This window comes from Aeromonas rivipollensis, from assembly GCF_010974825.1.
Lineage (GTDB): Bacteria > Pseudomonadota > Gammaproteobacteria > Enterobacterales > Aeromonadaceae > Aeromonas > Aeromonas rivipollensis.
Map to the genome: position 1 here is coordinate 57,672 of NZ_JAAILA010000003.1, position 57,671 is coordinate 115,342.

The following is a 57,671-nucleotide window of genomic DNA, read 5'->3' on the forward strand; positions in this document are numbered from 1 at the left end:
ACGCCTCCCCCATAGAGGTGGGTTATCTGCTGGAGGAGTGGCTCTGGTCTAGGTGCCTGGGCGCCGTGCTGGTCTCGGCCACCCTCACCGCCCTCTCCTCCTTCAGCTATTTCCGCCACCAGGTGGGGCTCAAGGAGCATGACGGCACCCGCTATCTGCGGCTGCGCTCTCCTTTCGAGTACCACAAGGCCGAGCTCTATCTGCCAAAGATGACCCATGAACCCAGCGCCCCCGGCTTTACCCAGGAGCTGGTCGATACCCTGCCCCGGCTGCTGGCGGGCAAGGAGGCGAGCCTGGTGCTCTTCTCCTCCTACCGGCAGATGAACGAGGTGGCGGTGGGGCTGCGGGCCAAGGGGCTCTCCCTGCTGGTGCAGGGGGAAGCGTCGCGCAACGCCCTGCTGACCTTGCACAAACAGAGGTGCGACGGCGGCCAGGCCAGCATCCTCTTTGGCACCGGCAGCTTCTCCGAGGGGCTGGACCTGCCCGGCCACTACCTCACCAACCTGGTGATCACCAAGCTCCCCTTCGCGGTGCCGAACTCCCCGGTGGAGGAGGCGACCGCCGAGTGGGTCGAGAAACGGGGTGGCAACCCCTTCCTGCAGCTGACGGTGCCAGAAGCGTCCCGAAAACTCATTCAGGCCTGTGGCCGTCTGATCCGCAAGGAGGCCGATCGGGGCCGCGTTACTATTCTCGATCGGCGCCTGCTGACCAAACGCTACGGCAAGGGCTTGCTCGACGCCCTCCCCCCCTTCACCCGGCGTATCGAGTGAGCCATGCCGGGTTTATTTGACAGATAAGTCAGCAAGCTGCCTGCCGGGCGGCGCCACAAACGGCTATTGCCGCTCTGGGGCAAACCTGTAAAAATGAGCCCCTATTTTTCAGTGGGCAATCGCCTGACTGTTCAAGGAGATGAAATGAAACTGACTGTTCTGGTGCCGGCTCTGGCTGGTCTGTTGTGGGCAGGTAGCGCCCTGGCTGATAGCCAACTGGAAATACACAATCCCTATGTAGTGCAGTTGATCGATGGCGAGTCCATCAATCCCAAGCTGCTGGAGAAGACCAGCAGCTTCCCCATCAGTGCCGGCAAGCACCAGCTGGTGGTGGCCTTCGAGGGCAACTACTCCAACCGCAACGACATCAAGCTGGTGACCGCCGAGCCTCTGGTGATCAACTTCACCGCCGCCGACAACCAGACCCTGGTGCTGGATTTCAAGAAGCCGCGCAACGAAGACGAAGCCAAGGCATTCGTGAAAGAGCAGAAAGTCGTTCTCAAGGACAAGGTCAGCGGTCAGGCCCTGGCCAGCGAGCAGTTCGTCATGCCGAAAGTGGGTGGCTTCCAGCTGACCCGTGACTACCAGCAGGAGCTGCTCAAGATGGGCAAGGCCTTCAACCAGCCAGCGACCGTTGCCGTCTCCACCGCTGCCGTGATGGCCGCCGCCAGCGCGCCGGTCGAAGTGGCGCCGAGCAAAGCCCAGAGCAATCCGGAAGCCCTGACCCAGCTGCAAAACTGGTACAACAAGGCGGATGCGGAAACCCGCAAAGCCTTCCAGATCTGGGTGATCCAGCAGCAATAAGGCGCAGCGCGTCGCTTTATGCATAGAGGGGAGCCTGGCTCCCCTTTTTCATATCAGTTCAGGCCTATTGCCATGTCCCTGCGCATCTTCTATCACCCCCATTACTCCTCCCTGACGCTGCCCGAGCGCCACCGCTTTCCCCTGGCCAAGTACCAGGCGCTCCACCAGATCCTGGCAACACTGGGCTATCCGCTGGCAGAGGCACCCGCCGCGAGCCGCCAGCAGATAACCCGGGTCCACGACGCCGACTATGTGGCGGCGGCCCTTGCCGGCACCCTGGATGACGGCGCCATCCGCAGACTCGGCTTTCCCTGGTCACCCATGCTGATTGAACGCACCCTGCGCTCGGTCGGGGCCACCATCGCCGCCAGCCGCCACGCCCTCGAGCAGGGCTGCGGCCTGCAGGTCTCCGGCGGCTATCATCACGCCCACAGGGACTTTGGCAGCGGCTTCTGCCTGTTCAACGATCTGGTGATAGCGGCCCGGGCCTGCCTGGACGAGGGGCGCTGCGAGCGGGTGCTGATAGTGGATCTCGATGTCCATCAAGGGGATGGCAGCGCCGCCCTGTGCGCGGGGAGCCGGGACATCATCACCCTCTCCCTGCATGGCGAGCACAACTTCCCCCGCGACAAACCGGCCTCCCATCTGGACTTTGCCCTGCCAAGCGGCATGGAGGACGACGCCTACCTCGAGACCCTGACCCAGGCGCTGTCACTGGCGCTGCGCCTCTACCGCCCCGACCTCATCCTCTACCAGGCCGGGGTCGACGTGCACCAGGCCGATGAGCTCGGCTATCTCTCCCTGAGCGACGCCGGGGTGCGCCAGCGGGACGCCATGGTGTTTGACTGTGCGATAAGCCACGGCCTGCCCATCGCCGCCGTACCGGGAGGCGGTTATCGGCGCGACTGGCGGCAGTTGATCCCGCTGCACCTCTCCCTGTTCGAAGAGGCGAAAAAGCGCTACGGCTAGCGCCCCTTTCCCCCTCGCCAGTCTCTGATAACAACAAGGCGGCCCCGGGGCCGCCTCTTCTTATATAGGGCACAGCTGCGTTTTGCAGCGCCTGTCACCAGAGACAGGACAGGGCGTCATGCATGGCTCTCGACGCTCTTTTCTATCAGACACTCGCCATCAGGCATGTGCCACCGGGGTCGGATGCTCACCCACGGGGCGCAGCAGCATCAGCAGATAGATGAAGGACACGCTGGCGATCATGATAAACAGCAACTTGTCCGAGTAGTGCTGCATCAAGAGCGAGGTATAGGCCGGGCCGAGCAGGCTGCCTATGGTGTAGCTCAGCAGCAGCGCCTGATTCATCGCTACCAACTGATGCTGCTCGACCTTCTCGCAGGCCCAGGCCATGGCCACCGGATAGAGGGTAAAACCGGCGGCGCCCAGGATGAAGAGCGCCGGACCCATCGCCAGGTTGCCAAGCATTGCCAAGGCGCCCAGGATGACCACCAGCACCTGCAGCCGCAGTACAGGCAAGCGACCGAACCGATCCGCCAGACGGCCCACCGGCCACTGCCCCAGGATGCCGGCGCTCACCATGACCGCCATCCAGTAGCCGATACCGGCATCACTCACCCCCTGATGGTTCAGGTAGAGCGGCATCAGGCCATAGAGCGACCCCAACACTATGCCGGAGATGATGCAGCCATTGACCCCAAGGCGCGCCTGACGCAGGCGCAGCATGGGCCACACCCGGGTTGCCCCCTGCTGCTCGCCCTGCTCGTTGACAATGCGGGTAAACAGCAGCGGCAGGATGGCGGCCAGTACCAGGCCAGTCACCCAGGGCAGCACATCCATCAGACCGGTCGGCAGCGTGCTGACCAGCAGTTGCCCGAGCACAGTCCCCATGTAATAGACCATCATGTAGGCGGCGAGCAGGCGCCCCCGGTTGCGCGCGTTGCCGCTGCACATCAGTGCACTCTCAACCACCACCCAGATCATGGCGCAGCCGATGCCGGCGATGAATCGCCAGATAAGCCAGCTCCAGAACCCCAGGGTGAGCCCAAGCCCGACACAGGCTGCGGCGAAGAGCGCAGAAGCCAGGTAGTAGCTGCGGTTGAACCCGGCGCCTTTGATCAGCGCCCCCGCCAGCAAAGTCCCCAGCAGGTTGCCGCAAAAATAGGCGGAGCCGACCATGCCCACCTGCCAGGTCGGCAGCTTGTCATGGGCGAGCCAGAGCGGCACCAGGGTATTCAACACTGCTATGGCCAGGGTCAACAGCAGCAGGCCACAGAGCAATAACTGCACTGGCCGGGAGTATGTGGTCATGGATAAAACCCTGGGGAGAGGCAAAATGCGAGCGCATCATGCCACCGCCAATGCCATTGTCAATCGGCACTGAACGAGCCACAGCCAGGTTTTGCCCCGACCCGGCCATTGGCGTCATAACAGAAGAGGCGACCCTGGGGTCGCCTCTTCGTTATAGCTGCCACAACATCGGCTATTTCTGACGTTTTTTGGCGTACTTGCGACGGGCCCGCGCCTGGCGCTCCTCTTCCCGCTCCGCCTTCTCCTTGGCCTTCTCCTCAGCCTCTTCTGCCGCCAGTATGATCTCGGCGCTCACCATCTCAGGGGTCTCCAGGGAGATGCGCCCCAGCATACCTGAGCGGAACTCGTTGACCAGGATCTCGGAGGCCTTGTGCAGATCCGCCAGGCCGCCCTTGCGCACGAAGGCGCGCTGACGGGCGATCATCTCCAGCAGCTCGATCTCGGTCTCGGGCAGATCGGTTATCTGGTAGCGAGCCTTGATGCGCTCGGGGTAGGCCTTGATGAAGTAGTCGGCGGCAAACATGGCGATGTCGGCGTAGTCAAAAACGGTGTCCTTGATGGCCGCGGTGATGGCCAGCCGGTAGCCGCAGGAGGGCGGGTTGAGCTTGGGCCAGAGGAACCCCGGGGTATCGGTCAGGATGACGTTGTTGTCCAGCTTGATCCGCTGCTGGGACTTGGTCACCCCCGCCTCGTTGCCGGTCCGGGCTATGATGCGCCCCGCCAGGGTGTTGATCAGGGTGGACTTGCCCACGTTGGGGATGCCCATGATCATGGCCCGCACCCCGCGCAGATCGAAGTTGCGCTCCGGCAGCATCTCGTGGCACAGGGTCAGCAGTGCCTTGATCTTCTCCGGCTCCTGCTGGGTCAGGGGCAACGCCTTGATCCCCTTCTCTTGTTCCATGTGCGCCACCCACAGCTCGGTGATCGCCGGATCGGCCAGATCCGCCTTGTTCAGCACCTTGATCACCGGGGTATCCCCACGCAGCTCGGGCACCAGGGGGTTCTCGCTGGAGAAGGGGATGCGGGCATCGAGCATCTCGATGATGACATCGACCTGGGGCATGACCTCGGCAATTTCTTTGCGGGCCTTGTGCATGTGGCCGGGGAACCAGTTGATGGACATATCCGTTACTCTCTCATTGGGGATGCGGGCTCCCGCTGGGGGCTGCGGGCGCCTGGTGATGCGCCAAACCGCTGGCACTCATCGCAAGGGGGCGCATTTTACCTGCTGCGGCCCCGATTTGACAGGCCATTGTGGCCACAGGCGTGCACGGCCGCGGCGCCGGTGCCACCGCAACTGCCTGGGGCAGAAGGGCAGACAGCAATCAATAAGTGGTTGATACAACATAACATTTATACGGTGCCTTCACCGTATTGTCATCCAGACTCACTAAAAGTGTCATCTGCCCCCTCTAGGCTGCGCTCAGGTTTTACAAGGAGCGAACCCCAATGAGAAACATGGCAGGACTTGCAGTGATGATAGGCGCCACCCTGGTCGCCGGCTGCAACTCCAACAATGACAGCAGCACCCCGGAGCCCAGCGCCAAAAACGTCATCTTCTTCCTCGGCGACGGCATGGGCCTCAACACCCTGACCGCCGCCCGCATCTACGGCGTGGGGGAAGAGGGCAGCCTCACCATAGACACACTGCCGGAGACGGCCTTCATCAAGACCTTCTCCCACGACGCCCAGGTCACCGACTCGGCCCCCTCCATGGCGGCCTACATGACAGGGGTCAAGAGCAACAACGGCGTCATCAGCATGGACAGCGACGCCACCTATGAGAGCGACTGCAGCCAGAGCGCCGGCAAGCCGGTCACCACCTTGCTGGAGCTGGCCAAGGCCGACGGCCGCGGCACCGGCGTGGTCACCAGCACCCGGGTGACCCATGCCACCCCGGCCGCCACCTATGCCCACATCTGCAACCGGGATCTGGAAGCCGACATCGCCGCCCAGCTGGTGCCGGGCGGCGCCGGTTATAACGGCGCCCTGAAAGAGGGGCTGGACGTGGTGCTCGGTGGCGGCAGCAGCTTCTTCCTGCCCACCGCCGACAAGGGCAAGCGGGAGGATGGCCGCAACCTCATCAGCGAGATGCAGGCCAAGGGCTACCAGTTTGCCAGCAACCTGGACGAGCTGAACCAGGCCGAGGCTGGCAAGCCGCTGCTGGGGCTGTTTGGCGCCAGCCACATGAAATATGACCTGGACAGGCCCGCCAGCGAGCCCTCCCTTGCCCAGATGACCCTGGCCGCCATCACGCAGCTCAAGGACAAGGAGAAGGGTTACTTCCTGATGGTGGAAGGGGGCCGCATCGATCACGCCCTGCACGACACCAACGCCAAGCGCGCCCTGCAAGATACCCTCGCCTTCGACGACGCCATCAAGGCCACCATCGACGAGGTGAAGAAGAGCGACCCCGAGCTGAAAAACACCCTGATAGTGGTCACCGCCGACCATGACCATACGCTGGTGCTGAATGGTTATGCCAAGCGTACCGGCAAGACCACGGCAGGCAACCCCGGCGTGCTCGGGCTGGTGAAGAACTACGAGACCGGCGAGCCGAGCAAGGACAGCGACGGCATGCCCTACACCATCATCGGCTTTGGCAACGGCTACAACCGGGTGGATGGCCCGCGCAGCAGCGTGGCACCGCTCGACGATGCCACCGTCTCGGCCGACGACTATCACCAGGAGGTGGTGGTCAAGGTGGGCGAGCTAGGCAACGAGACCCACGGCGGCACCGACGTATTCCTCGGCGCCATCGGCCAGGGGGCTGACAGCTTCCACGGCTCACTCGATAACACCGCCGTCTTCGGCAAGGTCAAGGCTGCGGCCAAGCTGTGAGGATCATTCCCGTGAGAAAAACCATGAACAAAACCCTGGTGTGCACCGCCCTGTTCGCCGCCCTCGGTGGCCTGTCCCAGGCCCAGGCCAGCGACGCCAAGAACGTCATCCTCTTTATCGGCGACGGCATGGGCCCCAGCGTGCTCACCGCCACCCGCCTCTACAAGGTGGGGGAAGAGGGGGATCTCGAGATGATGAAGCTGCCACGCAGCGCCCGCATCAAGACCTTCTCCCACGATGCCCAGACCACGGACTCGGCCCCCTCGATGGCGGCCTACACCACAGGGGTCAAGATGAACAACGAGGTGATCGCCATGAGCAGCGACACCCAGGCCGTCGCGCCGGCCAAGGACATCAACGGCAACAAGGGCATCAACAACTGCACCGGCGACAACGGCACCCCGGTGCCGACCATACTCGAGCTGGCCAAGGCGGCGGGTAAATCGGTCGGTGCCGTCACCACCACGGAACTGACCCATGCCACCCCGGCGGCCACCTACTCCCACATCTGCCACCGTGACGCGGCCTACGCCATCGCCGAGCAGGCGGTACCGGGGGGCGCAGGCTTCAACACCGCGCTCGGGGACGGGGTCGACGTGCTGATGGGGGGCGGAGCCAATCACTGGACCCCCTACAGCGCCAGCAACAAGGGGGGCCGGGCCGATGGCCGGGATCTCACCGCCGAGCTCAGTGCCCAGGGCTATCAGTACGTCACCACCCGGAGCGATCTCGCCAAGATAGAGAGCGGCAAGGTGCTGGGTCTGTTCAGTGCCAAGTCCCACCTCGACTACGAGCTGGACCGCGTCGCCAAGGGGGCGGCCAATACCCAACCGTCCCTCTCCGAGATGACCGCCAAGGCGATCGATCTCTTGAGCCAGAACAGCCAGGGTTACTTCCTAATGGTGGAAGGGGGCCGCATCGATCACGCCCTGCACGCCACCAACGCCAAACGGTCGCTGACCGATGCGGTGGCGCTGGATGAGGCGGTCAAGACGGCGCTCGGCAAGGTGGACTTGACCGATACCCTGATAGTGGTCACCGCCGATCACGACCACACCATGACCATCAACGGCTACTCCGCCAAGGGCAACCCTGTGCTGGATCTGGTCAAGAATGGCGACGGCTCCACCCAGAACGACGTGGATGGCAAGCCCTTCACCACGCTAGTGTTCGGCAACGGCCCGAACCGTCAGGACCTGCGCCCCACCCTCACCAGCAATCAGGTGATGGGGGATGATTACCTGCAGGAGACCGGGGTCAAGCTGGGCTCAGAGACCCACGGCGGCGGCGATGTGATGCTGTTTGCCGATGGCGCGGGCAGCGGCCGCTTCAAGGGCACCCTGGACAACACCCTGGTGTTCGGCAAGCTCAGGGAGGCGCTCGGCCTGTAAGAAAGAGGGCCCGGTGTCACGCCGGGCCCCCTTCTTTCGAGCGATCATCCATGATGCGATTGTTACTTCCGTTATGGCTCCTTGGCAGCACCCTCAGCTTCCCCCTGCTGGCCGATGAGGCCCCCGATCTGGCCGCCCGCATCCGCTATCAGGACAGGATCACCAGCAGCGACGGCATAGCCCGGGAGAACCACTGGCAGGAGAAATGGATACGGGTCGGCAACCAGGTGTGGAGCCAGCGGCTCATCCCCCTGCCGCTCGCCCGCGCCTATCACGCCAGCCACGATGCCACTCCGGGCCACAAGCACTTCACCCACCAGATGGCGGCCCGCTGGGTCAGCCGAGACGATGAAGGAGAGCTGCAACTGCGCTACGCCGACGCCTGGCACAACCAGCTGGTGGAGGTGCCGCCGGAGGAGTATGGCCAGGTGGCCTTCAAGCCCGACTGGGCGCGCCTTCGCCATCTCGTGGATCCGGCCCTGCTGCAGGGCATGACCGCCCTGGACGAGGCGGCCCCCGAGCAGGCGCTCTGGTACGAAAAACGCGATGGCAGGCAGCGCACCCGCATCCTCTGGTCTAGCCAATGGCAGTTGCCCCTGGTGGTGGAGTCCGCGAGCCTGGACGGCTATCGCAGCTACCGGATGGAGGTGACCCTCAAGCCCTTGCCAAAGCAGTTGCCCTGGCAGCAGCTGGGCGGCTACCAGACCCTGGATCTGCGGGACTTCTTCGACTGACGGCCCGCTCCCCCCAATGGGTTGACTGACTTGGGGTTACGGGATGTTACACTCTGTGTACTCATCCCTGACCCGGTCTTCTATGCGTCTTCCCCTATTGCTTCTATTCTGCTGCGCCCACCTCTTCCCAGGCCCCGGCGCCCACGCCGTGGTGGTCCTGGCCGCAGACGTTCCCCCTTATGTCATTCGCTCCCAGCAGGGGGCCCCGAGCGGCATGGCAATCGAGGTGCTGGAAGAGGCGGCCCGCCGCCTTCGGGAGCCGCTGGAGATAGAGCTGATGCCGCTGGCCCGCGCCCTCAGCCAGACCCGCCATCGGGCGGACGTCCTGCTGCTGCCACCGGCCAGGAGTCCCCAGCGCGAGCCCCTGTTCCTCTGGATTGCCCCCCTGCTGGAGGAGGCCTTCGTGCTGGTCAGCCACCGCCAGCACCACCCGGCCCCCCTCTCGGTCAAGGCGCTGTCCGGCCTGACCCTGGGGGCGATGCGCGGCTCTCATGGTCAGAGCCTGATCCAGCCCCTCAAGGGAGTGACCCGGGAGCTGGTCACCGAGGAGGTCAACAATGCCAGCAAGCTGGCGCTGGGCCGCATCCAGGGCTGGGCCGTGGCCTGGAACACGGCCCGCTACAACCAGCAACGGGCCGGCTTGCCCCTGGCGGATCTGGTGCGCGGCGACACCTTGCAAGAGAGCGCCCTCTACCTGGCCGCCAGCCCGCAGTTTCCTGCGGCCGAGGCGCTGCGCTGGCGTAAGGCGATTGAGGAGATGCGCGAGGATGGCAGCCTGGCGCGCATCCTGCGGCAGTACGATTACCAGGCGCCCTGACCCCCGGCCGGGCATTTGCCAAAGCCATTCAGAATGGTTATGGTATCCCCATGAAAGCGCTCATGATTTTTTCCAGTCTGCTCACACCCCGTTGAGCCCCCGCCCTCGCCCCTGACAGCGAGTCGCTCGGGGGCATCGCGCTTGCGATCTATTCTCACAATCCGAACCCTTTTTCGACCAGCTTGTCCGTCATCCTGGTCCTTTCAGCCATTGATAAGGAATACCCCATGCAACAGCCACATCTCGTCATCTCCAATCTGGATCTGGATCGCATCGAGCAACTGCTCGGCAACCACCCGCAACACCTGGCCCTGCAGGAGGAGCTGAACCGCGCCGAGATCCGCGACCCCGCCGACATGCCGCCTGACGTGGTGACCATGAACAGCACTGTGCGCTTCAAGATGCAAAACAGCGGCAATGACTTCTGCCTGACCCTGGTCTACCCGAAGGACGTGCAGGGGGACGAGTCGAAGATCTCCGTGCTGGCGCCGGTCGGCAGCGCCCTGCTGGGCTTGAAGGTGGGTGACAGCATCGCCTGGCCGGGCCCGGCCGGGCGCACCATACAGGTGGAGATCCTGGAAGTGGTCTATCAGCCGGAGCGGGCGGGTGAGCTGCACCGCTGACAGGACCGGGCACGCTCTGCCGCCCCGGCGAGCAGAGCGTGCCTCTCCTTTATTGCTCCCCCTGTTTCTCTGCCCCTGTGGGCAGGCATCACCGCATCTCCTTCGCTGGGGCTCTCCTCCCCCTTGAGCCAGGGGGCGAGCGGGAGTATCTTGTTGGCCGCGCCAGCGCCCTGGCCGCAGATTTCAGGCTGACACCATGATAAAAATTGCCCTCATCGACGATCACCAGATAGTCCGCTCCGGCTTTGCCCAGTTGCTCAATCTCGAACCCGATCTGCGGGTCGTCGCCGAATTCGGCAGCGCCGCCGACGCCCTTGCCGGCTTGCCGGGCAGCGGCGTGCAGCTGTGCGTGTGCGACATCTCAATGCCGGATCAATCCGGGCTGGACCTGCTCAGGCAACTGCCCGCCGGCCTCGCCGTGGTGATGCTGTCGGTGCACGACAGCCCGGCCCTCATCGAGCAGGCCCTGCAGGCCGGCGCCAAGGGGTTTCTCTCCAAGCGCTGCAGCCCGGAGGAGCTGATCGCCGCGGTACGCACCGCCGCCCAGGGTGGTTGCTACCTCACCCCGGACATAGCCCACAAGCTCGCCAGCAGCCACAGAGATCCCCTCACCAACAGGGAGCGGGAGGTGGCGCAGCTGCTGGCCGGCGGCATGGAGGTGAAGGCCATCGCCGAGCGCCTCGGCCTCTCCCCCAAGACGGTGCACGTGCACCGCGCCAACCTGATGGACAAGCTCAACGTCAACAACAACGTGGAGCTGGCCCACCGCATGCTGGACAGCTGGTGATCTCCCGCCTTGCCAGCTATGTCGCCATCTCGCTGGCGGCCTGCTTCATCTTCGCCGCCGGCTGGTTCTGCCTCTGGAGCATAGGGCTGCATCTGGTGGAGAGCCCGGTGCTGGCGGTGTTGCTGTTCCCCTTCGGGCTGCGTCTGGGTCTGCTTCTGCAGAGCCCCCTCCCCTACTGGCCGCCCCTGCTGCTGTGTGAAGCCCTGCTGCTTCACTGGCTCGATCGGGAGGTGGGCATGCCCCTGTGGCCCCTCATCCTGGCTGGCAGCCTGCTCACCCTGCTGCCGCTGCTCATCGCCCGCCGCCAGCGGGTGCGAGACGACTGGCAGCAACTGCTGGTGCTGCTTGCCACCGTCACTGTGGCGGCGGCCCTGCAATCCCTGCTCTGGCATCTGGCCGGGGAAGATGGCCTCACCGCCCTGCTGCTCACCCTGACCGGCGGCCTGACCCTCACCTCCACCTGCATGCTGATCTGGCACTATCTGACCCGCGCCACCTGGGTGCCGCTCGGCCCTGCGCTGGTGGATCAGCCGGTGGACTGGCGCTTTCGCCATCTGGTCTGGTATCTACTGCTGTTCGTGCTGAGCCTGGGGCTGCAGCTCGGCCTGCCGGACTCTTTGGTGCGCTTCACCCCCTTTTGCCTCGCCATTCCCATCATGGCCATGGCCTGGCGCTACGGCTGGCAGGGGGCCCTGCTCGCCACCCTGATGAATACGGTGGCTCTGATGGCGGGCCAGGCCTGGCACGAACATCCCCTGGATCTGCTGCTCTCCCTGCTGGCCCAGAGCCTGACCGGCCTGCTGCTGGGGGCCGGCATCCAGCGCCAGCGCGAGCTCAACCAGGCGCTGACCCGCCAGCTCGCCCACAACCGCCAGCTCACCGAGCGGCTGCTGGAAACCGAGGAGAGCATCCGCAAGGAGGTGGCCCGGGAGCTGCACGATGACATAGGCCAGACCATCACCGCCATCCGCACCCAGGCAGGCATAGTGCGCCGCCTCGCGCCGGACAACCCCCATGTCGGCCAGAGCAGCGCCCTCATCGAGACCCTGTCGCTCGGGATCTACGATGCGGTGCGCGGCCTGCTCGGTCGCCTGCGCCCGCGCCAGCTCGACGACATGAGCCTGGAGCAGGCGGTGCGCGGCCTGCTGCGGGAGCTGGAGCTGGAGCGGCGCGGAATCGTCACCCGGCTGGAGTGGGGGCTCGCGGATGAGGATCTCTCGGACGCCCAGCGAGTCACCCTGTTTCGGGTCTGTCAGGAGGGGCTCAACAACGTGGTCAAACACGCCAATGCCAGCGCTGTCACCATACTGGCCCGCCAGCAGGCCGATCGGGTGCTGCTGCAACTGGACGACGACGGCTGCGGCCTGCCCGAGCAGACGCCCCAGGGCTATGGCCTGCTCGGCATTCGCGAGCGGGTGCAGGCGCTGGGGGGGACGCTGCGGCTCTCCTGCGCCCAGGGGACCCAGCTGACTGTCAACCTCCCCAGCCGCAAACGGGAGGAGTCCCATGACTGATCCAGGATCCAGAAGGCAGGACACCCCATGCTGAGCTTTATGAAGAGCCGCCCGGCGGCCCCTCTGGTGAGGGATCAGGCCGAGATCGATGCCAGCTATCACCATTGGCGCCTCCACATACTGCTGACCATGTACCTGGGCTATGCGGTCTTCTATTTCACCCGCAAGAGCTTCAACTTCGCCATGCCGGACATGCTGGCGAGCGGCATCCTGGACAAGGCCGACATCGGCATGATGTGGACCCTGTTCTACCTCACCTATGGCTGCTCCAAGTTCGTCTCCGGCATCATAAGCGATCGGGCCAACCCCCGTTACTTCATGGGACTGGGGCTGATGGCGACCGGGGTCATCAACATACTGTTCGGCCTCTCGTCGGCCCTCTGGATGTTCGTGGCACTCTGGATTGCCAACGCCTTCTTCCAGGGCTGGGGCTGGCCCCCCTGCTCCAAGCTGCTCACCAGCTGGTACTCGAGGACCGAGCGCGGCTTCTGGTGGTCGGCCTGGAACACGGCCCACAACGTGGGCGGGGCCCTGATCCCGCTTATCGTCAGCACCATAGCCCTGCAGCACGGCTGGCGCTACGGCATGATAGTGCCCGGCCTCATCGCCATACTGGCCGGGCTGCTGCTGTGCTGGCGACTGCGGGACACCCCGAGCACCCTGGGGCTGCCCACGGTCGGGCAGTGGCGCCAGGACGCCCTGGAGATGGCCCAGCAGACCCAGGATGTCGGCCTGGATCCGCGCCAGATCCTGCGCAAATACGTGCTCGGCAATCCCTACATCTGGCTGCTGGCCTGCTGCTACGTGCTGGTCTACGTGGTGCGTACTGCCATCAACGACTGGGGCAACCTCTACATGACGGAGCAGCGCGGCTTCAACCTGATGAGCGCCAACTCGGCCATCTCCATGTTTGAGGTGGGGGGCTTTATCGGCGCCCTGGTGGCGGGCTGGGGCTCGGACAAGCTGTTCAACGGCAACCGGGGGCCGATGAATCTCATCTTCGCCATGGGGATACTGCTCTCTGTGGGGTCACTCTGGCTGATGCCCTTCTTCAGCTACGTGATGCAGGCAGCCTGCTTCTTCACCATCGGCTTCTTCGTGTTCGGTCCCCAGATGCTGATCGGCATGGCGGCGGCGGAGTGCTCCCACAAGGATTGCGCCGGGGCAGCCACCGGCTTCGTCGGGCTCTTTGCCTACATGGGGGCGGCGCTGTCGGGGTATCCGCTGGCCAAGGTGATGGAGATCTGGCACTGGAACGGCTTCTTCGTGGTCATCTCGGTGGCGGCCGGGGTCTCGGCCCTGTTGCTACTGCCCTTCCTCAAGGCCCAGGCACCGCGGACCCTCGCAACCGAACCGGGCTGAGCATCACGGCTCAGGCCGGCAGGCAGACCCGGTTCTTGCCGCTGCGCTTGGCCTGATAGAGGGCGCGGTCCGCCTGCCCGAACAGGGTATCGAGATGCCAGCCCCGGGCGTAGGGCACCAGCCCCAGGCTGGCGGTGACCTGGATGCCGTCCAGGGGCAGCGTCGCTATGCCCTGACGGATCTGCTCGCAACGGGCCTGCTGGGCCAGGGCATCCCCCTCGGGCAGCAGCAGCACGAACTCCTCGCCGCCGAAGCGGCTGGCCACCAGATCCCCCTGACCGGCAAGATAGGCACCCACCGCCGCCAGCACCCTGTCCCCCGCCTCGTGGCCGTGGCGATCGTTGATCTGCTTGAAGTCATCGAGATCCAGCACCACCAGCGCCCCCTGTTTGGGCGCAGTCACACAGCGCTCCATAAAGCCACGCCGGTTGAGCAGGCCCGTCAAAGGATCCTGGCTCGCCTGCCGGCGCAGGGCCAGGGCCCGGTACTGGGTACAGAGCAGCAGCACCCCGAAGGTGGAGAGGTAGTTGCCCATCAGCATGGAGAGGAAGGGCAACACATTGACCACGTGCGGATCCATCAGCACCCGCACCTCGCCACTGAGCAGGGCCCCCATGCGCACCAGGTTGAAGCCGTAGAGCAGTATGTTGACCACGGTAAACACCAGCACGGCCGGCAGGTAGGCCGGATAGCCATGGCGCCAGATGAGCAGCACCACCACGGCCCCCAGCACCATGTAGCTCAGGCAGGCCAGCAGCACCCGGGGGGCCATCTCGTCGTTGAACAGCACGCTCCAGCAGAGGATCAGCAGGTAGACCAGCATGAAGAGCGCGAAGGCCCGCCAGTTCGGCGGCTCGCCGAAGAAACGCTGCAGCGCCAGCGGCATCAGCGCTATGCAGAGGGTGATGAGCAGGTTGGCCAGCCAGATCCCCGCGATGTGGGGGGCGAACGCCTGCATAAAGAACAGCGACTGGGCCGCCAGGGCACAGAGGCTGGACCACCACCAGAGCCCGAGGCCGGGGATCTCCCTGTGGGTCGACCAGATGATGGAGAGGGTGATGAATCCCAGGCTGTAGCCCCCGAGGGCCATGAGCATCAGCGTGAATACATCCAGATTGAGCAGAATTGAGGTGTCCATTCCCGAGCCTTCCATTGGGGATGGCTGAGTATATGGGAAGCCCATGACAAGACACAGAGGGAGCCTTCTGGCGCGATGAAATATTTTCCGGCTCCCCAGCTGACCCGATGCCTGGCACTCAAGGTTCGTTCGGACCCAGATTTCCCACCGACCACACAGCAAAATGCCTGCCAACTATTTTTGCACTTGAACCCGCGCCATTAGATAGATATGTTGTTTTCATGTGGTTTTATGAGCCGTGCCGCGAGGAAAAAGCGCCACTAACCTATTGAGTCGTCTGACACAATCGGATTTTGGTACATTTTTCACTCAATGAATGGGGAGTAGAATCTCATATGGGGCTTTTGCCTCAATCAAGACAATAATCCTGTCTTGCCTGCTGCCGGATGCAGCAGTCTCTTGTGCCATGGAGTCGCACGGAGCAGGTTCAAGGCCGAACACACTTTCGACAGAGACGTCACTTATGATCAAAAAACTCATTCTCTCTACCCTGCTGCTGTGCGGGCTGGCTCATGCCGCTCCCAGCTCTGCCCCTAGTTCAACTCTGGACGCCGTGCTGGAGCGCGGTGTGCTGCGGGTCGGCTTCGACGCCGGCTATCAACCTTTCGAGATGACCAACAAGCAGGGCCAGTACATCGGCTTCGACGTGGATCTGGCCAAGATGGTCGCCAAGGAGATGGGCGTGAAGGTGGAGTTCGTCAACACCGCCTGGGACGGCATCATCCCGGCCCTGCTGACCGACAAGTTCGACGTCATCATGGGCGGCATGACGGTCACCCCCCAGCGCAACCTGCGCGTCAACTTTGCCGATCCCTACATAGTCGTGGGTCAGACCATAGTCCTTCGCAAGGACAAGGCGGGGGAGATCAAGTCCTTCAGCGATTTGAACGATCCCAAGTACAAGATCGCGGTCAAGCTCGGCACCACAGGCGAGCAGGCGGTCAAGCGCCTGATCCCCAAGGCCACCCTGCTGCAGTTTGAAACCCAGGACGACGCCAAGCTGGAAGTGATCAACGGCAAGGTGGATGCCTTCGTCTACGACCTGCCCTATAACGCCATCTTCGCCTCCCAGAACACCGGCGCCGTGGTGCACCTGGACAAACCCTTCACCTTCGAGCCGCTGGCCTGGGCCATCCGCAAGGGGGATCAGGACACTCTCAACTGGTTCAACAACTACCTGCGCCAGATCAAGGGCGACGGCAGCTACGACCGTCTCTACAAGAAGTGGTTTGAATCCAACGCCTGGCTCAACCAGCTCAAATAACCTCTCAAGGGGCGGTTCGCCGCCCCTTCACGCAGACCCCACACAATAACGACAAGAGAGGTTGTGACAGTGATCAACCCCAAAATCACAAGACAGATGGAAAAACAGCCCAACCTGCTGCTCTGGCACGGGGTCTTCCTGCTGATGTTGCTGGCCGCCATCTTTGGCATCTACAAGGCCGTGCAGGCGGTGGATTACACCTGGCGCTGGGAACGCATTCCTCAGTACATCGCCTACCAGGCCGAACAGAAACAGTACGCAGAATTTGACGGCACAGTGGTGGCCGGCACCACGGCCGCAGAGAAGGGACAACTCTTCCTGCAAGACGATCTCGACCCCAACCGTCGCCAGGCCATCGCCAGCACAGGCGCCCAGGTTGCCGAAGGGGATACCGTCTTCCAGGGCGACACCCTGGACACCCAACTGAGCTGGACCGCCGGCCCCATCGCCTGGGGCGTCTGGGTCACGGTCAAGCTTTCCCTGGTCGCGGGCGTCTTCGCCATACTGCTGGGCACCCTGGCCGGCCTCGCCCGCCTCTCCCCCAATCCCGCCCTGCGCAACCTGGCTGTCACCTATGTGGAGCTCATTCGCGGCACTCCGCTGCTGGTGCAGATCTTCATCGTCTACTTCTTTATCGGCACAGTGCTCAACCTCGACAGATTCACCGCTGGGGTAGCGGCGCTGGCCGTCTTCACCGGCGCCTATGTGGCCGAAATCGTGCGCGCCGGCATCAGCTCCATCCACAAGGGGCAGATGGAGGCGGGCCGCAGCCTGGGGCTCACCTCGGCCCAGACCATGCGCTACGTCATCCTGCCCCAGGCGTTCAAGCGGGTCTTGCCCCCCCTGGCGGGCCAGTTCATCAACCTCATCAAGGACTCCTCCCTGGTCTCGGTCATCTCCATCACGGATCTCACCAAGGCCGGGCGCGAGGTGGTCAGCTCCACCTTCAGCCCGTTCGAGGTGTGGTTCACCGTGGCCCTGCTCTACCTGGTGCTCACCGGCACTCTCTCCTTCCTGGTGCGTCGTCTGGAGGTGAAATATGCGCGCAGCAACTGATCCCATTATCAAGGCTCAACAGGAGTCGAGAAGTGCAGCCATCACCGGCACGCCCCGCGCCTTCCCGGTGCGTCGTCTGGAGGTGAAATATGCGCACAGCAACTGATCCCATTATCAAGGCTAGTGGCGTGGAAAAATTCTACGGCACCGAGGTGCACGCCCTCAAGAACGTCAGTACCCAGGTGGCCGAAGGGGAAGTGGTGGTGATAGTGGGGCCGAGCGGCTCTGGCAAATCCACCTTCCTGCGCACCCTCAACCAGCTCGAGACCATCAACGATGGCCATATCGAGGTGGATGGCATCAGCCTGACCGAGCCGGGCGACGTCAACAAGCTGAGGGAAGAGGTGGGCATGGTGTTCCAGTCCTTCAACCTCTTCCCCCACCTGAACGTGCTGGACAACATCAGCCTCGCCCCCCAGAAGGTGCGGGGGTTGTCCCGCAAGGATGCCGAGGAGCGGGCCAAGGCCCTGCTGCTGAAAGTGGGGCTGTCGAACAAGGCCCAGAGCTACCCGTCCCAGCTCTCCGGCGGCCAGCAGCAGCGGGTGGCCATAGCCCGGGCGCTCGCCATGCAGCCTCGCATCATGCTGTTTGACGAGCCAACCAGCGCGCTGGACCCCGAGATGGTGGGTGAGGTGCTGGACGTCATGAAGGGCCTGGCCCGGGAAGGCATGACCATGGTGGTGGTGACCCACGAGATGGGCTTTGCCCGGGAAGTGGCGGACAGGGTGCTCTTCATGGAGAGCGGCGAGCTGCTGGTGGATGAGAAGCCCACCGACTTCTTCGACAACCCTCCCTCACCGCGCCTGCGCCAGTTCCTGAGTCAGGTGTTGTGACCGCAAGCGCCTGCGCCAGTGACTGCGTCAGGTGCTGCAAGGGAAAGAGATACAACAGAGGGAGCCCTGGGCTCCCTCTGTTGTTGAGGCCGATCGGAAGCCCCCCTCAGAAGCGATAACCGGCCATCAGCCCGGCGTAGTGTTGTTCGGGCAGCACTAGGGGGGCCAGGATCCAGCGATCGGTGGCAAAGGCGCCAAGCGCCGCTCCCAGCGCATTGACGCCCGCGTCCAGGGCAGAGAAGTCGCCGTTTCTCGACGCCAGCTCCCCCACCACCCCGATCCCGGTGGAGATCCCGAACCCTATCCAGCCTCTGTGATCCCGATAGCCGTAGTGATCGGCCACTGCCGTGAAGCCCGCCCCCATGGCCGCGCCCCCCGCGAAATGACTCAGCTCGCTGTTGAAGCTGTCATTGGCCTGCGCACTCGCGCTCAGCAGGCCGAACATGACACACAGATGAACCGCTCTCACTCTACCCTCCACTGGCGACACCCTGCCGCCCCTGGCAACCTCGTTCTCCCAGTGTATGCGAGGCCCCGCCGGACGACGGGTGCCGCCCAGAGCTGACTCATCCAGGGCTTATCGCCAGCGGCCAGGCTTTGTCAGCAAAAACAAGCCATTGAACCTCGGTCCCGGTTGCGGCAGGCACACCTGGGTCATCAAATGTTAATGAATTTTTAAATTCATTCGGTATGCTGGAACCCAACTGGTCCAACCGGATGCCTCACATGGATGTGCAACTGCTGCTGCTCTACCTCTCCCCCCTCTTTCTGGCCTTCGTCGGCTGGGAGATGCTCTATCTGCGCAAACACGGGGCAGCCTTTCCCACCGCCAGCTACCAGTGGCGGGACCTGTTCGCCAACGCCGCCCTGGCCCTGATGCACCAGGGGGGCGATGCCCTGGCGGCCATCGCCATCGCCTACCTCTATGAGGGTCTTTGGGGCTGGCGACTGTTCGATATCGAGCTGAACCTCTGGAGTCTCTTGCTGCTGTTCCTGCTGCAGGATCTCTGCTACTGGCTGTTCCACTTTGCCAGCCACCATGTGCGCTGGCTCTGGGCCTCCCACGTGGTGCACCACAGCTCGGAGCGGCTCAACCTCTCCACCGCCTTTCGCCAGAGCCTGATGTACCCTGTCTCCGGCATGTGGCTGTTTTGGATCCCCATGATCCTCATCGGCTTCCCCCCCGAGGCCGTGGTCGCCACAGTGCTGCTGAGCCTGGGCTTTCAGTTCTTCGTTCACACCCAGGTGGTGGGCAAGCTGGGCTGGCTGGAGCGGGTCTTCAACACCCCCTCCCACCACAGGGTGCACCACGCCAGCAACCCCAAGTACATAGACCGCAACTTCGCCGGGGTGCTGATCATCTGGGATCGGCTGTTTGGCACCTTCGTGGAGGAAGACTTGGGCGAGCCCTGCCGCTTCGGTATCACCAAGCCCGTCCACAGCTTCAATCCCCTCACCCTCACCTTCCACGAGTGGCGCGACATGCTGCACGACGCCCGTGGCCTGCCCTGGTCAGAGAAGCTCAAGGTGCTGTTTGGCAAGCCGGCGGGCCCGGGGGGCGCCTGAGTTGCGCGCCACCCGCCACCAAAAAAGAGAGCGCCACCAGGGCGCTCTCTTGCATTGGGTCACCACCTCACTCAGACATGGGCAAAGGACCAGATGGCGGGCACCAGGCTCACCAGGGTGATCCCGGCCAGCAGCCGCTCGCGCAGGCTGAGTCGCTGATCCGCCCCCAGCTGGCGGCGGCTGTAGAGAAACAGCAGCAGACCCGGCCCGTAGAGCAAAAGCGACAGCAGCAGATACTCCACCCCAGCGGCATAGAGCAGCCAGAAACCATAACCACTCGACACCAGGGCCACCGCCCGCACCAGGCCATTGCCCTGCCCGCTTAAGGAGAGCTTGAGCAGGAAGAGGCCGATCAGCAGGTAGGGCACCAGTATCATGGAGGTGGAGATGAGCAGCAGGTTGGTGTACCCCTTGCCGAGCAGCCAAACCAGCAGCAGGCAGCCCTGCACCGTCAGGCTGGTGAGCCAGAGCGAGGCTATGGGGGTGCCGTTGCGGTTCTGACGCCGGAAGATGGCCGGGAAGGCGCCGTGGCGCGCCGCGCTGAAGGGCACCTCGGCCGAGAACAGGGTCCAGCTCACGTAGGAGGCGAGCACGGAGACGATGAGGCCGACGCTTATCAGCACCTTGCCCCAGGAGCCCGTCATCTGGGTCATCAGCCCCGCCATGGAGGGGTTGGGCAGGGCCGCGAGCTCGGGGCGACTCAAGATCCCCAGCGCCAGCACAGAGATGAGCACATAGAGCAGCAGTGCCAGCACCACGCCGAGCACTGTGGCCGTGCCCACATCCCGCTTGTTTCTCGCCCGGGCCGAGAGCACGGCCGCCCCCTCTATGCCGGTGAAGACCCAGAGGGTGATGAGCATGGTGTTGCGCACCTGCTCGGAAACCGGCACCGCCAGTGTGCTGCCCTGCTGATCCGCCGCGAAGGTGACAGGATCGAACCAGTAGCAGGCGAACAGGATGAACAGCAGCAGTGGCAGGCTCTTGGCCAGGGTCGCCACCAGGTTGAACAGGGCCGCCTGTTGCACGCCGCGGGCCACCAGCAGGTGCACAGCCCAGAGGATGCAGGACTCGCCGATAAAGGCCGCCAGCGTATTACCGTCACCAAACCAGATCTGTTCGGGGGTATCGACAAAGCTGCCCAGCGCCGCGAAGGCGATCACCAGATAGCCCACCACGCCTATGGTGGCGCAGAGCCAATAGCCCCAGGCGGAGAAGAAGCCCACCAGATCCCCAAAACCGGCGCGGGCGTAGCTGTAGATGCCGCCGTCGAGATCGGGCCTTAGCCGCGACAAGTAGAGGAAGCTCGCGGCGAGCGCCAGAATGCCCACCCCGGTCACGCCCCAGCCAATCAGCACGGCGCGGGCCCCGGCCACCTCGGCCATGTTCTGGGGCAGGCTGAAGATCCCCGCCCCCACCATGGAGCTGAACACCAGGGCGGTGAGGGACCATAGGCCTATCTTGCTCTCTTTCATGGGCTCTCCTTAGCGCAGCTGGCTGCTCAGGGCCTGGATGTGCTCCGGGCCTATGCCGCAGCAGCCGCCGATGAGGGAGGCCCCGGCACCGCGCCAGCGCTCGGCCCAGCCGAGGTAATCCTGCGGCCCCAGATCGGCGCGGATCTCGTCCAGCCCGTCGTTGGCGGTGGCCTCCTTGGGCTGGGGCGGGAAGGCGTTGGCATAGGCGCCGAGGCGAATGTCGGTGCGACCCAGGGCCTGCAAGCGGGCGCTCGCCACCTTGAGCGCCCCTTCGATCACCTCGGGCTGGCAGCAATTGAACAGGATGGCGCTCACCCCGGCCGATGCCAGTGCAGTGACGGCATCGGCCACCCGCTCACCGGAGCGCAGTCTGGGTTCGCTCCCCGGTGCCTCGTCCTCCAGGGTGAAGGAGACCCAGAACGGCTTGCCATCGCCTGGCAGCAGCGCCTTGAGGGCCAGCGGCTCGGCAATCAGGCTCATGGTCTCGGCCAGCCAGATATCCACATGAGGTGAGAGGCCCCGGATAAGCGGGGTCGCCAGCTCGCTCACCCTGTCCGCCTCGAACAGGTCGGCACGGTAGGAGCCAAACAGCGGTGGCAATGAACCGGCCACCTGCACGGCACCAGCCTGCCCGTCGGCCACGTCGCGGGCCAGCTGCCCGGCCAGGGCCGCAAGCCGCTCACCATCCGCGGCGAAGCGCTCGTCACCGATATGAAACGGCACCAGGGCATAGCTGTTGGTGGTAATGACTCTGGCCCCGCTCGCCACATAGGCCTGATGCACCTCGCGCACCGTCTCTGGCGCCTCCATCAGGGCCAGGGCCGACCACTCCGGCTGGCGAAACGGTGCGCCCCGCCGTGCCAGCTCACGCCCCATGCCGCCATCCAGTACCCACAAATCCTTTGTATCCATCTCTGTCTCTCTGCGTGTCCCCGTCATGACGGGTGTTTATTGTGTGAAAAAACATTAAGCCATCAAAACATCTAGACGGCTATAAGTCCTATGCATCATGGCGCAAAGCAGAGGGAGAGGCAATCGGGAACTAGGAACAAATCTGAGCAAGCTCAGGATGATAGCGGCAAAGGGAAGCCCCTTGTCCTTGCCACCCAGGGCCCGGGTACAGGGGCCTGAACGACAAGAGGCCACCCCGGGGGTGGCCTCTTGTGAAGCATGGATGGGCTGGCGACTCAGCGCCCTGCCAGTACCCGCTTGGTCTGCTTGACCCAGTCGGAGACTCGCCCCTGCTGGGGGAATCCTTGCCAGATTTGCTCCCACTGGGCCGGACTCAGGGGGCGGCCCAGCCTGCGCTGCACCCCGGCATAGAGGTAGTCGTGGGCCGTGGTACGGGCCTGGGCCGAGGTGAGGAACTTGGCCACAGGGTCGGTCAGGCGCACGTCCCGCATGCCGAGCAAGGGGTAATCGCTGTGCACCGCCGCCAGCATGGTCTCACGCATGGCCGACTCTATGTAGCCACGGGCGAACAGGGCGGTCACCGACTCCAGCGACCCCTGATCCGGACCATGGTACTCCTCATCGAACACCGGGCTCGGCTCCGCCACTGCGCTTTGCACCACGGCATCGGGGTCCGGCTGCGGCGCCACCACAGCGGCCTTGGGGGCCACGGGCTTGGGGGCGGCGGCGGGTTTGCGGGGAGCGCTCTGGCTGCAGGCCCCCAGCGCCAGGGCGAGCGCCACACAGCTCAACGCACGGGAATAAGACGGCATCTTCATGACTCCTTGGTAACTCCTTTCACGATTCCAGGGCGGGTTTCTCGGCCTGCACAGGCTCCACCCGGGTGACCAGCAACTGATCGATCTTGTAGCTGTCGATGTCGACCACTTCGAACTTGTAGCCCGCGTATTTCACCGAGTCCGTCCGCTTGGGGATCTTGCGCAGCATGAACATGATGAAACCGGCGATGGTCTCGTAGTTCTGGTTCCCCGGGAACTCCTCTATGTCGAAGGCCCGCATCACATCGGAGATGGGGGTGACACCGTCCACCAACCAGGAGTTCTCGTCCCGCTGCACTATCTGCTCTTCCATCGCATGGGTGGCCCACTCGCCCATGACGGTGCTCATCAGGTCATTCATGGTGACTATGCCCACCACCAGGGCGTATTCGTTCATCACCACCGCGAAATCACCGCGATGATTCTTGAAGTACTCCATGGCCTCGTAGAGGTTCAAGGTGTCGGGAATGATGATGACGTTCTGCACCAGGGAGCCGCTGTTGAGATCTATGCTCTGGCCGCTGATGACGCGGATCAGCAGCTCCTTGGCGTCGACGAAGCCCTTGATGCTGTCGAGGTTGTGATCACAGACCAGGAACTTGTTGTGGGGGTGCTCGGCAATCTTGGCCTTGATGCTCTCTTCGCCCTCTTGCAGGGTGAAGTAGATGAGGCTCTCGCGGGCCGTCATGGCGGAGGTGACGCCGAGGGATTGCAGCTCGAACACGTTCTCGATGAGCTGGTGCTCCTCACGCTGGATGACGCCGGCCTCGGCGCCCGCATCCATCACCGCATAGATGTCGTCCGAGGTGATCTCGTCGTTGCGCACCATGGAGACCCGCAGCAGGCGGAACAGGGCGTTGGCCAGGCCGTTGAAGAACCACACCAGCGGCATCAGCAGGGTCACGCACAGCAGCATGGGGCGTACCACCACCACCGCAACCCGTTCCGGCATCGTCATGGCCAGGCGCTTGGGCATCAAGTCCGCTATCAGGATGAACATGCCGGTGACGAACACGAAGGAGGCGATCGAGCTTATCTGGGAGAGCCAGGGGCCCTGATAGAAGCCGGAGATCAACGACTTGATGGCGGGGTTCAGGGCGGATTCGCCCAGGATGCCGCCCAGGATGGCGACGGTATTGAGGCCTATCTGCACCACGGTAAAGAAGTTACCCGGCTGGGCCTGCAGTGCCAGCACTTTTTCGGCATGGCGATTGCCCTCGTCGGCCATCACCTGCAACTTGATCTTGCGGGAGGCGGCGAGAGAGATCTCGGAAAGCGAGAAGAACACGCTGCCGGCGACCAGCAGCATCAAAAAGAACAAACTATCGGCAAAACTCATGATTAACCTATTGCTACAGCCGCCTTAGCACAAGACGGCAAACTGGGCCCGGGAAACCGGACCGTGACTCCATCCGGGACTCACACAGGGGCCATATTCTAGCAGAAAAGCGCCCCGTGGGGCGCGTTATCTTAAGCCGCCCCCCAATGCAATAAAAAAGGCGCTCAAGGCGCCTTTTTATTCATTTCTGTCTCAATGCTTGCCCAGCAGGTCGCTCAGCTCGTCCGCCTTGGTGTGGCGCACGTCCTTGCCCTTGACGTAGTAGACGATGTATTCGCAGATGTGCTGGCAGCGGTCGCCGACCCGCTCTATGGCCCGCGCCGCCCACAGTACGTTCAGTACCTGGGGAATGGTGCGCGGATCTTCCATCATGTAGGTCATCAGCTCGCGGATGATGGACTCGTACTCCCTGTCCACCTTGTCATCTTCCTTGTAGACGGCGATGGCCGCCTCCAGATCCATGCGGGCAAAGGCGTCGAGCACGTCGTGCAGCATCTTGATGGTGCGACGGCCCATGTTCTCGAGGGACACCAGCGGCGGCTGCGGCTTGTTGGCGTTGTCGGTCAGCATGCGGGCTATCTTGTCCGCCACATCGCCGATGCGCTCCAGATCCGTGATGGTCTTGATGATGGCCATCACCAGGCGCAGGTCGGACGCGGTGGGCTGGCGCTTGGCGATGATGCGGGTGCACTCCTCGTCGATGGCCACTTCCATGGCGTTGACCTTGTGGTCGTTGGCCACTATCTTGCGCGCCGCATCCAGATCCTGGATGTGGATGGCGGAGATGGCGTCCGTCAGCTGCTGCTCCACCAGACCGCCCATCACCAGCACCTGGTTGCGCACGTTCTCGAGCTCGGCATTGAACTGACCGGAGATGTGTTTATTGAGGTTCATATTGTCCATACAAATAATCCTTGTTGCTCCGATTATGCCTTAGCCGTTGAACCGACCGGTAATCTGTTTATTGATGCTCATCTTGTTCATACCAATGATCCTTGTTGCACCAACCATGCCTTAGCCGTAACGACCTGTGATGTAGTCCTCGGTCTTCTTCTTGGCCGGGGTGGTGAAGATGGTGTTGGTGTTCGAGTACTCGATGAGCTCACCCATGTACATGAAGGCGGTCTGATCCGACACCCGCGCCGCCTGCTGCATGTTGTGGGTCACTATCACCACAGTGAACTGGCTCTTGAGCTCGTTGATCAGCTCCTCGATGGTGAGGGTGGAGATGGGGTCGAGCGCCGAAGTCGGCTCATCGAGCAGCAGCACTTCCGGCTCGATGGCGATGGCCCGGGCGATCACCAGACGCTGCTGCTGACCACCTGAGAGGCCGAAGGCGTTGTCGTGCAGCCGATCCTTCACCTCTTCCCACAGGGCTGCGCCGCGCAGTGAGCGCTCGGCGGCTTCGTCCAGGGTGCGTCTGTCGTTGATGCCCTGCAGGCGCAGGCCATAGACCACGTTCTCGTAGATGGATTTGGGGAAGGGGTTGGGGCGCTGGAACACCATGCCCACCTGACGGCGCAGGGCGGAGACATCCACGCTCTTGTCATAGATGTTGTGGCCATGCAGCTGGATTTCCCCCTCGATGCGGCAGATCTCCACCAGATCGTTCATCCGGTTGATGCAGCGCAGCAGGGTCGACTTGCCACAGCCGGACGGGCCGATAAAGGCCGTCACCTGCCCTTTCGGGATCTTCATGTTGACGTTGAACAGCGCCTGCTTGTTGCCGTAATACAGGTTGAGATCCTTGACCTCAAGGGCGGTCTGCTCCGGGCTCAGGTTGAGCAGGTCCAGGGCGGTATGCTGGGTCGAAGTCGGTGTTACGTTGATCATCTGTTACCTCAAATCTCTCTGGGGTGGCCGGATACATTCCGGCGACCATCATGCTGTTGATGGCGGCCGCTGGGCCGCGCATCTCTTGTCTCAGTCAGGTGGCCGGATTAATGCTCCAGCGACCGGAATTTCTCGCGCAGGTGGTTACGAATACCGATAGCCGTCAGGTTGAGGCCCACTATCACAGTCACCAGCAGGAAGGAGGTGGCATAGACCAGGGGCCGCGCCGCCTCGACGTTCGGGCTCTGGAAGCCGACGTCATAGATGTGGAAGCCCAGGTGCATGAACTTGCGCTCCACGTGCAGGTACGGGAAGTTGCCATCCATCGGCAGGGTCGGTGCCAGTTTTACCACCCCCACCAGCATCAGCGGTGCCACTTCACCGGCGGCCCGGGCTATCGCCAGGATCAGGCCTGTCATGATGGCCGGACTCGCCATGGGCAGCACTATGCGCCACAGGGTCTCGGCCTGGGTGGCCCCCAGGGCCAGGGAACCCTGGCGTATGGTGCTCGGGATCCGGGCCAGCCCCTCTTCGGTGGAGACGATCACCACCGGCAGGGTCAGGATGGCCAGGGTCAACGCCGACCAGATGACGCCGGGTGAGCCAAAGGTCGGGCTCGGCAGCGCTTCCGGGTAGAACAGCTGATCTAACGAACCACCGAGCGTGTAGACGAAGAAGCCGAGGCCAAACACGCCGTAGACGATGGAGGGCACACCCGCCAGGTTGATCACCGCGATGCGGATGATCTTGGTCAGGCTGTTCTTGCCCGCGTACTCGTGCAGGTAGACAGCGGCCACCACGCCGAGGGGTGTCACTATGATGGCCATCAGCAACACCATAAAGACGGTGCCGAAGATGGCGGGGAAGACGCCGCCCTCGGTGTTGGCCTCACGGGGATCGTCGGAGACGAACTTGCCAATCTGGTGGAACCAGTGACCTACCTTGGCCATCAGGCTCATGTCGTTGGGCCAGACCACGTCCAGCACCTTGGACATGGGCATGGTCACCAGCTCGCCACGCATATCCTTGACGGTGATGGCGTCACGATCCGCCTGGGCGCGCAGGGAGAAGAGCTCCCTCTCCAGCACCAGATAACGATCGTTCAGGGCCTGGCGCTGCGCGGCGAGATCCGCCTTGAGCGCGTCGGTCAGCTCCCCTTCCAGCTCCGCCTTGCGCTCTTTCAGACGCAGTCGCTCCAGCTGGTAGTTGATGCCGCCGATGTCTCCCTTTTGCAGATCGTTGGCCTGCTCCGACAGGGCGTTGGCACGAGCCAGTACCCGTTGCAGGGCGGGATGCAGATCTGCCGTCAGCTCTTTGCCATCCTCTTTCACTGAGGTGATGTAACCGTAGAAGTTGCCGTTGGTGGCACGCTCCACCATGGCGAGCTCGGCCGGCTGGCTCTGGGACTTGATGTCGGTCTCCAGCACCCAGCGAAAATCGAGGTCGACGAACTCACGGTTGCCGGTCTTGACCAGATAACGGGTAAGCAGCTCGCGCTCTTCCCCCTCCAGCGCCTGGCCCGCGGCGCGCAGCCGCTCCACAGGTACCATCTCGCGGTCATTGATTTCGCCGATCAGCACGCTCTTGTTGCCGCTGGCATCTTCAAGCTGCCACTCATATATGGGGTGCGGCCAGAAGTAGACCAGACCACGCCAGCCGATCAGCAGCAACAGACCCAGTACGGCTACCAGACTCAGGCTGACGGCGCCGCCTGTCATCCAGATCCAGGGGGCCCCTGATTTAAACCACTTACCCATTGTTGATTCCTTGTCCATATACAGAACGCCGCTTTTTAAGAGAACGGCTCATTACAGAGAGCTGTATTTTTCGCGCAACCGCTGACGAATGAACTCGGCCAGGGTGTTGAACATAAAGGTGAACACAAACAGGACGAAGGCCGCGAGGAAGAGCACCCGGTAGTGGGAGCTGCCCACTTCCGACTCCGGCATTTCCACCGCTATGTTCGCCGCCAAGGTACGCAGCCCCTGGAACATGGAGAAGTCCATGATGGGGGTATTGCCGGTCGCCATCAGCACTATCATGGTCTCGCCCACGGCGCGGCCCAGGCCCATCATCACCGCCGAGAAGATGCCCGGACTCGCGGTCAGGATCACCACACGGCTCAGGGTCTGCCAGGGGGTCGCCCCGAGCGCCAGAGACCCTTGGGTCAGGTGCTTGGGCACCGAGAAGACCGCATCTTCGGCGATGGAGAAGATGGTGGGTATGACGGCGAAGCCCATGGCGATGCCGACCACCAGGGAGTTGCGCTGGTCAAACTTGATGCCCATCTCGTGGGTCAGCCAGATGCGCGAATCGCCGTGCATGAAGGCATTCTCGATGAGCGGGCTCAAGGCGAAGGCGCCCCAGCCAATCAGCAGCAGCACAGGAATGAGCAGGATGGCGTGCCAGCCGTCCGGCAACCAGGACTTGCCGCGCTCCGGCAGGTAGTTCCACACCAGGGCGGTGAGCAACATGCCCATGGGCAGCAGCAGCAGCAGCAGGATCACCCCGGGCAGCGCCCCCTCGATGATGGGCGCCAGCCAGAGACCCGCCAGGAAGCCGAGGATGACGGTCGGCAGCGCCGCCATGATCTCCACCGTCGGCTTGACGTATTTGCGCAGGCCCGCCGACATGAAGTAGGCGGTGTAGATGGCACCGGCCACGCCAAGCGGTACCGCAAACAGCATGGCGTAGAAGGAGGCCTTGAGGGTCCCGAATACCAGGGGCACCAGGCTCAGCTTGGCTTCGAAGTCGTTGCTGGCAGAGGTGGACTGCCACACATACATGGGCTCGGGATAACCTTCGTACCACACCTGCTGCCACAGGGCCGACCAGGTCACCTCGGGGTGATCGTTCTCCACCTCAAAGACCTTGAAGTCATTCCCCTGCTGGGTCAGCAGCAGGTTGTGGCGGGGAGAGATGGCCAGGGCCGCCAGGGCGCCGCCTTCTATGGTCTCGCCAAGCAGCTTGGCCTCGCCGGTGGCGTGGAAGAAGTTGATGGTGCCGTCTTTGGCGGCGCTGATGAAGCCCTTGCGGAAATGCTCCGGGGTCAGCAGCGCGACCGGGCCGTCGCCCTTGAAGTCACGAATCTGGGTGAACTGGCGCTTGCCGTCCTTCGCCACCTCGAACCACTGGGAGATGACGCCATTGTCATTGCCCACCAGCAGGGAGGAGGCGCCGGAGAGCAGGGCAACCTGGGTCACGTCGGCGTTGGGGGCATTGATCTCCATGACGTCGCGCAGGGAGATGTCGCTCAGGTTGTGGATGTCATAGACCGACAGGCGATTGCCTTCACGCACGAACAGGATGCGCAGGTTGGGGGTCAGCAGCATCTGATCCACGTGACGAGGCAGGGAAGGAATGGCGTAGTTCTGGCTGCTCCACTCGACTTCCCCGGAGAGGAAGTTCTCCTCACCGCTCATCACCGTCATCACGCCGCGGCCATCCTCGGTCACAGCGGCGGTGGCCATCTTGTCCTTGGTCGCCTCGAACACCATGCGGGTCAGCGCCTTGCCTTGGGGATCTATCACCACAGGCTCTTCGCCGAAGGGATATTGCAGGCTGGGCTCGATGACGCGCACGTCGTTCGGGTAGGAAACCTTGAACGAGGGCTGCACCACAGTGGCCTTGCCGTCGGCAAAGCCATAGGCGATGAGCTTCTGGCCCGGTGCCGGCACGGCGACGGCGGTGACGTCACCGGCGACACTGGCCTGGCCCAACACCTGGCCCACCTTGACGCCGCCATCCGCCTTGACGGCGAAGAAGCTGACCTGACCCTGGTCGTTGAAGCGATACCCTATCTCGTTCTGCTCCTCGACCCCGAGCCAGGCCGTCTTGCCCTGCGTCGGCAGGGTAAAGGAGGAGGTTGCCTCTACGCTGGCGCCATTGAAGATGGGTTTCACCACATAGAGCAGGTAGAAGAAGATAAGCAGCAGGGCCACCAGTACCAGGGCTCCCCCTGTGGTGACGCCGTATTTGGCCAATTTATCCTTGATCCGGCGTTTTCTACTGCCCGCCATGACCAGGTTTAACGATTCCGATGACATGCAAGACCTCAATGTGAGCTAGGCTTGGCGGCATTATATGGCGGTTGCATGACAGTTTTGTTACATCAGGAGCCTCTGTGAAGAGGTTATTTCAGGGGGGATACAGGCAGGAGGATGAGGGCAAGCAGCAGTGCCAACCCTCTGTTTTATATGAGGATGTGTGAAGAAATTCAGAGCGGGGGCAAGATGATGCCCCCCGTCCGCCTCAGAGGGCGGGGCCACCACTTTGTTTCAGCGCCTCTCTGGCCGCCTTCTTCTCGGCGCGCCGCCGCTTGAAGAAGTCCGACAGCTGGGCCGAGCAGGCCTCTGCCAGCACCCCCCCCGTCAGCGCCACCCTGTGGTTGTGGCGCGGGTCCTGCAAAATGTCGAACACCGATCCCGCCGCCCCCGTCTTGAGATCGCGGGCCCCGTAGACCACCCGCTTCACCCGGCTGTGGATGAGGGCGCCGGCACACATGCAGCAGGGCTCCAGGGTCACATAAAGGGTGGTATCGAGCAGCCGGTAGTTCTGCTGCGTGATGCCGGCGGCGCGGATCGCCATGATCTCCGCATGGGCGCAGGCGTCATGGGCGCTGATGGAGCGGTTCCACCCCTCGCCGACCACCTCGTCCCCCAGCACCAGCACGGCACCGACCGGGATTTCGCCTATCCCTTCCGCCCTGGCCGCCAAGGCCATGGCATGACGCATCCAGCGCTCGTCCTGCCGTGCCTGATCAAAGACATCATTGTTTTCTGATGGCGTCACGCCCTTACCTCTCTGTCGCTATGCAACCTGCGCACCTCGGACAACAGCACAGTGCCGACCAGGATCTCACCCGTTTCCCCTTCCGCCCTGGCCGCCAAGGCCATGGCATGACGCATCCAGCGCTCGTCCTGGGTGATCTGCATCTCGGCTGCGTTCTTCTGTGCTGGCTCCACGGCCGTTCCTCTCATTTATCTGTATTCATCATCAATGACGGCCCTGTCCGCTCGGCCCGGATACAGGGCCACCGGCACCGGGCGAGGTGGGCGGCGATTATGCCAAAACTACCGCCAAGGCCCAAGTTGCATCTTGGTTGAGCAATAAAGAAGCAATCGGCATCTCCCTGATAAAAAAGGAGTTGCACCCTTAGGATCATCCTATTAGACTCTTTTCCCGTCAGCCGAGCTGACTCCGTCGGTGTGTAGCGCAGCCAGGTAGCGCATCTGCATGGGGTGTAGAGGGTCGGAGGTTCGAATCCTCTCACACCGACCATTTTCCCCGAGAAATAGCCCAGTCAAACGACTGGGCTATTTTTTTACCTGTTTTCTGCCCATCCCCTGCACGCCCTTTTCTTATCTCTCCCCTGTGTCTTGCACAGAGGCCGTGCCGGCATAAATTTTATACAGAACCACTTGAAGCTTTCATAAAGTCCCGCTAGGATACGCAACTTTTCCGCCGGCCATCAGACAGGGAGGTGGCGTCAGGGTGAGGGAATCACCAACCGGCTTGCAATCCATTGAGGCAAGCACCCATGAATCAAGCAGTCGACACACAGCCCGATCAACCCCTTCTCTCCTCACCCCATTCCGATCCCGAATCCACCGACACCGGCCTCGGCGGTACAGTGCATCTGGACGTGATCGATCTCGCCGCGCCGGATGATGACTACTGAGGCGGATCTGGCCCAGTCCCTCTCCAACCCTGAGGACGAAAGGCCAGTTTTGCTGTCCGGCACCCCGTCCCGACCCGGCTAAAAAGCCGTCAACGAAAATAACCATAAAATGCTGATAAACATCCAGGGATTGGTGTTATTCACTACTCCGTTCCCCGTCATCTCCCTCTCCCCTGCTCCAGCCCCTTGATACAAACCTACGTTATTGCTCGTCATTTCCACCACACGCTCTGCGCTACCCCCGCTTCGCAAGATTTGACCATTTGGTTTTAAACAGCAGTTCACCTGTCAATGGCTTCACATGCCAGATGCCGACTGTGTTGGCAGCAGGCATTTCATACAGCTGTTTTCGCAAAGCCTGGAGTAAGGTCGGGATTTGTTTTTGCATTGGTAATTTTATTACGTAATTAATTACATTTTTGATGTGCCGCACCTGGCTCTTTCATTCCCCCTGACGGCCTCGCCAGTCGAGAGCATAACCATCTGCGTAGAGCTTTTATGCTAATCACATAAACACTTTAAAAACATCAACTTAAATACCAACCAAAAACACCTGTTTTAAAAATCAAGTTGACGAACCAAGCATTATTTTGCACCTTATGAGTCGTGTTACCCCGCTGTTACGGGGAGTTTAAGAGAAACGGATATAGACGTTAGTCGTAGTTAGTAAGTTCAAAATGTAACTTTCAAAGGAGTGAAACCTATGTCGGCACCGGCCCAGACCATCAGCAGCACCCGTCTGCGCATCCAAGGCGAGATGCTTCCCGATTACGCGCAGATCCTGACGCCGGATGCGGTGGCCCTGGTGTCCGAACTGGTGGAACGCTTCGCTCCTCAGCGCAATGAACTGCTGAAACAACGGGTGGCTCGCCAGGCCCGCATCGATGGCGGCGAGTTGCCGGACTTCCTGCCCGAAACCGCCCACATCCGTGAAGGCAGCTGGACAGTGCGCGGCATTCCCGCCGATCTGCAGGACCGCCGTGTGGAGATCACCGGACCGGTCGAGCGCAAGATGGTCATCAACGCCCTCAACGCCAACGTAAAAGTGTTTATGGCGGACTTCGAGGATTCACTGGCCCCCGCCTGGAACAAGGTGATCGAGGGTCAGATCAACCTGCGCGATGCGGTCAACGGCACCGTCTCTTACACCAGTCCTGAAGGCAAGGCTTACACCCTCAATCCCGATCCCGCAGTGCTTATCTGCCGGGTACGCGGCCTGCACCTGCCGGAAAAACACGTCACCTTCGATGGCGACGCCATCCCTGGCGGCCTGTTCGACTTCGCCCTCTACTTCCTGCACAACCACAAGGCGCTGCTGGCCAAGGGCTCGGGCCCCTACTTCTACCTGCCCAAGCTGCAGAGCAATCTGGAAGGACGCTGGTGGAGCGAGGTGTTCGCCTGGACCGAAGACAAGTTCGGCCTGCCCCGCGGCACCATCAAGGCCACGGTCCTCATCGAGACCCTGCCTGCGGTGTTCGAGATGGACGAGCTGCTCTATCAGATGAAGGATCACATCGTCGCCCTCAACTGCGGCCGCTGGGATTATATCTTCAGCTACATCAAGACCTTGAAGAACCACCCCGATCGCGTCCTGCCGGACCGCCAGGTGGTGACCATGGACAAGCCTTTCTTGAGTGCCTACTCACGGCTGCTGATCAAGACCTGCCACAAGCGCGGCGCCCTGGCCATGGGCGGCATGGCCGCCTTCATTCCGGCCAAGGATCCGGCAGTGAACGCCGAGGTCTTTGCCAAGGTGAAAGCGGACAAGGAGCGTGAAGCCAACAACGGCCACGACGGCACCTGGGTCGCCCACCCCGGCCTCGCCGATACCGCCATGGGAGTGTTCAACGCGAGCATCCCGGCAGGCGCCAAGAACCAGATAGGCGTACTGCGCGAGCAGGATGCCCCCATCACTGCCGCCGAGCTGCTGGCCCCCTGCGAGGGTGAACGCACCGAGGCGGGCATGCGCACCAACATCCGGGTCGCCCTGCAATATCTGGAGGCCTGGATCAACGGCAACGGCTGCGTGCCCATCTACGGCCTGATGGAAGATGCTGCCACCGCCGAGATCTCCCGCACCTCCATCTGGCAGTGGATCCGCCACGGCAAGAGCCTCTCGAACGGCCAGGTGGTGACCAAGGCGCTGTTCCGCCAGATGCTGGCCGAGGAGCAGCAGGTGGTCAAAGCCGAGCTGGGCGAGACCCGCTGGCAGTCAGGCCGCTTTGCCGAGGCGAGCGAGCTGATGGAGCAGATCACCTGCGCCGACACCCTGATCGATTTTCTGACGCTGCCCGGTTACGAGCGGCTCTGAATCCGGGCCCCGGAAGGGACTCGTCCATAACAAATCAATGGAAACGTGAAATCAATGAAAGAGGGAACTGATATGGCACTGACCCGTGAGCAACAGATCCAGGCTATCGAGAAAGACTGGGCAGAAAACCCCCGCTGGAAAGGGATCAAACGCGGCTACAGCGCCGAAGACGTGGTGAACCTGCGTGGCAGCCTGCAGCCGGCACACACCCTGGCCCAGCGCGGTGCCGACAAGCTGTGGGAGCTGATCCACGGCGGCGCCAAGAAGGGTTACGTCAACTGCCTCGGCGCCCTGACCGGCGGCCAGGCGGTGCAGCAGGCCAAGGCGGGCATAGAGGCCATCTACCTCTCCGGCTGGCAGGTGGCGGCGGACAACAACTTGTCCTCCACCATGTACCCGGATCAGTCTCTCTACCCGGCCAACTCTGTCCCGTCCGTGGTGGAGCGCATCAACAACTCCTTCGCCCGTGCCGACCAGATCCAGTGGGCCAACAAGGTGGGCCCGCAGGATGCCGGCTTCATCGACTACTTCCTGCCGATAGTAGCGGACGCCGAAGCCGGTTTCGGCGGCGTGCTGAACGCCTTCGAGCTGATGAAAGGCATGATTGAAGCGGGCGCCGCCGGCGTGCACTTCGAAGATCAGCTGGCCTCGGTCAAGAAGTGCGGTCACATGGGTGGCAAGGTGCTGGTGCCGAGCCAGGAAGCGGTGCAAAAACTGATCGCCGCCCGTCTGGCCGCCGACGTCTGTGGCACCACCACCCTGGTGATCGCCCGTACCGACGCCAACGCCGCCGACCTGCTGACCACGGACGCCGATCCCTACGATGCAGGCTTCCTGACCGGGGAGCGTACCGCCGAGGGCTTCTACAAGGTGCAGGCCGGTATCGAGCAGGCCATCTCCCGCGGCCTGGCCTATGCCCCTTACGCCGACATGGTGTGGTGTGAAACCGCCAAGCCGGACTTGGACGAGGCACGTCAGTTTGCCGAAGCCATCAAGGCCCAGTACCCGGACAAGATCCTGGCCTACAACTGCTCCCCCAGCTTCAACTGGAAGAAGAACCTGGACGATGCCACCATAGCCCGCTTCCAGCAGGAGCTGTCCGACATGGGTTACAAGTACCAGTTCATCACCCTCGCGGGCATCCACAACATGTGGTTCCACATGTACGAGCTGGCCTACCAGTACGCCCGTGGCGAAGGGATGAAGCACTACGTCGAGATGGTGCAGCAGCCGGAATTTGCCGCCGCCGAGCGTGGCTACACCTTCGTGGCACACCAGCAGGAAGTCGGTACCGGTTACTTCGACAAGGTGACCACCGTCATTCAGGGCGGGCAATCCTCGGTGACCGCTTTAACGGGTTCCACCGAAGAAGACCAGTTCCACTGATAGACATTGAGATAGCAAAACCCCGGCCTGATGCCGGGGTTTCTTTTTGCTCGCCACTCAAGGATGTGGCGCAGACAGGCAATCACCATTGTCTCAGAGTTCGAGGATCTCTTTGACAAAGGGGATGGTGAGCTTGCGCTTGGCGCGAAAGGAGGCGTTGTCGAGCTGATTGAGGGTGGTGAGCAGGGTGCGCATGTCGCGGGACAAGCGGTTGAGCAGGAAGCGGCCCACGTCTATGGGCAGTTTGAAGCCCCGCAGCTCGGCACGCAGCTGCAGGGCACTGAGCTTGCCTTCGTCATCGAGCTCGTCGAGATGGAAACTCACTCCCCAGTCGAGGCGAGAGGCGAGATCCGGCAGTTGCAGCCCCAGCTTGCGCGGCGCGCTGCAGCCGGTGACCACCAGGGTCCCCTCCCCCTTCTCCCGCCAGCGATTGTAAAAATCGAACAGGGCCCGCTCCCAGAGCCCATTGCCGGCGATGGCTTCCAGGCTGTCGAGACAGACCAGGGGCAGACTTTCGAGGGCGTCGAGCATGCTGGGATCCAGCTGTTCGAACTGATCCAGGGAGAGATAGGCGGCGGCAGCGTCGCGGGCATTGACCTCGGCGCAGGTGGCGTGCAGCAGGTGGGAGCGTCCGGAGCCCTTGGCTCCCCAGAAATAGAGGAAAGGAGCGCCCTGACCGATGGCCGCATTCTTGAGGGCGGTGATCAGATGGGCGTTGTTGCCGGGATAGAAACTGACGAAGGTTTCATCATCCGGTAATTGTACGGCTAAAGACAGTTGGGCCGGTTGCTTCACTCGTTGGGCTTTGACTGTGATATTTGCGGGCAAGTGTATCACCAGAGCGGCAGATAGAGAACCGCCCGGGTCATGCCGGGCGGTCTGGAACTTCCCCTGGGATCAGGGCTGCGACCATTGGTAACGCAGACCGCTCTCATTGTCTTCGATCTGGTGCAGGCGGCTCTCCAGTTGCAGACCCCTTACCAGCTCGGCCTTGTCCCCCTGCAGCGACAGGTTGAAGGTGACCTTGTCCCCCTCCAGCTTGCCGATCGCCACCTTGGTGACGCTCGCCATGCCCTGCAACATCTTCTGTATCTGGATCATGCCGTCGATGCCGGACAACCCTTCCACCACCAGGGTCTGGCTGGAGACGACCCCGGACAGGCGAGTGCCGTACTGCTGTACCAGCCAGCCCGCCAGCGCATCGGCCATGCCCTGCGCCACCTCGGCCTGGGTACCTGAGCCGGCCCCCTTGGTCAGCTCGGTCAGCTCTGCGCCGCCCGAAGCCCCCGGCTTGGCGCCATAGAGCCCCCAGTCGATGCTCCACTTCTCCCCTTCCGGCGTCAGCTTGCCCAGCACCACCATCTCGGCGCCATAGCGCTCGCTCGCCTTGAGGATGGGGTCGGCGAAACGACCCCAGACATCGGTGGCGCTGACCGCCATGTTGTCATCGAGATCCATCAGCGGGATGCTGACCGGCAACCCCATGGCCTGGGCCTGACCGCGCAGGGCGGCGGACCAGCCGTCGCTGGACTGATCCGGCAGAATGCGGCGCTCCCCTTCATCTATTACCAGCCAGATCGCCATTTGCGGGCGGACGGGCCCGAGCAGGGGGAACTTGCTCTGGCCTACCAGGGCATTGACCTTGGCCACGTTGAAATCGGCCTTGAGAAACTTGACCGGCCCCACATCCTGATAGCCGTAGTGCTGCACATAGTCACCGGGAGTCGCCAGCGCCTTGACCACCTCGGGCTGGGTGAGGATGTCGCGCCTGCCGGTCACCTTGACGAGCACCTCCCCCAGTGCCTGGGACTGGGAGGCTGTCATGTCGCCGCTGGTAGGCGCCCTGCCCTGGTAGAGGTCGGTCACCTGGGCAGCCGACACCATGAGTGGCAGACAGCAGAGGAGAGTCGCTAAGCGTTTCAGCATAAAGAAGATTCTCGAAATGGGGGATGCTGCTTATGGTAGCGGCAAGGCGCGCATGGCAGCAAGCAGGAGGGCGGGATAAACGACGAAGCCGGCAAGGGGCCGGCTCCGTTTGCGCCCAGAGAGAGAGCGGCTATGACGTCAGGGGTTACTTGGTGCCGAAGATCTTGTCACCGGCATCCCCCAGACCCGGGACTATGTAGCCCTTCTCGTTCAGCCCCTGGTCGATGGAGGCGCAGAACAGCTCCACGTCGGGGTGAGCGGCTTCCAGCGCCTTGATCCCTTCCGGGGCGGCAACCAGCACCAGCACCTTGATGGACTGGCAGCCCTTCTTCTTCAGCAGATCTATGGTGGCTATCATGGAGCCGCCGGTGGCCAGCATGGGGTCTATGACCAGGGCCAGACGCTCTTCGATGTTGCTGACGATCTTCTCGAAATAGGGAACCGGCTGCAGGGTCTCTTCATCTCGGTAGATGCCGACCACGCTGACACGGGCACTCGGCATGTGCTCGAGCACGCCATCCATCATGCCAAGACCGGCGCGCAGTATGGGCACGACTGTGACCTTCTTGCCCTTGATCTGGTCAACTTCCACTGGCCCGTTCCAACCATCGATGGTAACTTTCTCGGTTTCGAAGTCAGAGGTCGCTTCATAGGTCAACAGACTGCCCACTTCCTTGGCCAGTTCACGGAAACGCTTGGTGCTGATGTCGCCTTCGCGCATCAGGCCGATCTTGTGCTTGACCAGGGGGTGTTTGACTTCAACGACTTTCATTATTATCTCCTCGAACCGGCGCCAAAAAATCGCGGAATCATACAACAAAAGCCACGGCTTGTAGAGCTTTTCCACGTAAAAACGCGCAAACGATTTTCTTTCTGCTTTTACCCGCCCACTGGTAGAATACGCCCCGAATTTTACCCTCCACTTCTCTATATGACGGGGAATACGCGTGACTGACAAAACCTCACTGAGCTACAAGGATGCTGGCGTAGATATCGATGCCGGCAATGCACTGGTTGAACGTATCAAGGGCGTGTCAAAGCGCACTCGTCGTCCTGAAGTCCTTGGTGGTCTTGGCGGCTTTGGGGCCCTGTGTCAAATCCCTGCTGGCTACAAGGAGCCGGTACTGGTATCCGGTACCGACGGTGTGGGCACCAAGCTGCGTCTGGCCATCGACCTGAAGAAGCACGACACTGTGGGCATCGATCTGGTGGCCATGTGCGTCAATGACCTCATCGTGCAAGGCGCCGAACCCCTGTTCTTCCTCGACTACTATGCCACCGGCAAGCTGGATGTGGACACCGCCGCCGCCGTGGTCACCGGCATAGGTGCAGGCTGCGAGCAGTCCGGTTGCGCCCTGGTGGGCGGCGAGACCGCCGAGATGCCAGGCATGTATGAAGGGGAAGACTACGACATCGCCGGTTTCTGTGTCGGTGTGGTGGAGAAGAGCGAGATCATCGACGGCAGCAAGGTCGGCGAAGGGGATGCCCTGATCGCCCTGGCCGCGAGCGGCCCCCACTCCAACGGTTTCTCCCTGGTGCGCAAGATCCTGGAGGTCTCCCAGGCCGACGTGCATCAGCCGCTGGGTGAGACCACCCTGGCCAACGCCCTGCTGGAGCCGACCCGCATCTACGTCAAACCGGTACTCAAGCTCATCAAGGAGTGCGAGATCCACGCCCTGTCCCACATCACAGGTGGCGGCTTCTGGGAGAACATCCCCCGCGTGCTGCCCGCCAATACCCAGGCGGTCATCGACGAGCAGAGCTGGCAGTGGCCGGCGGTGTTCAGCTGGCTGCAGCAGGCCGGCAACGTCACCCGTCACGAGATGTACCGCACCTTCAACTGCGGCGTCGGCATGATCATCGCCCTGCCGGCGGATCAGCTGGACAAGGCGCTGGCCCTGCTCAAGGTCGAAGGCGAGAACGCCTGGCACATAGGCCATATCGCCAAGGCGGCCGATGGCGAAGAACAAGTCATCATAAAATGACCTCCCCTATGAAACGGATCCTGGTGCTGATCTCCGGCAACGGCAGCAACCTGCAGACCCTTCTCGACCACTGCGCCAGCGGCAAGATTGCCGGTGATGTGGTCGGCGTCATCAGCAACAGGGCCGATGCCTATGGGCTGGTACGCGCCAGGGAAGCCGGGGTGGACACCGCCATCCTGGCCCAGCAGCAGTTTGCCAGCCGGGCCGAGTATGACGCCGCCCTGCTGGCGCTGATGGCGGACTATCAGCCGGATCTGGTGGTGCTGGCCGGCTTTATGCGGATCCTGAGTGCCGATCTGGTGCGTCACTTCGCGGGAAGGATGATCAACATCCACCCCTCGTTGCTGCCGAAATACCAGGGCCTGCACACCCACCAGCGCGCCATCGAGGCGGGGGACAGCGAGCACGGTGCCAGCGTCCACTTCGTGACCGAAGAGCTGGACGGTGGCCCGGTGATCCTGCAGGCTCGCGTCCCCATCTTCGAAGGTGACAGTGCCGACGAGGTGGCGGCCCGGGTCCAGGCCCAGGAGCACAGCATCTACCCCCTGGTGGTGCAGTGGTTCTGCGAGGGACGCCTCAAGATGCAGGAGGGCGCCGCCCTCTTGGATGGCGCCGAACTCGGCCCCGCGGGCTATGCCAGCGAGTAACCGCTACTCGCTGCATGCAAAATGTAACAAGGGAGGCTTAGGCCTCCCTTGTCATTTCTACATATCAACGCCATGACTGCAGTCATGTCCGATGACGCCGCCACGCGGCCAATCGAACTTACACCGGATTGTCGATATCGATAAAGGTCACATCCAGGCCATGTACTGTGGCAAGCCACTCCCCCAACGCCTTGACGCCGTAGCGCTCGGTGGCGTGGTGGCCGGCGGCGTAGAAGTGCATCCCCATCTCCCGGGCCGTGTGTATGGTCTGCTCCGAGGCTTCCCCCGAGATGAAGGCGTCTATGCCCTGCTCGGCCGCCTGATTGATGTAGCTCTGGCCACCGCCGGTGCACCAGGCCACCGAGCTGATGAGCTCGGGGCCGCTGTCGCCGCTGTGGAGTGGCTCGCGGCCGAGGCGATCGGCAATCAGCCTGGCAAAGTCAGGCCCGCTCATGGGGGTTTCCAGCTTGCCCACCATGGCCACGCTCTTGCTGTTCCAGGGCTCCAGGCCTCGGCGCACCTTGATGCCGAGCAGCCTGGCGAGCTGGGCGTTGTTGCCCACCTCGGGGTGCACGTCCAGCGGCAGGTGGTAGGCGAAGAGGTTGATGTCGTGGGTCAGCAGGGTCTTGAGACGGCGCTGCTTCATGCCGGTGATCTGGGGCGGTTCCCCGCTCCAGAAGTAGCCGTGATGGACCAGGATGGCATCGGCATCCAGGGCCACGGCCGCATCGATCAGGGCCTGGCTGGCGGTGACACCGGTGACCACCCGGCGGATGCGCTCGCGCCCCTCCACCTGCAGCCCGTTGGGACAGTAGTCCTTGATGGCGTGAGGCTCGAGCAGGTGATTGAGCACGGTTTCCAGTTTGCGATGAGAGATCATAGGAGTCCCTTGTAAAGGCGCTGCTCCCCCTTGTCTGCGATCAGACTCTTGTCTGCAGTGACAACGGGGCCCAGGCTCATGATGCCGAGGGCCCCATGATAATCGAGCCGGGCCGGCAAGGCCATGACACCGGCAACAGGGGCTAGGCGGGCAGCTCTATGCCGGCGTCACGCATCTGGGCCAGCTTGTAGCGCAGGGTGCGCGGGCTGATGCCGAGCTTGTCGGCCACCTCCTTGCGGCTGCCGTTGCACTCCTGCAGGGTGTCCAGGATGATCTGGTGCTCCTGCTGCTTGAGCTCGCCGCCGAGCCCCTCCCCCGACAGACGCTCGAGGGGGCGCACCAGCTCCTCGTCCGTCTCCTCCAGGATCAGATGCTCGCAACCTATGAGCCCCTCGGGGCAGAGGATCAGGGCCCGCTGCACCACGTTGTCCAGCTCGCGCACGTTGCCGGGCCAGGGGTGGGCCAGCAGGCGCTCGCGCGCCTCATCGGCCAGCTGCGGCGTCGGCAGCCCCTGCTGACTGGCATGGAGCGCCAGCAGGTGCTCCGCCAGCGGCAGTATGTCGCCGGGCCGCTCCCAGAGGGAGGTCCAGCGCAGGGGGAAGACGTTGAGGCGGTAGTAGAGATCCTCGCGAAACAGGCCATCCTGCACTGCTTTTTTCAGATCCCGGTTGCTGGTGGCGATGACCCGCACATCCAGCGGGATCATCTTGCGGCTGCCGAGCCGCTCCACCTCTTTCTCCTGCAATACCCGCAGCAGCTTGGCCTGCAGCCCCAGATCCATCTCGGTGATCTCGTCGAGCAGCAGGGTGCCCCCCTGGGCCTGCTCGAACTTGCCCGGGCACCCCTGCACGGCGCCGGTGAAGGCCCCCTTCTCGTAGCCGAACAGGGTCGCCTCCAGCATGTTTTCCGGGATGGCGGCGCAGTTGATGGCGACGAAGGCCTGCTCGGCGCGACTGGAGTGGTCGTGGATGTAGCGAGCCAGCACCTCTTTGCCCGTCCCGCTCGGGCCTGTCACCATGACGGTGGCCTCGCTTCGGGCGACCCGGGTCGCCAGCTGGAACAGCTCGGCGGTCTTGGGATCCCCATACACCACGGCGCGCTTCTCCACCTTCTGGGCCGGCACATAGCGGCTGACCTGATTGAGCAGCACCTCGGGGGAGAAGGGCTTGGCCAGATAGTCGATGGCCCCTTCCCGCATGGCGCGCACGGCCCCGTCGATGTTGGCGTAGGCCGTCATCAGGAGCACCGGCACCTGGGGATATTGCTGGCGGATGTTGGCCAGTAGGGTGAGGCCGTCCATGCCTCCCATCTGAATGTCGGAGATCACCATGTCAAAGCGCTGGCGAGAGAGCGCCAGCAGGGCCCGCTCGCCGCTGTCCGCCTCGCGGCACTCGTAACCGCCGAGCAGCAGGGTATCCACCAGCGCCTCGCGCAGACCGTTGTCGTCTTCCACCACCAGAATGCGGGCCTGGGTCATGCCACACCTCCAACGACCGGCCCGCAGGCCTTGCACCACAGGGACAAGATGGGATTCATGCTACACCTCCAAGCTGCACCGCTTGCTGATGCAGGGGGAACGACAGGGTAAAACAGGTCCCTTCTCCGGGGACCGAGGCCACGCTGACCTCACCCTGATGGGCACGCACCACGGATTGCACCACGGCAAGCCCGAGGCCTGTGCCCTGGGAGCGGGTGGTGAAGAAGGGTTCGAAGATCTGGCTGAGCAACTGGGCAGGCATCCCCTTGCCGTTGTCGAGGATGCGCATCTCCACCCGGTTGCCGCTGCGCACCGCGCTCACCAAGAGCGAATCGGCCCCGGCCTGTCTGGCGTTGGCGATCAGGTTGTTGATGGCACCGGCCAGGGCGCTGCTGTTGGCGAGCAGGCAGAGATCCGGCTCAGGCGCCTCCATGTGCAGCGCACAGCCCTGCTGCTGGCAGAAGGCCTCGGCACCGGCCTGCACCTCCGCCAGCAGCCCCTGTACCGAGACCGGGGCCACCACCTGGTTGTCGCCGTTGCGGGCAAACAGCAGTATGTCGTTGATCTGCTTCTCGAGATCCTGCAATCGGGCCATCAATTTTTGCTGGAACTGGGTGCGGGATTCCGGTTTCAGGGTGCGATTCGCGAGGTTGGCCGCATAGAGCATGGCGGCGGAGAGGGGGGTGCGGATCTGGTGTGCCAGGGAGGCCGCCATGTTGCCCAGGGCCGACAACCGTTTCATGTGGTTGACCCTGTCCTGCAACTGGCGCGTCTCGGTGAGATCCGTGATGAACACCAGCTGGCCGGGCTGATCCGGCAGCGGCTGGGTGGAGAGTTGCACCCGGCGCCCATCGCGCAGGGAGATCTCGTGGCCATCGTCTTCCCTGGGCTGGAAGCAGCGGGCGATGATCTGGCGCCAGGCCTGCCCCTCCAGCGGTTCCCCCAGCAGGGTCAGGGCGGCCGGGTTGGCGCGGGTGATCCGCCCCTCCCCATCGAGCAGCAGCACGCCGGTCGGCAGTGCCGTGAAGATGGCATAAAGCTGACTCACTTCGTGTGACTGGAGCGGATTGTCCTGCTGCGAGATTGTCATAAAGCTGACCTCAAACTGGCGATTGGGTCAGCTTATTCAATTTCCATGCCAGTAAATTACTGGTTATATATCAATACCTTGACTCTGGCCGTCAAAGCATTGACCTCAGTTGTCCTTGCTCATGCCGTATTTTTTCATCTTCTCAACCAGGGTGGTGCGGCGCATGCTCAGCAGGTCGGCGGCCCGGGCCACCACCCCGTCCTGGGATTCCAGGGCCTGACGGATCAGCTCCACCTCGAGATCCGCCAGCATCTCCTTGAGATTGAGCCCCTCCTGGGGCAACTGCATGGGCAGCGGCGCGGCCAGGCCGGGATCCAGCACGGGAGGCGTCTGGAACACGGCGGCCAGGGCATCCCGCTCGTCCATCTCGGTGAGCCGCTCGTCCCTGGGCTCGCTTGGCAGCAGACGGTAGCGACCTGGCAAGTCCGCCACGTCGATGATCTGGTTCGGGTAGAGGATCAGCAACCGCTCGATGAGGTTCGACAGCTCCCGCACGTTGCCAGGCCAGGGGTACTGCATCAGGGATTCCATGGCCCGCTGGGTCAGGCGGATGATCCCCCTGTGCTGCTCCGCATGGCGGTTGAGCAGCTCCTGCAGCAGCAGGGGGATGTCGTCGCAGCGCTCGCGCAGGGGCGGCGTCTCTATGGGGAAGACGTTGAGGCGATAGTAGAGATCCTCGCGAAAACCCTGGGTACGGATCATCGCCTCCAGATCCCTGTGGGTCGCCGCTATGATGCGCACATCGGCCTGGATGGGCTTGCCGCCCCCGACCCTGTCGAACAATCGCTCCTGCAGCACCCGCAGCAGCTTGACCTGCATCGGCAGCGGCATGTCGCCGATCTCGTCGAGGAACAAGGTGCCCCCCTGGGCCAGCTCGAAGCGGCCGCGACGGGCGGCGATGGCGCCGGTGAAGGCCCCCTTCTCGTGGCCGAACAGCTCGCTCTCCAGGAGCTCCGCCGGAATGGCGCCGCAGTTGATGGGCACGAAGGGGCCGGCGCTGCGGGCAGAGAGTTCGTGGATGGCGCGGGCCACCACCTCCTTGCCGGTCCCGGATTCCCCCAGGATCAGCACATTGGCGTCTGTCTGTGCCACCTGGCCTATGAGGCGGCGCACCTCCTGGATCCCCCGCCCCTTGCCCACCAGCAGTCGCAACAGGGTCTGGCCCTTGTCGTGCACCTGCTGACGGGGATGGAGGGAGATGAAGGCCTGACAGAAGTGCAGGTGACGTGTCAGGGACTCATAGGTATAGGGCTCGTCGCTGCCACCGATGAAGTTGCTGTTGGGGTGATCGGCCTGCATCAGGGAGAGGAAGGGGATGCGGGGGAAGGCGGCCAGCAGCTCGCCGAGGGAGCGCTCCAGCAGCTTGCCCGTCAGTATCCCTTGCAGCGGGCCGGAGGATTCGATGGCCACATCGAGATCGGCTTCCACCACCTCCTGCCAGGGGATCCCCATGAAGGAGAGCACGGTACCCAGTTGCTGACGCCGCTGTTCATCGGCATCAACGATCAACACCCCCATAGCCATCATAATTTATCTTCCTTACACACCTGACGCCAAGTTATTGTTTTTTAAGTGCTTATGATATTGAGCTATGCACTGTGTTGCAGAGGGCACAAAGTGCCAAAATTCTGGCGGTTTGTCAAAACTTGTCGCGATCAGCGCGATCCGACCGGGATGGGGATCACACTCAGACAGCCTCTGTCGGCCAGACGCCCTGGGACGGAGTGGAACGCGGTGCAGGAGGTGCAAGGCGCCGACCGCAGCCGGCGCCAGAGAGGGGATCAGTGCCTGGCCTGCTCCTGGGGGGCGGCGTAACGGCACTCGGGGAAACGGCTGCAGGCCAGGAACAGGCGGCCGGCATGGGGACCCTTTTTCGCTTCCCGCGCCACCAGGGGCGCCGCGCAGCGGGGGCAGTGGGGCGCCGAGGTGGAGGCGTCCTCCTCTTCCTCGTCCGGGCCGATGAAGGGATTGTCCATCAGCACCGGCTCCTGCTCGTCAAGCTGGGGCGGCTCGGCCTGTGGCGCCCTGGGCATACGCCCCCCGTGGTGGGGGGCACTCAAGTCCACACCATCGAGCAGCAAGGGGTTGAAGGTCGGCTCGCGGCGCTCCCCCGGCAACAGATCCTCCACCGGAAGGCTCGTCTTGATCAGCAGGGGCAGCAACTGCTCGCGCAGCTCGTCGACCTGATAATGGCTGCTGGCCGGGATCTGCAGCAGCGGCAGGCCGGCGCTGTCACAGGCGGACTTCAGCAAGAGATCCCGCACCTTGCGTTTCTGGTGGCGATGGGCGCTGTCATCGAGTTCAACGGCGCAGAGGAAGGAGAGATCCGTCGGGTGGCAGAGCAGATAGTCAAAGCGCTTGGCGCTGATCATGTCGAACGCCTGCTGCCACTTGCCCTTGCCCAGGCGTGCCTGGGGGGTCAGCACGTCCGCCACCCTGACCTTGGCAAAGACCCGGGCCTGGTCGCCGACCGCCAAGTCCAGCACCCCGAGGAAGGCGCGCTCCGCCGGACTGAACAGGGTCTCCTGCAGCTCATAGGGCTCGGCCTTGCCCCTCTTGCTCCTGCGCCAGAGGATCACCAGCAGGAGCAGCACCAACAACACGGATCCCGATACGACAAGGCTATTCATAAACACATACCCCGTTCACAAGACATATCCAGTTCATCAAACACGAAGGGGCAACACTCTACCACGGGGGAACCCCGGCAGGCAGAGCTGAAATCACCGCTGCTCCGGCATTCGCGTTTTTTCACTAAATTTGCGTGGGGCGGGCTTCATATGGCCTGTCGCAGCAGGCACAATGCTAGAGCCTATGGACGTTTCGGCGCACAGAGTCGCAGCCAGACGTCAACCGACCCCAGGCAGTCCCATTCAAGGAGAGCAGGATGCAAAAGCAATTGGTCGTCACCGTGATCGGCGCAGACAAGCCCGGCATAGTCGAGAGCCTGGCCGACACCATCACCCGGCAGCAGGGCAACTGGCTGGCCAGCTCCATGAGCGAACTGGCGGGGCAGTTTGCCGGCATCCTGCACGTCGCCGTGCCGGACGAACACTACCGCAGCCTGTGCGAGGCACTGGTGATGCTGCCGGGTCTCACCGTGAGCTTCGCCGAAGGCCAGCTCAGCCCCGAGCCCGCCCATCAGCTGATGCTGAGCGTCACCGGCAACGACAGGCCCGGCATAGTCCACGAGGTGGCCAGCATACTGCGCCAGCTCAACATCAACGTCGCCGACCTCACCACGGGGTGCGAGCCGGCCCCCCACTCCGGGGCTCCGCTCTTCTATGCCCATGCCCTGGTGGCCCTGCCGCCCCAGCTCGAACTCGACGATCTGATCACGGCGCTGGAGTCCCTCTCCGACGATCTGGTGGTCGACATCGATCACGATCTGACCGAATAACGCGGGTTGTCATAAATTTGTCATGGTTTGACGCCATAACTTCCGCGCAGACGCAACCTGAGTACAGAGGCACCAGATGAGCACCGACAAGCAGTATGAAGAGAAAGAGCTTAGCTGGCTCTCATTCAATGAACGGGTGTTGCAAGAGGCAATGGACAAGACGGTCCCCCTCATCGAGCGGGTCCGTTTTCTGGGGATCTTCTCCTCCAACCAGGATGAGTTCTTCAAGGTACGGGTCTCGGACGTCAAGCGCCGCATCCTCATCAACGAGGTGCACGGTGGCGATGACGAGGCCAAGGTGTTGCTGCGCGCCATCCAGCAGAAGGTGATGGCGCTCGGCGAGGCGTTTGACAACACCTACAAGGAGTTGCTGATCGCCCTGGCCCGCCACAACATCTTCCTGGTCAACGAGAACCAGCTTTCCGAGTCGATCCAGCAGTGGCTGCGGGTCTTCTTCAGGGAGAAGGTGCTGCGCCACATCATCCCCATCCTCCTCAACAAGGAGGTCAACCCGGTCAAGTTCCTCAAAGACGAGCACACCTATCTCGCCATCGAGATGAAGAAGAACGGCCAGGTGATCCAGTACGCCCTGGTGGAGGTGCCGACCGACGATCTGCCCCGCTTCTTCCAGCTGCCGCCGGAGGGGACCCGCCGCAAGAAGCAGATCATCATCCTGGACAACGTCATCCGCTTCTGTCTCGACGAGATCTTCAAGGGCTTCTTCGACTACGACGAGATAGCGGCCTATGCGGTCAAGCTGACCCGGGATGCCGAATACGATCTCTCAGACCAGCTGGACCTCAGCCTGGTGGACAAGATGAGTGATGGCCTCAAGCAGCGCCTCACCGCCATGCCGGTGCGCTTCGTCTACGAGCGGGAGATGCCCGCGGCCATGATTAGCTTCCTGAAACTCAAGCTGCAGATCAGCTCCTACGACGCCATCATGCCGGGTGGGCGCTATCACAACTTCAAGGATTTCATCGGCTTCCCCAACGTGGGCCGGGACTATCTGGAAAACCCCAAGCTGCCGGCCCTCGATTGCCGCGATTTCGACGGTTTCGTCAACGCCTTCGACGCCATCACCAAGCAGGACATACTGCTCTACTACCCCTATCACAAGTTCCACCACTTCACCGAGCTGGTGCGCCAGGCGGCGTTCGATCCGGCGGTGAGCGCCATTCGCATCAATATCTACCGGGTCGCCAAGAAGTCGCGGATCATCCACTCCCTCATCGACGCCGCCAACAACGGCAAGAAGGTAACAGTGGTGGTGGAGCTGCGCGCCCGTTTCGACGAGGCGGCCAACATCGACTGGGCCAACATCCTGACCGATGCCGGGGTCAAGGTGGTGTTCGGGGTGCCCAGCCTCAAGATCCACTCCAAGCTCTGCCTCATCACCCGCCACGAAAATGGCGAGGCGGTGCGCTACGCCCATATCGGCACCGGCAACTTCAACGAGAAGACCGCCAAGATCTACACCGACTTCTCCCTGCTGACCCGCCACCCAGACATCACAGCCGAGGTGGAGGGGGTGTTCGAATACATCGAGTACCCCTATAAACGCTACAAATTCAACCACCTGCTGGTCTCCCCCATCAACAGCCGCCGCCAGCTCTATCGTCTCATCGACAGCGAGCTGGCCAACGCCAAGGCGGGCCAGCCCAGTGGCATCACGCTCAAGATCAACAACCTGGTGGACAGAGACCTCATCAACCGCCTCTATGCCGCCGGTCAGGCCGGGGTGCCCATCCAGATGATCATCCGCGGCATGTGCGCCCTGCGTCCCGGGGTGCCTGGCCTCAGTGACAACATCCAGGTCATCAGCATCATAGACCGCTTCCTCGAGCACCCGCGGGTGATGGTGTTCCACAACAAGGGCAACCCCCAGCTGTTCATCTCCAGCGCAGACTGGATGAGCCGAAACATCGATGGCCGGATCGAGGTGGGCACCCCCATCTACGACGATCGGCTGAAACAACGCATCCTGGACATCCTCGAACTGCAGCTGAGCGACACCTGCAAGGCGCGCGTCATCGATGCGGACCAGAAGAACGAATACGTGAAGCGGGGCAACCGCCGCAAGATTCGCTCCCAGGTTGCGATTTACGACTATCTCAAACGTATCGAGTCAAACAATGGACAATAGTCTGTACGCCGCTGTCGATCTGGGGTCGAACAGCTTCCACATGGTCATCGCCCGCCTCAACGAGGGGCGGATGCAGATCGTCGATCGCATCAAGGAGCGGGTTCGCCTCGCCGAAGGGATGGATGAACAGCGCCGCATGTCGTCGGAAGCCATGGCCCGGGGGCTCGACTGCCTCGCCCTGTTCGCCGAGCGGCTGACCAACATCAAGCCGGATCAGATCCGCATCGCCGGCACCTACACCCTGCGCCGCGCCAGCAACGCCCGCGACTTCGTGCGCGAGGCGGCCGAGGTTTTGAATCATCCGATCGAGATCATCAGCGGCCAGGAAGAGGCGCGCCTCATCTATCAGGGGGTCGCCCATACCCAGCACATCGAAGGCCAGGTGCTGGTGGTGGACATCGGCGGCGGCAGCACCGAACTCATCATAGGCGAGGGCTTCGAACACAAGGCCCTCACCAGCCGCAAGATGGGCTGCGTCAGCTTCACCCAGAGCTTCTTTGGCAATGGCAAGCTGAGCGAGAAGGCCTTCAACAGCGCCGTGCTGGAGGCGCAGCACCAGCTCGCCCCCATCATCAACCAATACCGCAAGCTGGGCTGGCAGAGCTGCCTCGGCAGCTCGGGCTCCATTCGCACAGTGCGCGACGTCTTGCAGGGGGAAGAGTGGACGGATGGCGCCATCACGCTAGCGGGACTGGAGCGGCTGAAAGAGGAGATGCTCAGGCACAAGCGGGTCGACCAGCTCAAACTCGCCGGCCTCACCGAGGAGCGCCAGGGGGTCTTTGCCGCCGCCGTGGCCATACTGCTCGGGCTCTTCACCTCATTGCCCATCGATCGGATGGAGTACTCCGACGGCGCCCTGCGCGAGGGGCTGCTCTATGAGTTCGAGGAGCGGCTGCAGCACCACGACATTCGCGAGCGCACCGCCCTGGCCCTCAGCTCCCACTACCACATCGACAAACGCCAGGCCACCCGGGTGGAGCAGAGCGTGCTGGCCCTGTTCGATGCCCTGAGCGATCCCTGGGAGATGCCCATCGAGCCCTATCGCGCCATCCTCGGCTGGGCGGCGCGGCTGCACGAGATTGGTCTGGCCATCAACTACAGCGGCATCCATCGCCACTCCGCCTACATTCTGCAGAACACGGATTTGCCCGGCTTCAACCAGGACGATCAGGCCCTGCTGGCCGCCCTGGTACGCTTCCAGCGCAAGGGGCTCAAGCTCTCCGAGCTGCCCGCCCTGCCCAACCACGACGAGCAGACGGTGCTGCGCTGCATCCGCATTCTGCGCCTCGCGGTGGCCGCCCACCACAGGCGCCAGGACAACCTGCTGCCAGAGTGGCGAGTGCAGGCCGCCGGGGATCAGCTGGTGGTCACCCTGCCAACCGACTGGTGCGAGGAGAACCGCCTGCTGATCCAGAACCTGGAGAAGGAGCACCGCTATTGCCAGGAGCAGGGCTGGCCCCTGCTGTTCCAGCTCGGGTGATCGTTCACCTCAAACGAAAAAAGGCAGCCGATGGCTGCCTTTTTGCTTTCTGTCGTTGTCACTGCAGCTCGGGCAGCAGCCACTTGGCGATTTCGAAATAGATGATGAGGCCGGTGCCATCCACCAGGGTGGAGATGAAGGGAGCCGACACCACGGCCGGATCGATGCGCAGGCGGCGCAGCACCATGGGGATGATGGAGGCGACCGTCGCACTCCAGAGTACGATGGCGATGATGGTGAGGGTGACCACCATGCCGATCTCGGGGCCCACTCCCAGGCTCCAGGCCCGCACCCAGGCCGCGATAGCGATGGCCACCGAGATGAGCAGACCGGTGGAGAGCTCCTTCTTCAGCACTGTGCCAAGGTTGCGCAGACTCACCTCCCCCACCGCCATGGCCCGCACTATGGTGGTGGTGATCTGGGTGCCGCTGTTGCCGCCGGTGCCGATGAGCAGCGGGATAAAGAAGGCCAGGGCGATGGCCGCCTCCAGCTGCTCCTCGAAGGCCCGCAGCACTGTGCCCGTATAGGCCTCCGCCACGAACAGGATGAGCAGCCAGCCCACCCGCTTGCGCCACAGCTGCCAGGGAGTGGCCTGCAGATAGGGGGTATCCAGGGGGGATGAGCCCCCCTGCAACTCCGCATCCTCGGTGGACTCGAGCTCCAGGATGTCGGCGGCGTCATCCACGTGGAAGACCCCCACCAGACGTCCCTGATCCTCCACCGGCAGGGTCGAGATGTCGCGATCGATCAGCAGACGGGCGGCCAGCTCCTGATCCGCCCGAGCATTGATCCGCACCGCCTCCCGCTCCATCAGCTCGCTCACCGGCCGCAGGGGATCGGCGATCAGCAGTGACTTGAGGGAGACGCTGCCGAGCAGGCGCCGCTCGCCGTCGACCACATAGAGGTGCTGAAACAGCTGGGCCTTGTCCCAGGCGTCGTGGATCAGCCGCTTGGCGCTCTCCACCGTGGTCCCCTGGTCGACGGCCAGGTACTCGTGGCGCATGTTGGCACCGACCGATTCGCTCGGCCAGTCCAGCAGGGAGGCGTAGATGGCCTGCGCCTGGGTCGGGAAGCGGGCCAGCAGCCTGGTGCGATCCTGAGAGCCCAGCTTGCGCAAGATGGCCACCATATCGCGCCGGGGAATGGCCTCCTGCAGCACGCCCACTATGCTGCCATGCAGGCGAAGCAGCAGCTGGCCTGCGCTCTCCGCCGACAGGGAGGCGAGCAGGGCGGCCCCTCGCGGCGCAGGCAGGGTATCGAAGACACAGTTGAGCTCTTCCGGGCGCAGGGTCAGCAGTTGATCGGCACGCTGCACCGGGTCCAGGTTGTGGTCTAGCCAGCCCTGCAGGGCGGCGAGATCGAGCAGTTGATGACGGTTGAGCAGGGTGTGTGTTTTCTTCATCACAGATATCCTCATGTGATTTCAGGCAGGGCCTGAAGGCAACCGGCTCGCACCGGTCGCTGTCGACAAGAAAACAGCAATTTGATTGACGAGTAACAGGCAGGAAATGACGCCGTCCGGCGTGTTTTCATCCCCACGTACCAGCTTTAGCACTGCATAACGTATCCGGCACGCCGGAAGCCACTTGGGTTGACACCTTAATCCGATGAAAACTGTCCTGATCTTGGGCGTCTCTGGACGTCGTGAGATCAGTGGCCTGTGTTTATGCAGGAGCCTCGCCTAACGAGATGCTGCGAAAAATGCGCGCCACCTGGGTGGTGCGGGCGGCATCATCTGTCCGGGGCCTCCCCGAGTCAAGGCCATTGGGCTGCTGGCAACGGGTTGTTACAAATTGGAGGGGAAAGGGGCAGTAGGTAGAGCGGACTCCCCCTGCCCGGGGGAGCCAGCCATCAGCGGATGTAATCGAACAGGGTCAGCTTGCTTATCTTGCCGAAGGCGAGCTGGGAGGCGCTCATGGCCGCGTCCTCCTTGGAGAGCGCCGCAATCACCTCGTACATGTCCGCCTCGGAGACCTTGGCTCGTGCCTGCTGGTTCAGGGTGCTGAGCCCGTCGTTCGACCCCATCACCTGCTCCAGGCTGTTCATCCGGCCACCCAGCTCGCCGAGCCCTCTGTCTATCTTGGTCCTGGCGTTGTTCATGTGGGTGGTTGCATCCGCCACCGCCAGCTGGAAGCCGTCAGCCGAGAGGCTGGGGTCGCGCAGGGCGGTGAGGAAATCGGACATGCCGTTGAGCACGCTGTCGTTCTTCGGCTTGTCCAGCACTAAGGTCTGATCCGCCCCCCCTGCCGGCAGGTCCAGGGTCAGCTCCAGCCCGTTGAAGGTGATCTTGTTGCCCGCGCTGTAGTCCCCGTCCTGGATCAGGCCACCGCCGCTGTCCCGGATCTCGTACCTGTCCGGCGGTCCCACCTGAGTGCTCACTGTGAACTGGTTGCTGGCAAGAGACGAATCGTAGTTGTTGCGATAGAAACTCTCGAAATTCCCCTGATCCCCGACCCCCACCTTGATGTTGGCACTGGTACCACTGGCGGTGCGCCGGGTCGCCACCATCTCGAACAGATCGAAGCCGGAGTCATTGGCCGGGATCTGCACAGTGGAGGAGACCTGGATGCTGCGCTGCCCAGTGTCCCCCTGGAACACATAGTTGCCGCTCGCATCTTTCACGAAGGGCTGGGTCTTGCTCTGGTTGCCGCCGAAGATGAACTCCCCCTGGGAGTTCTTGCTGTTCATCAGATCGAACATCTGCTTTTGCAGCCCCTCCAGCTCGCTCGCGATGGCGTTGCGCTCCTCCGAGCCCATGGCCGAGCTGTTCGCCTTCTGGATCAGGGTCTGGGCACTCAGCATGGCGTTGTTGAGGGAGGTGAGCACAGTCTCCTCGTGGCCCAGGCTGTTCTCCAGCAGGCTGCCGTTGACGCCGTATTGCTTGAAGAGATCGATCTCCTTGGTCAGCGCCAGCTTCTGGCTCATGCCGGCGGGATCCTCCCCCGCCCGGGAGAACTTGTCCCCCGAGATCAGCTGCTCATAGGCGGTATTCTGGCGCTCGCTGACCTTGCCCATGGAGGCAAGGTTACGGTCATAGATCATGTTGGTGGTGATGCGCATGACTTACCTCACGGAAGACAACAGGGTATCGAAGATGGTCTTGGCGGTATTGACTATCTGGGCCGAGGCGGCATAGGACTGCTGGAAGCGGATGAGGTTGGCCGCTTCCTCCTCCAGGTTGACCCCGGAGACGCTCTCGAAGATGGCGGTGCTCTGGGTCAGCTTGGCCTCATTGGCCTGCAGCAGCGTCTTGGCCTGGCTGGCCTTGTTGCCCACCCCGGTCACCAGGGCGCTGTAGGCGTCGTTGAAGGTCATCTTGTCGTTGCTGGTGGCGGCGTTGTTGTTCTTGCGCACCAGCTCCTTGTTCTGCAGCTCCGCCAGCGCCAGCCCGTTGCCGTTGTCGGCAAAGCCATCCTTGTTGTAGCTCAGGGTGAAGCTGTCGTTTGCCTCCACCTTGCCGGTGATGCTGAAGTCGTAGCCCGGGGTCAGGGCCGGCACTATGGGCGTCCCCAGCGGCATCTCGAGGGCGGACATCAGGTTCTGCCCCTTGCTGGAGGCAGGGGCCACCCCGAGCAGGTTGTTGTTCTTGTCATAGACCTCGTAGTTGCCGCTGCCGTCGATCTTGATGACCTGGGGAGCGTTCGGGTCCAGGGTATTGGTGCCAAAGCCCGACCCCGTGCCTGTGTTGTAGACACTGTTCACCTTGATCTCGCCCGAGCCCAGGTTCTGGGAGTTCTTGTCCGCCTTGATGGGGGATGCCAGGGCAATGTCTTCCGGCCTGGTGGCGGCCTGATCCATGCCGGCGGCGGCGTGCTTGGTGGGTTGCAGCACTATCTTGTCGCCCCCAACCGGGGTGCCGGACAGGTCGATCTCGATGCCGTGCCCCGCCACCTCGAACTTGGCGGGGGGTGTGGTGCCGGTCGCCACCGAGGTCCGCTGGCCTGAGCCGTCGATGGAGAAGACCTCATAACCGGTGGCGCTGTTGAACTGCACTTCGTAATCGAAGGTGGTCACTTCTGAGCCCTTGCCGGGCACGAAGTTGACGCTGGCCGCCCCGTTGCCCTGGTTGCCGGCATAGGGGAGCCCCTGGCTCCCCTTGAGGGAGAAGAGATCCCCCCCCAGCTCGTTGTCCAGATCCATGCCGAGGCGGTTCTGCTGGTTCATGGCATCGGCCATGGCGACCGCCAGCTGGCCCAGCTCCCGCTTGGCGGGCTCCAGATCGTTGCGCGCCGTGAAGAGGCCGCCGATGGCGCCCCCCAGATCCTTGTCATTGATGTTGGCCTGGTTGGCCCCCAGGGTGAGTTGCAGCCTCGCATCCCGGGAGTCCGGGCTGCCCGGCACCACCTTGAACTGGGCCACGCCGCCGTCCAGCACCAGGGAGTGCCCCGTGCTCATGTTGACCAGCATGCTGCCGTTGGGCTGGGTCACGGTGCGGACTTCCATCTTCTCGGAGAGCTGGCGGATCGCCTCGTCACGCTGATCGAACAGCATCAGGTTCTCCTCCGGCGAGCCCTGGGTGCGGACTATGGCCTGGTTCAGATCGTTGATGCTGTTCAGCAGGCTGTTCACCCTGTCCGTCTCGTCCCCTATGGTGGAGTTGATGGTGTCGCTCTGCTTGTCGAGCTGGGCGGAGAGGGTGTGGAAGCGATCCACCATGCCGCTGAGCTCGCTCAGGGTGGTCTTGCGCCCGCCCACTTCCGCCGGCGATTCGTTGGCGGTGTGGAAGGCCTTGAAGTAGGAGGTGATGGTGGTGCCCACGCTGTTGCTGGCATCCCCCAGCAGGCTGTCGAGCTGGAACAGCTGATCGTAGCGCGAGCCTGCGGCATGGTAGGCGGAGGTATCGCGGCGCACCTCAGCCTGGGCGTAGGCGTTGATGACCCGCTCGCTCACCATGTCGCCCGTGCCCAATCCGACGGAATTGGTGTAGATCAGGGTGCGTTCACGTACATAGCCCTGGCTGTTGACGTTCACTATGTTGTTACTGGTGGTCTGCAGCAGTCGCTGCTGGGCCAATACACCCGAAGTCCCGATTCCAAGCAGATCGCTTGCCATAGCTTACAGCTCCATCTCTGTGTTCCTGGTCGCAGCGTTGCCGGGCATCGAGTAGCCGGCGATGGCATCACTGCGCAACACTTGTTTAAGTTTGCTGGCGTACTGGGGATCGGTGGCATAACCGGCCTGCTGCAGCGCCTCGAAGTAGCGGTCAGGGCTGTCCACCTTGGCCAGCGCCCCCTTGTAGCGGGTCCCCGAGGTCAGGAAGTCCACATAGTCGTTGAAGCTCTCTTCAAACGACTCGTAGGAGCGAAACGCCGCCTTCTGGCGCGACGCCACCCCTTGCTCGTACTCCAGGGTGCTCACCACGGCCTTGGGCCCTTCCCAACGGGGATCGGCCTTGATGCCGAACAGGTTGTGGCTCATCTGCCCTTCCCCATCCTTGATCACCCGCTTGCCCCAGCCGCTCTCAAGGGCGGCCTGGGCCACCAGTACCGCCGGGCTCAGTCCCAGCTTGTCCGCCGCCTTCTTGGCCAACGGCATCAGACGCTCGACGAACTCCTCCGGACTGTCGAACACCTTGGCGCTCTCATCCAGGGCCGAGGCCCGCGGGCTGCTGCCCATGGGAGGCACGGTGCGATGGGGGCGTCTGGGCAGGTTCAACGGAGACTCGGCCCCATTCAGCTCACCCTTCATCTCGTTCTTCATTTCGTTATCAGCAAAATCTTTGCCAACTTTGGAGGCTGCGATCAGATCGTTGGAGGCGCTGGGGGCTTCATAGGGTTTGTAGACCCGCTCGGTGCGCTGGGGCAGCTTGAGAACCCGGCCGTCGTTATGGGTGAAGGTCTTCTCGGGAGAGAACTGCTTGGCCACCATCTCGGCGATGCCAAGACCCCCCTTGCTCGACATATCGGAGACCCGCTGCTCGTCCAGCATCCCCTCGTAGAACTGGGTGTAGCTGCTGTTCATCGGGTTGTCCTGGGTCAGCACCGAGTTGGCCTGGCGCATCCCCTTGAACAGGGTCTGGGTGAAGATGGACTCGAACTGGCGGGCCGCCGCCATCAGTGCCTCTTGCTTCCCTTCCTTGCTGTGGCTCATCTGGCGCAGCTTGTCCAGGTTCTGAACGTCCTGCACCATGCCAAGATTGATACCACTTTGGGTGTCGAACTCTGCCATAACCTTCCTCTTTGCCGCCCGTGGCAACCTCTTGCCGCTCAAGAAATGACTGTATTACCTATTGGCTCTCTGGGCTGGCTGCTGCGCCGCCAGCCCAGAGACTCGCCGGGACAGCCTGTTACAAGATGACCAGCTGTCCCTGAATGGCGCCCGCCTGCTGCAGGGCCTCCAGGATAGCCATCAGATCCCCCGGGGCTATCCCCACCTGATTCACCGCCCGCACCAGATCGTCCAGGGTCGCCCCCGTGTCGAGCTTGAACATACGCCCCGGATCCTGCTGCACGTTGATGGTGGAGTTGTTGGTGACCGCGGTCTGCCCCCCCGCCAGCGGATTGGGCTGGGAGACCTGCTGGTTCTCGGCGATGGTGACCGTCAGGCCCCCATGGCTGATGGCGGCGGGCCGCAGCTTGACCTCGCTGCCGATGACTATGGTGCCGGTGCGCGAGTTGACGATGATCTTGGCGGACTCGGTGGCCGGATCCACTTCCAGGTTTTCGATGGTCGCGAGGTAGGCGACCCGCTGGCTCGGATCCCGCGGGGCAAACACCTTGATGGAGGTGGCGTCCAGGGCCTGGGCCGTGTTGGGACCCACCAGATCGTTGACCACGTCGGCCACCCGGCGGGCCGTGGTGAAGTCGGGCCGGTTCAAGTTGAAGGTGATGGTGTCCCCCTGGGAGAAGGAGTTCGGCACTTCACGCTCCACTGTCGCCCCGTTGGCGATGCGCCCCACTGTCGGGGTATTGACCACCACCTTGGAGCCATCCGCCCCCTCGGCCCCGAGACCACCGACCACCAGGCTGCCCTGAGCCACCGCATAGACGCGGCCGTCCAGCCCCTTGAGGAAGGTCTGGAGCAGGGTGCCGCCCCGCAGACTCTTCGCCTCGCCGATGGCGGAGACGGTGACGTCTATGGTCTGCCCCGGCTTGGAGAAGGGGGGCAGATCG

The 57,671-nt window shown here is 62.9% G+C and carries 51 protein-coding genes, 1 tRNA gene and 1 riboswitch (2 of these 53 cut by a window edge); of the genes, 25 read left to right on the forward strand and 27 right to left on the reverse strand.

Going from position 1 to position 57,671, the window contains the following annotated elements; all coding sequences use genetic code 11:
- The 3 genes from dinG to G4923_RS01145 all read left to right on the forward strand — a co-directional run.
- Positions 1-770, forward strand: the 3' end of a protein-coding gene (gene dinG / locus G4923_RS01135) for an ATP-dependent DNA helicase DinG (protein WP_163135096.1). The gene continues 1,318 nt to the left of window position 1, outside the view; the window shows 770 of its 2,088 coding nt (coding positions 1,319-2,088); its start codon lies off the left edge, out of view; its stop codon occupies positions 768-770.
- Between the two features lie 144 nt (positions 771-914).
- Entirely contained in the window at positions 915-1,574 is a 660-nt protein-coding gene (locus G4923_RS01140) for a YccT family protein (protein WP_106886398.1), read from the forward strand.
- Between the two features lie 72 nt (positions 1,575-1,646).
- Entirely contained in the window at positions 1,647-2,543 is an 897-nt protein-coding gene (locus G4923_RS01145; protein ID WP_163135098.1) for a histone deacetylase family protein, read from the forward strand.
- Between the two features lie 159 nt (positions 2,544-2,702).
- On the opposite strand, the gene G4923_RS01150 is transcribed toward G4923_RS01145, so the two are convergent.
- Positions 2,703-3,851 (reverse strand): MFS transporter, encoded by a 1,149-nt coding sequence (locus G4923_RS01150; protein ID WP_163135100.1) that lies wholly within the window; start codon positions 3,849-3,851, stop codon positions 2,703-2,705.
- A 172-nt stretch (positions 3,852-4,023) separates the two neighbouring features.
- Entirely contained in the window at positions 4,024-4,974 is a 951-nt protein-coding gene (ylqF, locus tag G4923_RS01155; RefSeq protein WP_106886395.1) for a ribosome biogenesis GTPase YlqF, read from the reverse strand.
- Positions 4,975-5,300: 326 nt separating this feature from the next.
- Here ylqF and G4923_RS01160 point away from each other — a divergent pair, with 326 nt between their 5' ends.
- The 8 genes from G4923_RS01160 (at position 5,301) to uhpC (ending at position 13,920) form a co-directional block, all read left to right on the forward strand.
- Complete coding sequence (locus G4923_RS01160; RefSeq protein WP_163135102.1) at positions 5,301-6,692, forward strand: alkaline phosphatase; 1,392 nt, start codon at positions 5,301-5,303, stop codon at positions 6,690-6,692.
- Positions 6,693-6,715: 23 nt separating this feature from the next.
- Positions 6,716-8,083, forward strand: coding sequence for an alkaline phosphatase (locus tag G4923_RS01165; protein ID WP_163135103.1), 1,368 nt, complete (start codon positions 6,716-6,718; stop codon positions 8,081-8,083).
- A gap of 50 nt (positions 8,084-8,133) precedes the next feature.
- Positions 8,134-8,817: a hypothetical protein gene (locus G4923_RS01170; RefSeq protein WP_163135104.1), complete on the forward strand. Its 684-nt coding sequence runs from the start codon at positions 8,134-8,136 to the stop codon at positions 8,815-8,817.
- Positions 8,818-8,899: 82 nt separating this feature from the next.
- Positions 8,900-9,634, forward strand: a complete 735-nt coding sequence (locus G4923_RS01175) for a substrate-binding periplasmic protein (RefSeq protein ID WP_240455235.1) — start codon at positions 8,900-8,902, stop codon at positions 9,632-9,634.
- Positions 9,635-9,861: 227 nt separating this feature from the next.
- Complete coding sequence (gene rnk / locus G4923_RS01180; RefSeq protein ID WP_025327497.1) at positions 9,862-10,257, forward strand: nucleoside diphosphate kinase regulator; 396 nt, start codon at positions 9,862-9,864, stop codon at positions 10,255-10,257.
- A gap of 196 nt (positions 10,258-10,453) precedes the next feature.
- Positions 10,454-11,044, forward strand: a complete 591-nt coding sequence (gene uhpA / locus G4923_RS01185; RefSeq protein WP_139437025.1) for a response regulator transcription factor UhpA — start codon at positions 10,454-10,456, stop codon at positions 11,042-11,044.
- The gene (uhpB, locus tag G4923_RS01190) at positions 11,041-12,558 is read left to right on the forward strand and encodes a signal transduction histidine-protein kinase/phosphatase UhpB (protein WP_163135106.1); all 1,518 of its coding nucleotides are present in this window, start codon (positions 11,041-11,043) and stop codon (positions 12,556-12,558) included. Before uhpA ends, uhpB begins: the two co-directional genes overlap by 4 nt.
- Positions 12,559-12,585: 27 nt before the next feature.
- On the forward strand, positions 12,586-13,920 hold the full coding sequence (uhpC, locus tag G4923_RS01195) for an MFS transporter (protein WP_163135107.1): 1,335 nt from the start codon (positions 12,586-12,588) through the stop codon (positions 13,918-13,920).
- 10 nt (positions 13,921-13,930) lie between these two features.
- On the opposite strand, the gene G4923_RS01200 is transcribed toward uhpC, so the two are convergent.
- Positions 13,931-15,058 (reverse strand): GGDEF domain-containing protein, encoded by a 1,128-nt coding sequence (locus G4923_RS01200; RefSeq protein WP_163135108.1) that lies wholly within the window; start codon positions 15,056-15,058, stop codon positions 13,931-13,933.
- Between the two features lie 463 nt (positions 15,059-15,521).
- Between G4923_RS01200 and G4923_RS01205 the strand changes: the two genes are divergently transcribed.
- The 4 genes from G4923_RS01205 (at position 15,522) to G4923_RS01215 (ending at position 18,211) form a co-directional block, all read left to right on the forward strand.
- Positions 15,522-16,322: a transporter substrate-binding domain-containing protein gene (locus tag G4923_RS01205; protein WP_163135109.1), complete on the forward strand. Its 801-nt coding sequence runs from the start codon at positions 15,522-15,524 to the stop codon at positions 16,320-16,322.
- A 96-nt stretch (positions 16,323-16,418) separates the two neighbouring features.
- Entirely contained in the window at positions 16,419-17,378 is a 960-nt protein-coding gene (locus G4923_RS01210; RefSeq protein ID WP_163135409.1) for an amino acid ABC transporter permease, read from the forward strand.
- Positions 17,362-17,484 carry a hypothetical protein gene (locus G4923_RS21325; protein ID WP_259334485.1) on the forward strand — a complete coding sequence of 41 codons (123 nt, stop codon included), beginning with the start codon at positions 17,362-17,364 and terminating at the stop codon, positions 17,482-17,484. Before G4923_RS01210 ends, G4923_RS21325 begins: the two co-directional genes overlap by 17 nt.
- The gene (locus G4923_RS01215) at positions 17,468-18,211 is read left to right on the forward strand and encodes an amino acid ABC transporter ATP-binding protein (protein WP_163135110.1); all 744 of its coding nucleotides are present in this window, start codon (positions 17,468-17,470) and stop codon (positions 18,209-18,211) included. Before G4923_RS21325 ends, G4923_RS01215 begins: the two co-directional genes overlap by 17 nt.
- 106 nt (positions 18,212-18,317) lie before the next feature.
- Here the strand turns inward: G4923_RS01215 and G4923_RS01220 are convergent, their stop codons facing one another.
- The gene (locus G4923_RS01220) at positions 18,318-18,680 is read right to left on the reverse strand and encodes a hypothetical protein (protein WP_163135111.1); all 363 of its coding nucleotides are present in this window, start codon (positions 18,678-18,680) and stop codon (positions 18,318-18,320) included.
- Between the two features lie 257 nt (positions 18,681-18,937).
- Here G4923_RS01220 and G4923_RS01225 point away from each other — a divergent pair, with 257 nt between their 5' ends.
- Positions 18,938-19,777, forward strand: a complete 840-nt coding sequence (locus G4923_RS01225; RefSeq protein ID WP_163135112.1) for a sterol desaturase family protein — start codon at positions 18,938-18,940, stop codon at positions 19,775-19,777.
- 71 nt (positions 19,778-19,848) lie between these two features.
- Here G4923_RS01225 and G4923_RS01230 read toward each other — a convergent pair whose 3' ends face one another.
- The 10 genes from G4923_RS01230 to G4923_RS21200 form a co-directional block, all read right to left on the reverse strand.
- Positions 19,849-21,249, reverse strand: a complete 1,401-nt coding sequence (locus G4923_RS01230; RefSeq protein WP_163135113.1) for a basic amino acid/polyamine antiporter — start codon at positions 21,247-21,249, stop codon at positions 19,849-19,851.
- 9 nt (positions 21,250-21,258) lie between these two features.
- Positions 21,259-22,161, reverse strand: a complete 903-nt coding sequence (locus G4923_RS01235) for a homocysteine S-methyltransferase family protein (RefSeq protein ID WP_163135114.1) — start codon at positions 22,159-22,161, stop codon at positions 21,259-21,261.
- Between the two features lie 275 nt (positions 22,162-22,436).
- Positions 22,437-22,979, reverse strand: coding sequence for a hypothetical protein (locus G4923_RS01240; protein ID WP_162627170.1), 543 nt, complete (start codon positions 22,977-22,979; stop codon positions 22,437-22,439).
- Between the two features lie 19 nt (positions 22,980-22,998).
- Positions 22,999-24,318 carry a polyamine export protein PaeA gene (gene paeA, locus G4923_RS01245; RefSeq protein WP_163135115.1) on the reverse strand — a complete coding sequence of 440 codons (1,320 nt, stop codon included), beginning with the start codon at positions 24,316-24,318 and terminating at the stop codon, positions 22,999-23,001.
- Positions 24,319-24,510: 192 nt separating this feature from the next.
- On the reverse strand, positions 24,511-25,221 hold the full coding sequence (gene phoU, locus G4923_RS01250) for a phosphate signaling complex protein PhoU (RefSeq protein ID WP_025327511.1): 711 nt from the start codon (positions 25,219-25,221) through the stop codon (positions 24,511-24,513).
- A 111-nt stretch (positions 25,222-25,332) separates the two neighbouring features.
- Complete coding sequence (gene pstB, locus G4923_RS01255; RefSeq protein ID WP_005328825.1) at positions 25,333-26,151, reverse strand: phosphate ABC transporter ATP-binding protein PstB; 819 nt, start codon at positions 26,149-26,151, stop codon at positions 25,333-25,335.
- 107 nt (positions 26,152-26,258) lie between these two features.
- Positions 26,259-27,908 carry a phosphate ABC transporter permease PstA gene (gene pstA / locus G4923_RS01260; RefSeq protein WP_163135117.1) on the reverse strand — a complete coding sequence of 550 codons (1,650 nt, stop codon included), beginning with the start codon at positions 27,906-27,908 and terminating at the stop codon, positions 26,259-26,261.
- Positions 27,909-27,959: 51 nt separating this feature from the next.
- Positions 27,960-30,197: an ABC transporter permease subunit gene (locus G4923_RS01265; RefSeq protein ID WP_163135119.1), complete on the reverse strand. Its 2,238-nt coding sequence runs from the start codon at positions 30,195-30,197 to the stop codon at positions 27,960-27,962.
- Between the two features lie 205 nt (positions 30,198-30,402).
- Complete coding sequence (gene tadA, locus G4923_RS01270; RefSeq protein ID WP_106886378.1) at positions 30,403-30,942, reverse strand: tRNA adenosine(34) deaminase TadA; 540 nt, start codon at positions 30,940-30,942, stop codon at positions 30,403-30,405.
- Positions 30,939-31,115, reverse strand: a complete 177-nt coding sequence (locus tag G4923_RS21200) for a hypothetical protein (protein ID WP_240453240.1) — start codon at positions 31,113-31,115, stop codon at positions 30,939-30,941. The genes tadA and G4923_RS21200 overlap by 4 nt, the downstream gene beginning before the upstream one ends.
- 239 nt (positions 31,116-31,354) lie before the next feature.
- Here G4923_RS21200 and G4923_RS01280 point away from each other — a divergent pair.
- The 4 genes from G4923_RS01280 (at position 31,355) to aceA (ending at position 35,528) form a co-directional block, all read left to right on the forward strand.
- Positions 31,355-31,431: transfer RNA gene (locus G4923_RS01280), tRNA-Pro, on the forward strand.
- 259 nt (positions 31,432-31,690) lie between these two features.
- Positions 31,691-31,831, forward strand: a complete 141-nt coding sequence (locus G4923_RS01285) for a hypothetical protein (protein ID WP_163135121.1) — start codon at positions 31,691-31,693, stop codon at positions 31,829-31,831.
- Between the two features lie 703 nt (positions 31,832-32,534).
- Complete coding sequence (aceB, locus tag G4923_RS01290) at positions 32,535-34,142, forward strand: malate synthase A (RefSeq protein ID WP_163135123.1); 1,608 nt, start codon at positions 32,535-32,537, stop codon at positions 34,140-34,142.
- 72 nt (positions 34,143-34,214) lie between these two features.
- The gene (gene aceA / locus G4923_RS01295; RefSeq protein ID WP_111910109.1) at positions 34,215-35,528 is read left to right on the forward strand and encodes an isocitrate lyase; all 1,314 of its coding nucleotides are present in this window, start codon (positions 34,215-34,217) and stop codon (positions 35,526-35,528) included.
- Between the two features lie 93 nt (positions 35,529-35,621).
- On the opposite strand, the gene hda is transcribed toward aceA, so the two are convergent.
- From hda to upp, 3 genes are all read right to left on the reverse strand, one after another.
- On the reverse strand, positions 35,622-36,323 hold the full coding sequence (hda, locus tag G4923_RS01300; protein ID WP_162520047.1) for a DnaA inactivator Hda: 702 nt from the start codon (positions 36,321-36,323) through the stop codon (positions 35,622-35,624).
- Positions 36,324-36,425: 102 nt separating this feature from the next.
- Complete coding sequence (locus tag G4923_RS01305) at positions 36,426-37,454, reverse strand: DUF2066 domain-containing protein (RefSeq protein ID WP_106886373.1); 1,029 nt, start codon at positions 37,452-37,454, stop codon at positions 36,426-36,428.
- Positions 37,455-37,599: 145 nt separating this feature from the next.
- Entirely contained in the window at positions 37,600-38,226 is a 627-nt protein-coding gene (gene upp / locus G4923_RS01310) for a uracil phosphoribosyltransferase (protein WP_005302745.1), read from the reverse strand.
- Positions 38,227-38,401: 175 nt separating this feature from the next.
- On the opposite strand from upp, the gene purM reads away from it, so the two are divergent.
- Positions 38,402-39,439, forward strand: a complete 1,038-nt coding sequence (gene purM, locus G4923_RS01315; protein ID WP_163135125.1) for a phosphoribosylformylglycinamidine cyclo-ligase — start codon at positions 38,402-38,404, stop codon at positions 39,437-39,439.
- 8 nt (positions 39,440-39,447) lie between these two features.
- Entirely contained in the window at positions 39,448-40,086 is a 639-nt protein-coding gene (purN, locus tag G4923_RS01320) for a phosphoribosylglycinamide formyltransferase (protein ID WP_163135127.1), read from the forward strand.
- 118 nt (positions 40,087-40,204) lie between these two features.
- On the opposite strand, the gene G4923_RS01325 is transcribed toward purN, so the two are convergent.
- The 5 genes from G4923_RS01325 to G4923_RS01345 all read right to left on the reverse strand — a co-directional run bounded on the left by G4923_RS01325 (position 40,205) and on the right by G4923_RS01345 (position 46,163).
- Positions 40,205-40,966, reverse strand: a complete 762-nt coding sequence (locus G4923_RS01325) for a Nif3-like dinuclear metal center hexameric protein (protein WP_163135135.1) — start codon at positions 40,964-40,966, stop codon at positions 40,205-40,207.
- A 142-nt stretch (positions 40,967-41,108) separates the two neighbouring features.
- Complete coding sequence (locus tag G4923_RS01330) at positions 41,109-42,443, reverse strand: sigma-54-dependent transcriptional regulator (RefSeq protein WP_163135137.1); 1,335 nt, start codon at positions 42,441-42,443, stop codon at positions 41,109-41,111.
- Between the two features lie 55 nt (positions 42,444-42,498).
- Complete coding sequence (locus G4923_RS01335) at positions 42,499-43,533, reverse strand: sensor histidine kinase (RefSeq protein ID WP_163135139.1); 1,035 nt, start codon at positions 43,531-43,533, stop codon at positions 42,499-42,501.
- A gap of 105 nt (positions 43,534-43,638) precedes the next feature.
- Positions 43,639-45,060 (reverse strand): sigma-54 dependent transcriptional regulator, encoded by a 1,422-nt coding sequence (locus G4923_RS01340; protein ID WP_162627173.1) that lies wholly within the window; start codon positions 45,058-45,060, stop codon positions 43,639-43,641.
- Between the two features lie 254 nt (positions 45,061-45,314).
- Complete coding sequence (locus tag G4923_RS01345) at positions 45,315-46,163, reverse strand: DUF2726 domain-containing protein (protein ID WP_106886367.1); 849 nt, start codon at positions 46,161-46,163, stop codon at positions 45,315-45,317.
- A gap of 257 nt (positions 46,164-46,420) precedes the next feature.
- Between G4923_RS01345 and G4923_RS01350 the strand changes: the two genes are divergently transcribed.
- From G4923_RS01350 to ppx, 3 genes are all read left to right on the forward strand, one after another.
- Positions 46,421-46,933, forward strand: a complete 513-nt coding sequence (locus G4923_RS01350; protein ID WP_106886366.1) for a glycine cleavage system transcriptional repressor — start codon at positions 46,421-46,423, stop codon at positions 46,931-46,933.
- 76 nt (positions 46,934-47,009) lie between these two features.
- Positions 47,010-49,079: a polyphosphate kinase 1 gene (ppk1, locus tag G4923_RS01355; RefSeq protein ID WP_106886365.1), complete on the forward strand. Its 2,070-nt coding sequence runs from the start codon at positions 47,010-47,012 to the stop codon at positions 49,077-49,079.
- Entirely contained in the window at positions 49,069-50,559 is a 1,491-nt protein-coding gene (ppx, locus tag G4923_RS01360) for an exopolyphosphatase (protein ID WP_163135141.1), read from the forward strand. The genes ppk1 and ppx overlap by 11 nt, the downstream gene beginning before the upstream one ends.
- Before the next feature lie 58 nt (positions 50,560-50,617).
- Here the strand turns inward: ppx and mgtE are convergent, their stop codons facing one another.
- The 5 genes from mgtE to G4923_RS01385 form a co-directional block, all read right to left on the reverse strand.
- Entirely contained in the window at positions 50,618-51,961 is a 1,344-nt protein-coding gene (mgtE, locus tag G4923_RS01365; protein ID WP_106886363.1) for a magnesium transporter, read from the reverse strand.
- A 124-nt stretch (positions 51,962-52,085) separates the two neighbouring features.
- A riboswitch (M-box (ykoK) riboswitch) is annotated at positions 52,086-52,255 on the reverse strand.
- Positions 52,256-52,410: 155 nt separating this feature from the next.
- Positions 52,411-53,619 carry a flagellar hook-associated protein FlgL gene (flgL, locus tag G4923_RS01370; RefSeq protein ID WP_163135143.1) on the reverse strand — a complete coding sequence of 403 codons (1,209 nt, stop codon included), beginning with the start codon at positions 53,617-53,619 and terminating at the stop codon, positions 52,411-52,413.
- A 3-nt stretch (positions 53,620-53,622) separates the two neighbouring features.
- Positions 53,623-55,611 (reverse strand): FlgK family flagellar hook-associated protein, encoded by a 1,989-nt coding sequence (locus G4923_RS01375; protein ID WP_163135145.1) that lies wholly within the window; start codon positions 55,609-55,611, stop codon positions 53,623-53,625.
- A 3-nt stretch (positions 55,612-55,614) separates the two neighbouring features.
- Complete coding sequence (gene flgJ / locus G4923_RS01380) at positions 55,615-56,727, reverse strand: flagellar assembly peptidoglycan hydrolase FlgJ (protein WP_163135147.1); 1,113 nt, start codon at positions 56,725-56,727, stop codon at positions 55,615-55,617.
- Between the two features lie 118 nt (positions 56,728-56,845).
- Positions 56,846-57,671: the 3' portion of a flagellar basal body P-ring protein FlgI gene (locus G4923_RS01385; protein WP_025327534.1), read on the reverse strand. 272 nt of this gene lie beyond the right edge of the window; the window shows 826 of its 1,098 coding nt (coding positions 273-1,098); the start codon falls outside the window, past its right edge; it ends in the stop codon at positions 56,846-56,848.

Excerpts from the sequence above, each read along its gene's own strand:
- G4923_RS01140 (WP_106886398.1), top strand. The coding sequence starts at position 915 with ATGAAACTGACTGTTCTGGTGCCGGCTCTGGCTGGTCTGTTGTGGGCA.
- G4923_RS01145 (WP_163135098.1), top strand. The coding sequence starts at position 1,647 with ATGTCCCTGCGCATCTTCTATCACCCCCATTACTCCTCCCTGACGCTG.
- G4923_RS01150 (WP_163135100.1), bottom strand. The coding sequence starts at position 3,851 with ATGACCACATACTCCCGGCCAGTGCAGTTATTGCTCTGTGGCCTGCTG.
- ylqF (WP_106886395.1), bottom strand. The coding sequence starts at position 4,974 with ATGTCCATCAACTGGTTCCCCGGCCACATGCACAAGGCCCGCAAAGAA.
- G4923_RS01160 (WP_163135102.1), top strand. The coding sequence starts at position 5,301 with ATGAGAAACATGGCAGGACTTGCAGTGATGATAGGCGCCACCCTGGTC.
- G4923_RS01165 (WP_163135103.1), top strand. The coding sequence starts at position 6,716 with ATGAACAAAACCCTGGTGTGCACCGCCCTGTTCGCCGCCCTCGGTGGC.
- G4923_RS01170 (WP_163135104.1), top strand. The coding sequence starts at position 8,134 with ATGATGCGATTGTTACTTCCGTTATGGCTCCTTGGCAGCACCCTCAGC.
- G4923_RS01175 (WP_240455235.1), top strand. The coding sequence starts at position 8,900 with ATGCGTCTTCCCCTATTGCTTCTATTCTGCTGCGCCCACCTCTTCCCA.
- rnk (WP_025327497.1), top strand. The coding sequence starts at position 9,862 with ATGCAACAGCCACATCTCGTCATCTCCAATCTGGATCTGGATCGCATC.
- uhpA (WP_139437025.1), top strand. The coding sequence starts at position 10,454 with ATGATAAAAATTGCCCTCATCGACGATCACCAGATAGTCCGCTCCGGC.
- uhpC (WP_163135107.1), top strand. The coding sequence starts at position 12,586 with ATGCTGAGCTTTATGAAGAGCCGCCCGGCGGCCCCTCTGGTGAGGGAT.
- G4923_RS01200 (WP_163135108.1), bottom strand. The coding sequence starts at position 15,058 with ATGGACACCTCAATTCTGCTCAATCTGGATGTATTCACGCTGATGCTC.
- G4923_RS01205 (WP_163135109.1), top strand. The coding sequence starts at position 15,522 with ATGATCAAAAAACTCATTCTCTCTACCCTGCTGCTGTGCGGGCTGGCT.
- G4923_RS01210 (WP_163135409.1), top strand. The coding sequence starts at position 16,419 with ATGGAAAAACAGCCCAACCTGCTGCTCTGGCACGGGGTCTTCCTGCTG.
- G4923_RS21325 (WP_259334485.1), top strand. The coding sequence starts at position 17,362 with ATGCGCGCAGCAACTGATCCCATTATCAAGGCTCAACAGGAGTCGAGA.
- G4923_RS01215 (WP_163135110.1), top strand. The coding sequence starts at position 17,468 with ATGCGCACAGCAACTGATCCCATTATCAAGGCTAGTGGCGTGGAAAAA.
- G4923_RS01225 (WP_163135112.1), top strand. The coding sequence starts at position 18,938 with ATGGATGTGCAACTGCTGCTGCTCTACCTCTCCCCCCTCTTTCTGGCC.
- G4923_RS01230 (WP_163135113.1), bottom strand. The coding sequence starts at position 21,249 with ATGAAAGAGAGCAAGATAGGCCTATGGTCCCTCACCGCCCTGGTGTTC.
- G4923_RS01235 (WP_163135114.1), bottom strand. The coding sequence starts at position 22,161 with ATGGATACAAAGGATTTGTGGGTACTGGATGGCGGCATGGGGCGTGAG.
- G4923_RS01240 (WP_162627170.1), bottom strand. The coding sequence starts at position 22,979 with ATGAAGATGCCGTCTTATTCCCGTGCGTTGAGCTGTGTGGCGCTCGCC.
- paeA (WP_163135115.1), bottom strand. The coding sequence starts at position 24,318 with ATGAGTTTTGCCGATAGTTTGTTCTTTTTGATGCTGCTGGTCGCCGGC.
- phoU (WP_025327511.1), bottom strand. The coding sequence starts at position 25,221 with ATGGACAATATGAACCTCAATAAACACATCTCCGGTCAGTTCAATGCC.
- pstB (WP_005328825.1), bottom strand. The coding sequence starts at position 26,151 with ATGATCAACGTAACACCGACTTCGACCCAGCATACCGCCCTGGACCTG.
- pstA (WP_163135117.1), bottom strand. The coding sequence starts at position 27,908 with ATGGGTAAGTGGTTTAAATCAGGGGCCCCCTGGATCTGGATGACAGGC.
- G4923_RS01265 (WP_163135119.1), bottom strand. The coding sequence starts at position 30,197 with ATGTCATCGGAATCGTTAAACCTGGTCATGGCGGGCAGTAGAAAACGC.
- G4923_RS01285 (WP_163135121.1), top strand. The coding sequence starts at position 31,691 with ATGAATCAAGCAGTCGACACACAGCCCGATCAACCCCTTCTCTCCTCA.
- aceB (WP_163135123.1), top strand. The coding sequence starts at position 32,535 with ATGTCGGCACCGGCCCAGACCATCAGCAGCACCCGTCTGCGCATCCAA.
- aceA (WP_111910109.1), top strand. The coding sequence starts at position 34,215 with ATGGCACTGACCCGTGAGCAACAGATCCAGGCTATCGAGAAAGACTGG.
- G4923_RS01305 (WP_106886373.1), bottom strand. The coding sequence starts at position 37,454 with ATGCTGAAACGCTTAGCGACTCTCCTCTGCTGTCTGCCACTCATGGTG.
- upp (WP_005302745.1), bottom strand. The coding sequence starts at position 38,226 with ATGAAAGTCGTTGAAGTCAAACACCCCCTGGTCAAGCACAAGATCGGC.
- purN (WP_163135127.1), top strand. The coding sequence starts at position 39,448 with ATGAAACGGATCCTGGTGCTGATCTCCGGCAACGGCAGCAACCTGCAG.
- G4923_RS01325 (WP_163135135.1), bottom strand. The coding sequence starts at position 40,966 with ATGATCTCTCATCGCAAACTGGAAACCGTGCTCAATCACCTGCTCGAG.
- G4923_RS01330 (WP_163135137.1), bottom strand. The coding sequence starts at position 42,443 with ATGACCCAGGCCCGCATTCTGGTGGTGGAAGACGACAACGGTCTGCGC.
- G4923_RS01335 (WP_163135139.1), bottom strand. The coding sequence starts at position 43,533 with ATGACAATCTCGCAGCAGGACAATCCGCTCCAGTCACACGAAGTGAGT.
- G4923_RS01340 (WP_162627173.1), bottom strand. The coding sequence starts at position 45,060 with ATGATGGCTATGGGGGTGTTGATCGTTGATGCCGATGAACAGCGGCGT.
- G4923_RS01345 (WP_106886367.1), bottom strand. The coding sequence starts at position 46,163 with ATGAATAGCCTTGTCGTATCGGGATCCGTGTTGTTGGTGCTGCTCCTG.
- G4923_RS01350 (WP_106886366.1), top strand. The coding sequence starts at position 46,421 with ATGCAAAAGCAATTGGTCGTCACCGTGATCGGCGCAGACAAGCCCGGC.
- ppk1 (WP_106886365.1), top strand. The coding sequence starts at position 47,010 with ATGAGCACCGACAAGCAGTATGAAGAGAAAGAGCTTAGCTGGCTCTCA.
- ppx (WP_163135141.1), top strand. The coding sequence starts at position 49,069 with ATGGACAATAGTCTGTACGCCGCTGTCGATCTGGGGTCGAACAGCTTC.
- mgtE (WP_106886363.1), bottom strand. The coding sequence starts at position 51,961 with ATGAAGAAAACACACACCCTGCTCAACCGTCATCAACTGCTCGATCTC.
- flgL (WP_163135143.1), bottom strand. The coding sequence starts at position 53,619 with ATGCGCATCACCACCAACATGATCTATGACCGTAACCTTGCCTCCATG.
- G4923_RS01375 (WP_163135145.1), bottom strand. The coding sequence starts at position 55,611 with ATGGCAAGCGATCTGCTTGGAATCGGGACTTCGGGTGTATTGGCCCAG.
- flgJ (WP_163135147.1), bottom strand. The coding sequence starts at position 56,727 with ATGGCAGAGTTCGACACCCAAAGTGGTATCAATCTTGGCATGGTGCAG.